This window comes from Pseudomonas yangonensis (assembly GCF_009932725.1).
GTDB classification, from domain to species: domain Bacteria; phylum Pseudomonadota; class Gammaproteobacteria; order Pseudomonadales; family Pseudomonadaceae; genus Aquipseudomonas; species Aquipseudomonas yangonensis.
The window spans coordinates 1-57671 of record NZ_BLJU01000016.1 but is presented as its reverse complement, the minus strand read 5'-3'; the positions used below and the strand labels follow the sequence as shown (position 1 = coordinate 57671).

43 protein-coding genes (1 of these 43 running past the window's edge) are annotated in these 57671 nt (G+C 62.5%); 18 read left to right on the top strand and 25 right to left on the bottom strand.

Annotation, left to right across the window (positions count from 1 at the left end; translation table 11 throughout):
• Together msbA and GYB81_RS16940 are read right to left on the bottom strand one after the other, a co-directional pair.
• On the bottom strand, positions 1-1071 hold the 5' portion of the coding sequence (msbA, locus tag GYB81_RS16945) for a lipid A export permease/ATP-binding protein MsbA (RefSeq protein WP_161864668.1). Its footprint begins 744 nt before the window's first position; 1071 of the gene's 1815 nt are visible here — the first part of the coding sequence; it begins with the start codon at positions 1069-1071; its stop codon lies beyond the left edge, outside the window.
• A gap of 98 nt (positions 1072-1169) precedes the next feature.
• Positions 1170-1844: a lipopolysaccharide kinase InaA family protein gene (locus GYB81_RS16940; protein WP_161897898.1), complete on the bottom strand. Its 675-nt coding sequence runs from the start codon at positions 1842-1844 to the stop codon at positions 1170-1172.
• 125 nt (positions 1845-1969) lie between these two features.
• Here GYB81_RS16940 and GYB81_RS16935 point away from each other — a divergent pair, with 125 nt between their 5' ends.
• Positions 1970-3211 (top strand): hypothetical protein, encoded by a 1242-nt coding sequence (locus GYB81_RS16935; protein WP_161864666.1) that lies wholly within the window; start codon positions 1970-1972, stop codon positions 3209-3211.
• On the opposite strand, the gene GYB81_RS16930 is transcribed toward GYB81_RS16935, so the two are convergent.
• The 16 genes from GYB81_RS16930 to glnE all read right to left on the bottom strand — a co-directional run bounded on the left by GYB81_RS16930 (position 3192) and on the right by glnE (position 22324).
• Entirely contained in the window at positions 3192-4004 is an 813-nt protein-coding gene (locus tag GYB81_RS16930; RefSeq protein WP_233787604.1) for a glycosyltransferase, read from the bottom strand. The two genes, GYB81_RS16935 and GYB81_RS16930, sit on opposite strands and share 20 nt — an antisense overlap.
• A 73-nt stretch (positions 4005-4077) precedes the next feature.
• The gene (locus GYB81_RS16925; protein WP_161864664.1) at positions 4078-4869 is read right to left on the bottom strand and encodes a glycosyltransferase family 2 protein; all 792 of its coding nucleotides are present in this window, start codon (positions 4867-4869) and stop codon (positions 4078-4080) included.
• A gap of 31 nt (positions 4870-4900) precedes the next feature.
• Positions 4901-5974 carry a CgeB family protein gene (locus GYB81_RS16920; protein ID WP_212629068.1) on the bottom strand — a complete coding sequence of 358 codons (1074 nt, stop codon included), beginning with the start codon at positions 5972-5974 and terminating at the stop codon, positions 4901-4903.
• A gap of 106 nt (positions 5975-6080) precedes the next feature.
• The gene (locus GYB81_RS16915) at positions 6081-6995 is read right to left on the bottom strand and encodes a glycosyltransferase family 2 protein (RefSeq protein ID WP_349292056.1); all 915 of its coding nucleotides are present in this window, start codon (positions 6993-6995) and stop codon (positions 6081-6083) included.
• Positions 6992-8128, bottom strand: a complete 1137-nt coding sequence (locus GYB81_RS16910; RefSeq protein WP_161864663.1) for a glycosyltransferase — start codon at positions 8126-8128, stop codon at positions 6992-6994. Before GYB81_RS16910 ends, GYB81_RS16915 begins: the two co-directional genes overlap by 4 nt.
• A 222-nt stretch (positions 8129-8350) precedes the next feature.
• Complete coding sequence (locus GYB81_RS16905) at positions 8351-9433, bottom strand: polysaccharide pyruvyl transferase family protein (RefSeq protein ID WP_161864662.1); 1083 nt, start codon at positions 9431-9433, stop codon at positions 8351-8353.
• Between the two features lie 2 nt (positions 9434-9435).
• On the bottom strand, positions 9436-11211 hold the full coding sequence (locus GYB81_RS16900) for a carbamoyltransferase family protein (RefSeq protein WP_161864661.1): 1776 nt from the start codon (positions 11209-11211) through the stop codon (positions 9436-9438).
• A gap of 77 nt (positions 11212-11288) precedes the next feature.
• Complete coding sequence (locus GYB81_RS16895; RefSeq protein ID WP_161864660.1) at positions 11289-12719, bottom strand: lipopolysaccharide kinase InaA family protein; 1431 nt, start codon at positions 12717-12719, stop codon at positions 11289-11291.
• Positions 12716-13465, bottom strand: a complete 750-nt coding sequence (locus tag GYB81_RS16890) for a lipopolysaccharide kinase InaA family protein (RefSeq protein ID WP_161897897.1) — start codon at positions 13463-13465, stop codon at positions 12716-12718. Before GYB81_RS16890 ends, GYB81_RS16895 begins: the two co-directional genes overlap by 4 nt.
• Complete coding sequence (locus tag GYB81_RS16885; protein WP_161864658.1) at positions 13462-14199, bottom strand: lipopolysaccharide kinase InaA family protein; 738 nt, start codon at positions 14197-14199, stop codon at positions 13462-13464. The genes GYB81_RS16890 and GYB81_RS16885 overlap by 4 nt, the downstream gene beginning before the upstream one ends.
• A complete protein-coding gene (rfaP, locus tag GYB81_RS16880) occupies positions 14196-15023 on the bottom strand; it encodes a lipopolysaccharide core heptose(I) kinase RfaP (RefSeq protein ID WP_161864657.1) in 828 nt (275 codons plus the stop codon). The genes GYB81_RS16885 and rfaP overlap by 4 nt, the downstream gene beginning before the upstream one ends.
• A gap of 130 nt (positions 15024-15153) precedes the next feature.
• Positions 15154-16275, bottom strand: a complete 1122-nt coding sequence (locus tag GYB81_RS16875) for a glycosyltransferase family 4 protein (protein ID WP_161864656.1) — start codon at positions 16273-16275, stop codon at positions 15154-15156.
• 9 nt (positions 16276-16284) lie between these two features.
• Positions 16285-17289, bottom strand: a complete 1005-nt coding sequence (gene rfaC / locus GYB81_RS16870) for a lipopolysaccharide heptosyltransferase RfaC (protein ID WP_161864655.1) — start codon at positions 17287-17289, stop codon at positions 16285-16287.
• Position 17290: 1 nt separating this feature from the next.
• Positions 17291-18334, bottom strand: a complete 1044-nt coding sequence (waaF, locus tag GYB81_RS16865; RefSeq protein WP_024306702.1) for a lipopolysaccharide heptosyltransferase II — start codon at positions 18332-18334, stop codon at positions 17291-17293.
• Between the two features lie 60 nt (positions 18335-18394).
• On the bottom strand, positions 18395-19318 hold the full coding sequence (locus tag GYB81_RS16860) for a branched-chain amino acid transaminase (RefSeq protein ID WP_041976492.1): 924 nt from the start codon (positions 19316-19318) through the stop codon (positions 18395-18397).
• A gap of 63 nt (positions 19319-19381) precedes the next feature.
• A complete protein-coding gene (gene glnE / locus GYB81_RS16855) occupies positions 19382-22324 on the bottom strand; it encodes a bifunctional [glutamate--ammonia ligase]-adenylyl-L-tyrosine phosphorylase/[glutamate--ammonia-ligase] adenylyltransferase (protein ID WP_161897896.1) in 2943 nt (980 codons plus the stop codon).
• Between the two features lie 271 nt (positions 22325-22595).
• Between glnE and aceE the strand changes: the two genes are divergently transcribed.
• The 3 genes from aceE (at position 22596) to GYB81_RS16840 (ending at position 27832) form a co-directional block, all read left to right on the top strand.
• On the top strand, positions 22596-25241 hold the full coding sequence (aceE, locus tag GYB81_RS16850) for a pyruvate dehydrogenase (acetyl-transferring), homodimeric type (protein WP_161864652.1): 2646 nt from the start codon (positions 22596-22598) through the stop codon (positions 25239-25241).
• An 11-nt stretch (positions 25242-25252) separates the two neighbouring features.
• A complete protein-coding gene (gene aceF, locus GYB81_RS16845; protein ID WP_161864651.1) occupies positions 25253-27232 on the top strand; it encodes a dihydrolipoyllysine-residue acetyltransferase in 1980 nt (659 codons plus the stop codon).
• A 159-nt stretch (positions 27233-27391) separates the two neighbouring features.
• Positions 27392-27832 (top strand): CopD family copper resistance protein, encoded by a 441-nt coding sequence (locus tag GYB81_RS16840; RefSeq protein WP_161864650.1) that lies wholly within the window; start codon positions 27392-27394, stop codon positions 27830-27832.
• Between the two features lie 15 nt (positions 27833-27847).
• On the opposite strand, the gene GYB81_RS16835 is transcribed toward GYB81_RS16840, so the two are convergent.
• Complete coding sequence (locus GYB81_RS16835) at positions 27848-28354, bottom strand: hypothetical protein (protein ID WP_161864649.1); 507 nt, start codon at positions 28352-28354, stop codon at positions 27848-27850.
• A 164-nt stretch (positions 28355-28518) separates the two neighbouring features.
• Between GYB81_RS16835 and GYB81_RS16830 the strand changes: the two genes are divergently transcribed.
• The 4 genes from GYB81_RS16830 (at position 28519) to GYB81_RS16815 (ending at position 33473) form a co-directional block, all read left to right on the top strand.
• Positions 28519-31224 carry a putative bifunctional diguanylate cyclase/phosphodiesterase gene (locus tag GYB81_RS16830; protein ID WP_161864648.1) on the top strand — a complete coding sequence of 902 codons (2706 nt, stop codon included), beginning with the start codon at positions 28519-28521 and terminating at the stop codon, positions 31222-31224.
• 51 nt (positions 31225-31275) lie between these two features.
• Entirely contained in the window at positions 31276-31929 is a 654-nt protein-coding gene (gene msrA / locus GYB81_RS16825; protein ID WP_161864647.1) for a peptide-methionine (S)-S-oxide reductase MsrA, read from the top strand.
• A 16-nt stretch (positions 31930-31945) separates the two neighbouring features.
• Positions 31946-32143: a putative motility protein gene (locus tag GYB81_RS16820; protein WP_161864646.1), complete on the top strand. Its 198-nt coding sequence runs from the start codon at positions 31946-31948 to the stop codon at positions 32141-32143.
• Between the two features lie 76 nt (positions 32144-32219).
• Complete coding sequence (locus tag GYB81_RS16815; protein WP_161864645.1) at positions 32220-33473, top strand: HD-GYP domain-containing protein; 1254 nt, start codon at positions 32220-32222, stop codon at positions 33471-33473.
• Between the two features lie 106 nt (positions 33474-33579).
• Here GYB81_RS16815 and GYB81_RS16810 read toward each other — a convergent pair whose 3' ends face one another.
• Complete coding sequence (locus GYB81_RS16810) at positions 33580-34434, bottom strand: 23S rRNA (adenine(2030)-N(6))-methyltransferase RlmJ (protein WP_161864644.1); 855 nt, start codon at positions 34432-34434, stop codon at positions 33580-33582.
• Between the two features lie 116 nt (positions 34435-34550).
• On the opposite strand from GYB81_RS16810, the gene GYB81_RS16805 reads away from it, so the two are divergent.
• From GYB81_RS16805 to GYB81_RS16765, 9 genes are all read left to right on the top strand, one after another.
• A complete protein-coding gene (locus GYB81_RS16805; RefSeq protein ID WP_161864643.1) occupies positions 34551-35603 on the top strand; it encodes an NAD(P)H-dependent flavin oxidoreductase in 1053 nt (350 codons plus the stop codon).
• A gap of 119 nt (positions 35604-35722) precedes the next feature.
• Complete coding sequence (locus tag GYB81_RS16800) at positions 35723-37528, top strand: acyl-CoA dehydrogenase (RefSeq protein WP_161864642.1); 1806 nt, start codon at positions 35723-35725, stop codon at positions 37526-37528.
• 160 nt (positions 37529-37688) lie between these two features.
• Entirely contained in the window at positions 37689-39434 is a 1746-nt protein-coding gene (locus GYB81_RS16795) for a potassium/proton antiporter (protein ID WP_218573845.1), read from the top strand.
• 125 nt (positions 39435-39559) lie between these two features.
• Positions 39560-42910, top strand: a complete 3351-nt coding sequence (gene mscK, locus GYB81_RS16790) for a mechanosensitive channel MscK (protein ID WP_161864640.1) — start codon at positions 39560-39562, stop codon at positions 42908-42910.
• A gap of 18 nt (positions 42911-42928) precedes the next feature.
• Positions 42929-44392, top strand: coding sequence for a protein adenylyltransferase SelO (gene selO / locus GYB81_RS16785; RefSeq protein WP_161864639.1), 1464 nt, complete (start codon positions 42929-42931; stop codon positions 44390-44392).
• A 240-nt stretch (positions 44393-44632) separates the two neighbouring features.
• Positions 44633-46423, top strand: coding sequence for an SLC13 family permease (locus GYB81_RS16780; protein ID WP_161897895.1), 1791 nt, complete (start codon positions 44633-44635; stop codon positions 46421-46423).
• A gap of 59 nt (positions 46424-46482) precedes the next feature.
• Positions 46483-46917, top strand: a complete 435-nt coding sequence (trxC, locus tag GYB81_RS16775) for a thioredoxin TrxC (RefSeq protein ID WP_161864637.1) — start codon at positions 46483-46485, stop codon at positions 46915-46917.
• Positions 46918-47081: 164 nt separating this feature from the next.
• The gene (locus GYB81_RS16770) at positions 47082-47525 is read left to right on the top strand and encodes a PaaI family thioesterase (protein WP_161864636.1); all 444 of its coding nucleotides are present in this window, start codon (positions 47082-47084) and stop codon (positions 47523-47525) included.
• A 123-nt stretch (positions 47526-47648) separates the two neighbouring features.
• Positions 47649-48446 (top strand): universal stress protein, encoded by a 798-nt coding sequence (locus tag GYB81_RS16765; RefSeq protein WP_161864635.1) that lies wholly within the window; start codon positions 47649-47651, stop codon positions 48444-48446.
• Between the two features lie 46 nt (positions 48447-48492).
• Here GYB81_RS16765 and GYB81_RS16760 read toward each other — a convergent pair whose 3' ends face one another.
• Positions 48493-49263 carry a ParA family protein gene (locus tag GYB81_RS16760; RefSeq protein ID WP_161864634.1) on the bottom strand — a complete coding sequence of 257 codons (771 nt, stop codon included), beginning with the start codon at positions 49261-49263 and terminating at the stop codon, positions 48493-48495.
• 166 nt (positions 49264-49429) lie between these two features.
• Here GYB81_RS16760 and GYB81_RS16755 point away from each other — a divergent pair, with 166 nt between their 5' ends.
• Positions 49430-49861, top strand: coding sequence for a hypothetical protein (locus GYB81_RS16755; RefSeq protein ID WP_161864633.1), 432 nt, complete (start codon positions 49430-49432; stop codon positions 49859-49861).
• Positions 49862-49895: 34 nt separating this feature from the next.
• Here the strand turns inward: GYB81_RS16755 and hemE are convergent, their stop codons facing one another.
• The 4 genes from hemE to GYB81_RS16735 all read right to left on the bottom strand — a co-directional run.
• Entirely contained in the window at positions 49896-50963 is a 1068-nt protein-coding gene (gene hemE / locus GYB81_RS16750; protein WP_161864632.1) for a uroporphyrinogen decarboxylase, read from the bottom strand.
• Between the two features lie 119 nt (positions 50964-51082).
• Positions 51083-52501, bottom strand: coding sequence for an FAD-dependent oxidoreductase (locus GYB81_RS16745; protein WP_017678548.1), 1419 nt, complete (start codon positions 52499-52501; stop codon positions 51083-51085).
• Positions 52502-52535: 34 nt separating this feature from the next.
• Positions 52536-56984 (bottom strand): glutamate synthase large subunit, encoded by a 4449-nt coding sequence (gene gltB / locus GYB81_RS16740; protein ID WP_161864631.1) that lies wholly within the window; start codon positions 56982-56984, stop codon positions 52536-52538.
• A gap of 238 nt (positions 56985-57222) precedes the next feature.
• On the bottom strand, positions 57223-57671 hold a 449-nt coding region (locus tag GYB81_RS16735), incomplete at its 5' end, for an SPOR domain-containing protein (RefSeq protein ID WP_178106599.1).

Genomic DNA, 57671 nt, shown 5'->3' with positions numbered 1-57671 from the left:
TTTGACTTCGAGAGCTCCGCTGACCCGTTCTTTCTCGACTGTACCCCGATCCGGTTCGGGCGCCTCGTCCAATTGCTCAAAGATACTTTCGGCGCCGGCAAGCCCTTTCTGAATGGTCGAGCTGACTTCCGAGAGCTGGCGAATCGGCTTGGGCAGAAGTCCCGCAGCAGTAATGTAGGCAACCAGATCACCCACACTGGCATCGCCGCGCAGGAACAGCACCAGGAACATCAGAAATGCCATGGCGGCGTAGTTCACCAGTTGCAGGCTAGGCGTGTAGATCGCACTGGTACGCGTCATACGCAGTTGCTTGCGCGTACTGTCCTCGCTCGCATCATAAAAGCGCTCACGTTCGTAGCGCTCGCCACCGAAACTGCGCACCACACGGTAATTCTGGATGGTTTCGGAGGAGACATGGGTCAACTCGCCCATCGCGCTCTGGATCTTGCGGCTCTGGCTGCGGAATTTCTTGCTCGCACTCTTAACCATCAGTGCAATGAGTGGCAGGATCGCCACCATCACCATGGTCAGCTTCCAGTTCATCCACAGCAGGTAGCCGAACAGGAAAACCACTGTCAGGCCTTCGCGCACCATGACCTTCAGGGCGTCCGTCGCCGCGCCGGTAACTGAACCGACGTTGTAAGTGATGCGCGAAATCAGGTAGCCGGTGGAGTGATTGTCAAAGTAACGGTTGGGCAGCGTCAGCAGGTTGTTGAACAGCGCGATGCGCAGATCCTGCACCAAGCCCAGCGACACCCGGGCAAGGTAATAACCACCGAGAAAGGAGCCGATACCCTGCCAGAATGTGATCAGCAACAATGCCAGCGGCACACCATAGAGCAATTGCATACTGCCGAGCAGCGGCAGCTCGACCATGCCGGCCTCGGGGCTGGCGAGCCCGTCGACGAAGTACTTGAGTAGCCCGGCGAGCATCGGCTGAGTCGAGGCAAAGATGATGTAACCGATCATGCTGACGCCGAACATCACCCAGTAGCGCCTCATGTAGCTCAACAGCCGCATGTACAACTTGAAGCTGGAGATCGGGGAGGCTTTGGTGCTTGAATCAGGCATGAGATGCTGGCTCTGGGGTGAAGCCGGCGATTGTACCACCAGGGAACACGCAACCAAATGCGCCTGAAAGCCGGTGTATTGCGACCGGCTCCCTGCGCTCAGAGCAAGCCTTGCAACTCTTGGGGTGGCCGCCAGCGCGTAGGCTTGCGAACCACACTTACCCCTTGTAGCTCAGCCAATACCGCCTGCGCATCGAATACCGGCGAATCGGTCGCTGAGCAATAGCTTGCGGCAAGCGTTTCGAGCATCTCGTCACTCAACCCCAGGTCACGCAGGCGCAACATGATTTTCTTGAAGTCATCCACGGCAGCTTCCTGACTGAAACCAGCCGCACGCTCGAAATCCAGCAGATAAGCCTGATCGGCCACAAGAAAGTTGTAAGGATTACAGTCGCCGTGGACGACCCCATGACCGTGCAGTTGGCCGAGCAAGCTCAGCGCCTGCTGAGCGCCTCGCTGCAACGCCTCCCCCGCCAGAGTGGCCAGCGGCACCCCCGGCAGGAAACGGGTGAACAGCAGGCTTTCGTGGAAACCCGGGTGACGCGACTCTGTGTACAGCAAAGGCTCAGGCGCCGCGAAACCGAGCGATCTCAGCTTGGCGAGCACCATCGCCTCGGTTCTCAGCGGAGAGTGATAGGGGCGGCGTAGAATCCGCTTCCACCAAGGTTTCATGGATCGCCTATAGCGCTTGACGAACAAGGACTCATTTCCCAGGCCAATCCTGGCGACCGCCCGTCCAGGTGCGAAATCGACCAGATCGACGAGAGGTGCCATTAGCCTCTTGATCTGTTTGCGCCCCATATGCTCATTTTGGAAGACTAGGGTTTTTCCCACCTCAAGCCTCCAAGTGAGTATCAGGTGCTTGCGGTGCGGCCTGCCGCTGCCCGATGGACCCATTCATGTATAGCCTCTACGCCCAAACGAAAGAAAAGCTCAGGTTCGCCACCTATCGGGGCTACAACCTCTGCAACCCTACGGCAGCAGTGCTGGCGCACTTGCTGTTTGACAAGCGCTCACCCCGCAAAAAGATCCGTAGCGCGATCAAGCTGATACGCCTGACCCCGCGCTACAGCCAACATGAGCAGTTAAAAGGTGACGCGTACATCTGGCATTGTGATCGCGACGACCAGACCAAACTCGCCCTGAGCATCGGCAAACGACTCAGCGAACAGCGCCGCCGGACCATCAGCTACATGCCCGCCATCAAGGAAGACAGCGTCAAGGCACTGGACTGGCGCGCCATGTACGCAGCCTGGAGGATAACACGGCGCTGTTCCCTGCCTCTGCGGCTGAGGCTCTATGTATTCAGCGCACTGTGCCACACCATCAAGCACTTCAGAGCCATCGACAGACTGCAGATTACCCAGCAGCTAACTTCACTGGTCAGCTACAACAGCGCCAATATTCCCGAATGTTTTCTGGTTGCCGCCTGCCGGCAAAAGGGCCTGCCGACCTACTCGCTGCAACACGGCCTGTATCATCGTTACCGTGGCGAGCAGCCAATCGACATCATCAACTACGAAAACGTCACTGCCGGCACCTTGCTGGTATGGAGCGAGTTCAGTCGCGCCGAGATTGTAGCGTTTCACCGCGATATCGGTCGCATGCCCGACTATCATATTCAGGTCGCAGGCTATATCGCACCGCCGGAGTCTCACCGCACTCCCCTTCCATCGGCACAGAGAGGAAAGCACATTCTCTGCGTGCTACCGGGCAAGCGTTATGTAGCTGACAGCATCGAATTGCTTGAGCTGTTGATGAAGCTGGCCTCTCGGTGTCGACTGACGGTGCGCCTGCATCCATTACTCGCTGATGACGCTGCATTGATGGCTGCCCTTCCATCGAACGCCTCCCTTGATGACAGCCCGACCCTAGCGCAAGCGCTGGCTAAAGAGCGCTACGACCTGGCCATCGGCTTCAACACCACGAGCCTGTTCGAAGCGATGCTGTTCGACGTGCCTTGCGCGCTGTATCGAGCGAACAGCCTGAACTTGATAGCCGACGGCGTGCCCGTTTTTTCAAATGCCGAGGAACTGGCGCAGCTCGCCGACGCCCCTATCGACACGCGCCAGCTTGCCGACTACCTGCTGGGCGCATCCTTCTTTCGCTACGCCGACATCATCAACGCAGCAGAAACCTGAGGGCCACGCGCCACTGGGCGGGGTAACGCAGTATCGCCACAGCCTGGAGCCAGCGAATGCGCAAAGGCAGTGGCAGATGCGCTCTTCTCAGTAGACGCAGCCAATAGCGCACCGCCATTTCCTCCTTACGGCGTGTCCGGGCTGCAGTGGCAGGCGTGGAGCAAGAGAACGGCAGCGACACCGGTGCCGAGCCGGCATAGGCGAGCGCCTGCCTGGCCCAGTCCTCCCGAAAGCTGCCCATTGAGAAGTGCAGAAGCTCAATGTCGAAAACCACGGCAACCTTGCGCTTCTGAGCGACACGCAAGCTGAAGTCGACATCATAAAAATGAAAGCCCGTCAGCCGCTCATCGAAGCGCGTTTCAGCCCATACCGAACGGCGCACAAACAGCCAGACGCCATCCAGCGCAACAACAGGCACGCATGGGCTCGTGCCGCTGTCGCCGGGCCTGGCGAAAGCAGCATCGCTGCACTCTCTTGTCGTCCCGTGCCAAACATTGATGCACAGATCGTCCTCCTCACCGCTGTGCCAGCCAGACGGCGTAGCCGCCTTGTAGCGACTTCCCGCCAAACCGATAAGGGCAAGCTCTGCATCGCCTGAGAAATGAGCGAGCGCACGCGCCCCCCAATTCGGGCTCAGGAACTCGACATCCTCATGCACGAAACACACGAACGGGTGGCTCGCCCTGGACGCGCCCTCGTTGTAAACCGCGCAGATACCTCGTCCCTCGATGCTGTTGTCTATGGCAATCAGCTCGTGTTCGACTCCGATCGTGGCCTCGATATTGCGAGCCACTGCCTGCAACCGTGCGGGTTGAGCGCTGCAGATCACAACGGAAATCACGCGACACGTCCCGAAAAGCCACTGTTCATTTAACTTTCTTTAGTCCCAGATAATAGAGCGGAAACTTGAGGTACAGCTTGAGCTTCTTGCGCAACAGGTAGCCTCGACTGCGGCCGAGCCACTTTTCCTCGAAGACGTACTTGGCTCGCTTGGTCATCAACCACTGGCGAGCGGAAGTATGAGTGCTCAGGGTGCGGCTATCGAGATGATCGACCACCGAAGAGGTGACCAGCACATGCCGCAATCCGTTTGCCTGTAGCGTCAAGGCATAGTCGTTGTCGGCGTACCAAAAGAAAAACCGCTCATCCAGAGCGCCGATAACATCCAGAATCGAGCGACGAAATACCAGGCACCACCCGGAAATTTCCCGCAGCACGCCGTAACCCGGATAGACGCCGCTGTCCAGAGGAAAACCCTTGGCTGGATGATGCAGCGAACAAGCCGGGCTGGCACTGCTGACACTCGGGTCCTGTTCGAACACGCTGAGCAGCTCAGAAGCCCAGCCAGCATGGAAAGACAGATCGTTGTTGCAAATGGCCACGAAAGGCGCCTGCCCTTCGCGAATGCCGATGTTCATATAGGCATGGTAATTGAACGCGCCCTTGGGATAGAGCGTTTCCACTCCCGGCTGCGTATAGACAGGCGCTTGTGCATTCGACTCGAGCACCCAGATACGGAAGCGAATCTGCTCAGGATCTTCGGAGGCGACCAGAGAGTCCAGGCAATGCTCGGTAACCTGGCGCAGGGCGTCATCCCTGGCAAAGCTGAGTATCACCACATCAAACCACACGGGCGACGATGAGGAAAAATCGTTCATGCGATATCTCAAAACGTAAGAATCACCGCCATCAGGAGCAGGCCAGAATGCGCGCCACACGATGCGCCCAGGTGTGCTCCGCAAGGAAGCGCTCCCGTCCCTTACGAGCGATACGCTCACGCTCTTCAGGGTTGGCCAGATAATGACGCACCTTGTTTCTCAGTTCGGTTCCTGAGCGAAAGACCTCGATTTCCTCGCCTGGCGCGAACAGCTCAGCGATTTCCTCACAGTAATCGGTCAACAGGAAACAGCCTGCCGATAGCGCTTCGAAAATCCTTAGATTGACGCCTGTTTCGGCGCCATAAAAATCCGAGCGGGTGATGTTGAGCAGGACACGGGAGCTCTGCAGCAACCGCTGCAACTCCTCGCCCCATACCGTTCTGTCGTCAACGCGCTGCTGCAGGCCCGAAGACATCAGGGCCCGGTTACGACGCCAGCGATTACCGCGCACAGAGACGTGCTCACGGATATTTTCCAGTAGGAACACCCTGCGCAGATCGGCGCTGCCGACGAACAGCACATCATGCTCCGGCTGAACCTGCTGTTGCGGCAGGACCACGGCACCGAATGGCAAGTGCAGAGCCTCCAGCCCCAAGGTTTCCCGAAAGAAACGTGTCGTGACCGCAGAGAAGGAGAACAGCTGGTCGTAACGTGGCAGCTCCTGCCCGATGAAGTAGAGAAATTCCCGACGCTTGGAATACAGGTTGCAGCTATCGGTATCGTAGAGCATGAAGCGTGCACCGGCGCCACGCACCATACTCGCCACCTGATCAACATCGTAGTGCTTGTACAGGAAGCCGATCACCAAAACATGTGTCGGCTCCTCCTCCTCCAGCAGCTTGCGCAGCGGTTGCAGCGACAACCGCGGCAAATGGGTGAAGCCGTCGCGCTCACGGACTTTGTTTCTCGCCTTGTACAGCGCCGAGGCCACGCCATACCAGCGACGTGGCTTCTGCTGCAACGCATCCCAATGGACCGCTGACACGCCAGCAGCGAGAAAGGCATCGTACAATTCGCGCCCTAGCGGCACACCACTTATGCCATCCAGAATCAAATACTTGCGTTTGCCAACAGGCGTCATGTCGCTATCGAGCATTTGCTCCATCAGTCATCCCTAGGCTCCGAGTACTGCTTTGCAACACCAGGCCGGTAGCTCGAATTAATAATCGCTTGATTGCCAGGAGCCCGCGCTGCCGCACACTGCGGGCAGCTCAGCACGCTTGCCTGGCTCGCGGTTTGAACAAAAGGTGTCGAAAGCGCTTGAACAGCTGGCGATCCCATTGTCGCAGGGGAATCTGCGCAAAAAGGCTCCATGCGAACCGCTTGTCCTGCGTGACAGCAGGGCCAAGTATCTTGGTTAGCAGCCGCGCCTTTCCAGACTCGTAAGCCGGATGGTCGCGAAAAAGATCTAATAACTGCATCCCGTAACGATACTCGGCAAGATAGTTACGCGACAAACCTCCGTCGTGCTTGCGATAAAGGGTCACGGGGTCGGGTATGACATCGATACGGTAACCGGCACGGGCGATTTTCAGCGTCATCTGAAAGTCCTGTACACGCAATGAAGGGTCATACATGCCGGCCGCAAGCATGGCATCGCGCCGATACATCACCAGATTCCCTCCTACCACCAAGGCCTGAGCAAGCGCCTGGGCGAAGTCATAGCTGCGAATCTCACGGGCCTTGTTTTTTTTCGGCAGTACCGCGCCATGCTGATCGATACGCAGCGCCCGCCCGCCAAGGCATCCGACTTCCGGGTGCATCATCAGGTAATGGGCCTGCAACGCGATGCGGCCGGGCACCATGACATCATCCGCATCGAACGTGGCCACGAATTCGCCATGCGCCAGTTCCAGCCCTTTGTTCAGCGCTGCGCTAACCCCTTGGTTAGGCTGGCGGATGAACTCCACATGGCGCACGACCGGATAACTGCGCCAGTCGCGCAGCGCATCCTCGATACAGCGCGCGCTGTCATCGGTCGAGCCATCATCAATCACGATCAGCTCGATGGACGGGTAGTCCTGCTCAAGAATGCTGCGCAGTGCATCACCCACATATGACGCATAGTTGTAGCAAGGCACAATAACGCTGACCAAAGGCGCACTGATGCGCTCACTCGCACTCACAGGCGAAATGCCGGCCAGCGAGACAGCGTATCGAAGAACCGCGGAGCGACCGCGGAGTCGACGAAGCGGCTTTCCAGCCGGCCGCGCATGTCTTCGCGAAGCCGCTCCAGCTCTGCCTGCTGAACAGATGCGACGTTTCGCAGACTGGCAGACAGGGCATGCCAATCACCGAAGGTAAATAGCTCCCCGCTCTCGCCAACCACCTCACGCCCGCCACCACAATCGCTGCAGACCACGGGCAAACCAGCCGCCATGGCCTCGAGCAACACCATACCGAATGGCTCGTGGTCAGAGCTGAGGGCGAACATGTCAAAAGCACGGAAGTAGCGCCGGGCCTGCGGCACCTGCCCGAGGAAGCGAACCTGCGCGGTGATACCCAACTCGGCTACCAAGGCCTTGAGCTTCGCCTCAAGCCGCCCCTCTCCCGCTATGACCAGCAGGCTGTTGTCCGGTAAGGTAGGAAGTGCGTCGGCAAAGGCGCGGATAAGCGTTTCCTGATCCTTGTCGGGATGCAACCGTCCAACGTTACCGACCACCCAAGCCTGACTCGGCAAGCCAAGTGCCTGGCGAGCGGCCGTACGTGACAGCTGCTCGGACTGTACGGCTTGCAGATCAATCCGGTTGTACAGCGTCTGAATGCGCTGCTGCGGCCACCCCGGCAAGCAAGCGCGTAAATCATCACGGACGGCGTCGGATACCCCTAACAGATAGAGCCGCTTGCGAAACAGGTTGGCAAACAGCTGCCGCGACTTGCGCCGGTAATCACCAAACGCGTGATGAATGCCGATCACCGGCAGTCTCGTACCCAGCATTGCTACATAGGCTGGCTTGGAGCGGTGGGCAATGCAGAGGGCGAAGTTACGTTGCGACGCGATGCGACGAATCGCCTGTATCGCGCCGAGCTTCAGACCCCTCAACTGCTTACTGCTGTACTCGAGAAAGACCACCTCATCAGAGGCAGATCCCGTCGCCACCTCTGGGTCGTACTTGCCGCTCAGATACACGGTCATGACCTTGTAAGGCGTGTCGGCAAAAAGCACGGCATATTGTCGGGCACAATCGAGGAATGGCCCATCGTAGCCATGGCAGATCTGCAAGACCCATGCCTGGCTCTTATTTTTATTGGTCTTCATTGATCCCAACTCTGTTCACGCCGACAATTCAAATGCGAGGACGCACTTAGGAAAGTCGCGACGACTACCGCTGGAAAAGCGCCTTATCGCTGTAATCCAGGCGATTGAAAGCCTCGACTCGATTAGTCGGAGGTAAACATCTTCAGGTTGGTTCAGTCTTTTAGATGAGCGGTAGCGAAGAAACCTTGACTGATGAGTCATCCTCATCAACATGCATGATCATCACATGCAGAGGGTCTCTCGGCGACGTCTGGCTAGCGCCGCCATAGTTGCAAACATTTCCTGCGCTTGAATGCGCGCGTCTTGCAGAAAATGCTCGACGTCCCCTAGCTCCTTCTCAGTGAAAGCGATGGTACGAGCATCGACCACGGCATCTTCGTAGGACGAGCGGAGACGACCACTTAATCCGACTTGCGCCAGCAGCGCTTCGATCTTGTGGGTGTTGGACGGGATTGCGTAGAACGGAGTGCCGGTGACCAGACACAGGGTGACAAGGTGAAAACGGCCCGTGATTACACCTTCTGAGCGCAGCAGCAGCTTCAGGAAGCGCGCGGGAGAAAGCACGGCGTAACGCCAGCGCAACTTGTCGATCCGCGAATTTGGCAAATCGGCGGGGTAATGGTGAAGGTAACTGGCAACAATACGGCGGTAGGCTTTGAACCGCTTGCGCAAGTTCTTGCGCAGGTACATATCGAAGCCTTTACCCAGCTGTAGCGGAGCGACCGTTCGAATGCTGACATAACGCAGCTGGGGATTGGCACAGCTGATGCGCCAGGCTTCACGCAAGCGCTCCGTGATAACGCTTCCATTGATCACCAGGCCACGGCGAGCAGGTGCACCGGCCTTGCATTCATAGGAGAGGGTCAGGTCTGGAACCACCTCGGCCGACACGCCAATCTCGTTCAGCGCAGCCTGACTCAGAACATCACGAACGAAAATGCGGGTAAAACAAGAGGCATCAGCGTTGAGCTTAACGTTGTTCTGCCAAACCGAATTGATCAGAAAACAGGGGACGCCGTGTTCCTGGCAATACCGCGCCAGCGCACCATAACGCAGAGCCAGCGGCGCATCATCGTGCATGGTGCCCTCGCCGTTGACCAAGCAGATATCCGCAGCACGGATGTCGTCTTGTAGCTGCTCGTCAGTCTGCCAGTCATGGTGCATCGGGCAGGCGCGCAGAATCTCCATGCCAGCCTGCTCAGCCAGCATGTAGACCTGCTGCATCACCAAATGGCAGCCGTGGTGCCCCTCCGAAGAGGTATCGTTGAACAGCAGCGCTTTCAGCCTCGCCTGGCTGTCAGCCAACGCTATTGCTCCACACCGCTGTTTGCAGCGATAGCCGAAACAGCAGCATCTTCCTTGACCACCAGAATGTCTTCCATGATCAGGTACTGCAGATCCGAGCCGTAGAACATGTTCAGCGCGTCGGTGGGTGAACAGATCATTGGTTCGCCACGGCGATTCAACGAGGTATTCAGGGACACGCCATTGCCAGTGAGTTTTTCCAACTCCAGCATCAGGTCATACCAGCGCGGATTGTATTCGCGCTTGAGCACTTGGGCGCGGGAAGTACCGTCTTCGTGAACGACTTCGCTGACGCGCTCCTTCCACTCGTCGTTGACTTCGAAGGTGAATGTCATGAAAGGGCTCGGATGGTCGACCTTGAGCATCTGCGGCGCCACGGTGTCGAGCATCGACGGGCAGAAGGGCCTCCAGCGCTCGCGAAACTTGATTTGCTCGTTGATACGGTCGGCCACACCAGGAATGCTCGGGCAACCGATGATCGAACGACCGCCCAGGGCGCGCGGGCCAAACTCCATACGTCCCTGGAACCAGGCCACTGGGTTGCCGTCTACCATGATCCTGGCGATGCGTTGCGGCATGTCATCGATCTTCTGCCACTTCGGCGCGTTCGGATGGCGGGCGCAGGCGGCAATGACGTCCTCATTGGAGTAAGCCGGGCCGAGGTAGACGTGTTCCATCTTTTCCACCGGCACGCCACGTTTGTGAGACACGTATGCAGCGGCGCCGACCGAGGTACCGGCGTCTCCGGAAGCCGGTTGCACGAACAGCTCCTTGACCTCCGGACGGGCAATGATCTTCTGATTGAGCTTGACGTTCAGCGCACAGCCGCCGGCGAAGGCGATCTTGCCGGTTTCGCGAATGATGTCGCCCAGATAGTAATCCATCATCTCCAGCGCCAGCTTCTCGAACAACGCCTGCATGCTGGCAGCGTAATGGATGTACGGATCGTCGGCGATGTCGCCTTCACGCTTGGGGCCAAGCCACTCGATTAGCTTGGGAGAGAAGTAATAGCCCTTGCCGTTTTCCTTGTAGCGACGGAAACCAATGACGTTGGCGTAGTCAGTGTTGATGATCAGTTCGCCGTTCTCGAACTTGGCCAGACGCGAGAAATCGTACTTGGCGGCGTCACCATAAGGCGCCATGCCCATGACCTTGAATTCACCGTCGAGCATCTCGAAGCCCAGGTACTCGGTGATCGCACCATACAGGCCACCGAGCGAGTCCGGGTCGTAGAACTCCTTGATCTTGTGAATCTTGCCGTTCTCGCCGTAGCCGAAGAAGGTAGTGGCGTACTCGCCCTTGCCGTCGATACCGAGGATCGCGGTCTTTTCCTGGAAGCCCGAGCAGTGGTAGGCGCTCGAGGCGTGGGCCAGGTGGTGCTCGACCGGCTCGATCTTGATTTTCTTGGCGTCGAAACCCAGTTGCTCCAGGCACCAGACGATCTTCTTGCGATAACGCTTGTAGCGGCGATTGCCCATGAGGATGGCGTCGAGGGCACGATCCGGTGCGTACCAGTAACGCTTGGCGTAGTGCCAGCGCGCCTTGCCGAACAGACTGATGGGCGCGAAGGGAATTGCCACTACATCGACATCCGACGGCTTGATACCGGCCTGCTCCAGGCAGAACTTGGCCGACTCGTAGGGCATCCGATTCTTCGCGTGCTTGTCTCGCACGAAACGCTCTTCTTCAGCCGCTGCAATCAACTTCCCGTCGATGTACAACGCAGCGGAAGGGTCATGACTAAGGGCGCCGGACAGGCCAAGAATCGTCAATGCCACGGATAAAGCCTCTTAACGCGGCTGCCTGACTCGACAACCGATACTGTTTGATTTCGATGAGCCTTCGCGTGAAAGGCTCAGGTGATAGTAGGCAAACGCCGGTCCAGCTCACGGTACAGGGCGCTGTCCGCCGGCCAGTTGCGCAGCAGCCGCGCCCGATCACGCGCATAGGCCGCCTTGAAGCTGCTGGCTTGGCCATGGTACTGCATGGCATCAAGATCGATCAGCGCCCAGCGGCCGTCTTGCCAAAGGATATTGTTGCCCTTGCAGTCGCCATGACTGATGCGCTCACGCAAAAGGGCTGCGAACAGAGCCTCCAGCGCCAGCAGGTCCGCCTCAGGAGGCAGTTCGTCTGCTCCGCAGGGGGCGAAACGAGCAATTATATCCATACCGGGCGTATGTTCGGTAATCAGATAAGCCTGGCGGCGTAGCCAAAACGTGCGCCGTTCCAGCACGGCCAGAGGCTTGGGCGTCGCGATGCCGAGAAAATCCAGACGATTGCCTTCGCACCAGCTGTGCCAGGCACGGCTTGGACGCCAGAAGCGCCGCAACCAATGCCCGAAGCCTTTGATGTTGTAGCGCTTGATGACCAGATGCCGACCGCCCTGCCGGATACGCGCCACCGTGGAAGAACCGCCCAGCTTGAGCGGTTCACCGGTAGCAATCGCAGCATCGGGGTCGGCCAGGACAGGCGCCAGCGCCGCGTCCTCGTCACGCCTCACTACCTGCAGGCGCGACGGCCCGCGCCAGACGCGGAAGGCCGTGCACTCGCGGCGAATCTTGGCCATGAACGAATGCATGCGCAGTCCTCGCGCCTTGGCCACCGCCCTGAGCAACGCCTCCAACGGCAGCGCATGCTCGCCATTTGCCAGCAGATAATGCACCAGAAGTTCTTCGATGAAGTGATCGATAGCACGGGGAAACAGCGCGAAGAATAACCCTAGGTTCTCCAGCACCCGATCACGGGAAAGCGGCCGTCCGGGCGTCTCGGAACGTATGCCACCACCATCGATCAGGTATAGGCGGCCCTCATGGCGTAGCAGGTTGTCCAGGTGCAGGTCTTCCTGCCAAAGCCCGCGACGATGTAGTTGGCCGATGACACCAAGAGCCTCGCCAAGTACCTGCTGCTGCGCATCGCTCAACCAGGCCCCGTCGACGACCCTCTGCCATTCATCCGCCAGGCTGCTGGCGACATCCAGAAACTCGAACAGCAGCCAGCCACCCTCGCCAGCAACAACGCCATGATCGAGCAGCAACGGCGTGCATAACCCCTGCTCAGCCAGCAAATGCGCGCCCTGCAACTCCCGCTCGAAATGCCGTTCAGCCTTGCTGCCAACCAGTATCTTGGCGAGCACACTGCGCCCTTGCCACTGTGCACGGCCCACGTAGCGCTGCCCGGGCAACACGCGCAGCAGACTGCACAGCTCGAGCGCGGTACCGCTTGGCAGGTCGATCAGCAAAGGCAGTGCGGGACTTCGTCCCGCCTCGTTCAGGAGGGCCAGCTTCATGGGCGTTGAGCCTTGTCTTTCAAGCGCGCCGTGAGACGCTGCAACCAGTGATCCACGTCCTTTCCACTGCCCAGATAGGCCGTCAGGAAGCCTACGTGGTCCGCCTCATTCCAGGAATTGGTGCGACGCAGCAGCGGCTCTAGATCCTTGACCCTGTCTCGCTCGCCAAGAACCAGCGGCCGGGTCTCCTCCAGATCGATCAGTTGAGCCGCGAAGCCGTCTTCCCGCGACTGCAGAAAGATGTGCTTGGGATAGAAACAGCCATGCAGCTGCCCCTTTTCGTGTACTCGCCGGGCCAGGGCGCCGCAGGCGCTGACGATCGCTTGCCGCTGCTCGTCCGCGAGCTGACGCCAACCTGGCAGCCAGCTGTCGAGATCCTGCCAGCCCTCCAATGCATGGGTCAGCAGCACAGCCCTGCGCTCGCCAGCGATATGCCGCTCGGCATAAAACGCGGCGCTCATGGCTGGAATACCCAACCGCTGGTAACGGCGAATGTTACGAAACTCTCGCGCCAGCGTTGGCTCGCCCAGTGGTCGCGCCAAGCTTCGCGTCAGATAATTGCTCTGGCGCTTGAGGTAGTAAACCCGGCCGTCCAGATCGAGCCGATAAACACTGCTCCAGCCGCCCCGCGGCGCCTTGTTGGGCTCATCGACCGCATGCAGTTCCAGCGACCAGAGCGCCTCGAAACTGGCCAGGCCATGACGTTCGAGCAGCGCCTGATCATCGGCGCCGATAAAGTCCTTCATTCCCTTCCCTCGAAATACCGCACGATCTGGCTGATACGTTGTTTGTCGCTGTCATTGAGGCGATCACGACCTCGATATTGCAGGTAGAAGCGCAGACGCTGAGTGCGGGACAGGTGATATTTGGCCACCTTGTCGAGGCAGGCAAGGTCCTTGACGATGCGGCGGCGCAAAAACGGCCCCCACCAAAACGCCCCAGTCGGGCAGTCGATGAAATACAGGCGCCGATGCTCGTCGATCAGCAAGTTGCGCCATTTCAGGTCGTTATGGGCGAAATGATGATCATGCAGGATGCGCGTGGAGCGAGCCAGCTGACAGCTGACATCTTCAACCCAGGCCCGATCACGCAACCGCGCATCTTTCTTGGAAGCGAGCCGCCACATGTCGGTCGTGCCGACCAGTTCCTGAGTAATCAGCGCGCCACGATGAAAAGCCGTACCCTTGCGTTCCAGGCCATAAGCGGCAATGGGCGCAGTGGGAATACCCCAGGCGGCGAAGTGCTTGAGGTTCTGCCATTCGGCTTTGACCCTTGGTCGGCCAAGGAAGCGTCTAATCCCCTTGCCGGCACCATGATAGCGCTTGACGTAATAGCGCAACCCACCGAACTCGACGCGGATGACGTCCGATAGCGGGTCGTGGGTGATGGCCTCGCCTTGCAACGCGAAAACCGCATCCAGCGAAGCGAACGCCCTGGCCGCCTCGGGCGTGGTCAAGGCGGTGACACGCCACTGACTCATGCGGCGCCCTCCTTTTCGTACTTGCGCACATATCGCGAACGCAGCCGGTCGGCCTTGCGCTGCAACCAGCGCAACAACGCGGCCTCGTCCTGCAGTATCTGGCGCAACGGGCGCTTGTCGATAGTGCAGAAATATGTCTTGAGAAAACGCAGCAAATCACGCTGGGTCAAACCGATACCCAACGCCGAGAAATACAACCCGGCCAGGTCCTTGTTGCGCCAACGTTGCGGCACCGAATCACGCACTTGAGCCCGATGCAGATCGATCACCGACAGTCGGAAATCATCGGCGTTGAAGGGCTTGTCGGTGTGCAACAGAAAATGACAGATGTAACAGTCCCGGTGGTTAACACCGGCAGCATGCATGCGTCCGGTCATCTGCGCGACGCGCCGGATAAGTGCCCATTTCAATACGGGTGCCGGCGGCTGATCGTGCCAGTTCAGCGTCAGCTGCTCCAGATCGACAGTAGGCGCCAGCTCTTCGGTAATGATGAAGGAATGCTGCTGTGCCGGATTGCTGCCACGCTCGCCGTAGGCGACTGCAGTCATGGTCGACACGCCGGCGTCGTTCAGACGCTGGATGGCCTTCCATTCCTGGCCGGCGCCCAGCACCGGCAGGCGGGCTGTAACGAGATTCTTGAGAATTTCTCCCCAGCCAATCCCGCGATGAATCTTGACGAAGTAGCCTTTGCCGTCCACCTCGGTACGCAGCGTTCGGCGCGCCTCGAGCTCACGGTAGACCTGCCCCTGCAGGCTCTCGACTTCTTCAAAGGCATCCTTGCCGGCCCATAAGGACTTGAATGGTTCAGCAAGAATCAACTGCATAAGCCTCCTTGTGGGAGCTGCGCCCTCGGGGTGGATAAGGCGGACGAAGCAAATCGGTCGCAACGACCAAAATCGCCCCATAGCGAGGAGAGCGCGCCCGATTGGTCGATACCTCCAGCCGCCGGCATGCTCACGGATGCGCCGCCAGAATCACATCGGCAGCCTTCTTCGGCATCGAATACAGGTCGGCGCTGTCGGCGTAGGCCAGGCCGTTGCGCCCCCAGAATGCACGGCGCTCGGGATCGGCGAGCATATCGGCCAGGGTGCGGTTGAGCTGCTCCTGCTCGAACGGGCTGGGCAAAACGCGCCCGCAGTCGGCATCGGCGATGTAGTGGGCGTAGCCGCAGACATCGGTGACTAGTACCGGCAGGCCGGACACCAGCGCTTCCAGCAGCACCGTGCCGGTATTCTCGTTGTAGGCCGGATGGATCAGCAGATCGGCGCCGAGCAGAAAGCGCGGAATGTCGCTGCGCCCCTTAAGGATTTGCACCTGATCGGACAGCCCCAACGCCTTGACCTGCAGCAGGAAGGGTTTGGGATCGTCCTGGCCGATGGCGATCAGCCGAGTACGCTTGCGCAATTCACGCGGCAAGGACGCCAATGCCTTGAGGCTGCGATCCAGGCCCTTGGTCTTGAAGCCGGAACCGATCTGCACCAGCAGCAGGTCCTCGTCGCTCAGCTTGAATTCACGACGGAACTCGGCGCGAATCTCGGCCGCATTGGCCGGCGCGCGGCGGTCCTGAGCGATGCCCGGCGGGAGCAGGTGGAAACGCTGCAGCGGCGTCTTGTAGTGTTTGATGAACAGCGGCTGCTGCACCTCGGAGATCATCAGGATCTCGGTCTTCGATTCGGGCGCGAACACCGCGCGCTCGTAGTCGGCGAAGTGCTTGTAGCGGCCCCAGCGGCGATAGATCGGGTTGCGCAGGGTCTGCGCCTTGTCCTCGAAACAGCCGTCGGCGGCGTAGTACACGTCAAGGCCCGGCATCTTGTTGAAGCCGATCACCCGGTCGACCGGATCGCGTTTCAGGTCAGCTTGCAGCCAAGCCGTGAATTTCTCGTTGCGACGATGGTTGAACAGCGCCCGTACTGGCGCCACGCGCACGTCGAAGCCGCCGGGATTTTCCCCTTCCCAGATCGGCGTGTAGACGCGAATGGCATGACCGCGCGCCTGGCATTCCAGGGCGATACGCATGAAATCGCGCTGCAGCCCGCCGAACGGGAAGTACTTGTAGAGAACGAAGGCCAGTTGCATAGCCGCTCCTTAAAGGGTGCCGGGAGGCGCCAGCAGCAGCGCCTCCAGTTCCAGGCCGACACGTTCGGCGCCGAGGCCATCGAAGCAGGGCTTGTCACGGTCACCGCTGCCGGCGCCCGGGCCGCTGGCACACAGGTGAATCTGGCTACGACCGTAGGCGCCCACCTTGCCGGGCAGGGTCGGGCCGTAGAGGGAAATGTTCGGTACATCCAGCGCCGCGGCCAAGTGGCCGAGCCCGGTGTCGACCGAGACGCAGGCGCTGGCGCCGGCGATCACCTTGGCTACGCCGGCCAGGTTCAGCTTCGGCAGCACCGCGGCGTGCGTCAGGCCGGCAGCGATGCGCTCGGCACGCGCCTTCTCCTGCTCGTTGCCCCAGGGCAGGCGTACGGCCCAGCCCAGTTCGTCCATACGCTCGGCCAGCGCACGCCAGTCGGCTTCCGGCCAGTGCTTGCTGGCCCAGGTGGTGCCATGCAGGAACACCAGGTAAGGCTGCGCGGTAGCGTCCATCATCGCCGCACGGTTAAGGCCGTAGTCACCGCTACCGGACGGCAGCGAATAACCCAGAGCTTTGGCGAACAACTGGCGCACGCGCTCCAGCGCGTGCTGATCCTTGGCCACCGCATAGCGGCGATCATAGAAGCGACTGGCCAGTGGCTCACGCGCCGAATCACGATCCAGACCGGCCACCGGCGCCGACACGTAACGCGTCAGCCAGGCGCTCTTGAGCAGGCCCTGGGCGTCGATAACCAGGTCGTAGCGGGTTTCGCGCAGACGCTGCTTGAAACGCACCCATTCGCCACTGCGCCAGGTGCGCAGCGGGTGCTTGCGCCAGCGGCGGATGGCCACCGGAATCACCTGGGACACCGCCGGATGCCAGGCGGGAATCTCGGCGAAACCTTCTTCCACCACCCAGTCGAAACGGATGCCGGGAATGGCGCGGGCTGCGTCGGTCAATGCCGGCAGGGTATGCACCACGTCACCAAGCGACGAGGTCTTGATGATCAGCACCCGCAAATCAGTCACCCTCGACCAGGGTCAGAGGCTCACCGACCAGTCGATCCAGCGCCTCGATCACCGGCCTTGGCTTGAGCTCGCGCAGGCAGTTGTAGTGACCGAAGCGGCAGGTGCGCTCGAAGCAGGGGCTGCACTCCAGACCCAGGCGAACGATCTCGACCTGATCGGCCAACGGCGGGGTGAAACCCGGCGAAGTGGAGCCATAAACTGCTACCAGCGGACGATTTAGTGCCGCCGCCACGTGCATCAGCCCCGAGTCATTGGACACCACGGCAGTGGCCGCCGACATCAGGTCGATGGCCTCGGCCAGACTGGTCTGCCCGGACAGGTTGCTGACCTCCTCGCGCAGGCCCGGAATCAGGCGCAAGCGGATGTCCTCACCACCGGCATGGTCGTTCTTCGAGCCGAACAACCAGACCTGCCAGCCCTCACGGATCTTCACTTCGGCGACCTTGGCGTAGTGCTCGGCAGGCCAGCGCTTGGCCTCGCCGAACTCGGCGCCGGGGCATAGCGCCAGCACCGGACGGTCCAGCTGCAGGCCAAATTTGCTCAGAGCGGCGTCACGGCTCGATTCATCGATCTGCAAACGCGGCTGCGGATAGGGCTGCGGCAACAGAGCACCGGGCTCATAGGCCAGCGCCATGAAACGCTCGATCATCAGCGGGTAGCGTTCTTTGTCCAGCGTGCGGATATCGTTGAGCAGGCCATAGCGCATCTCGCCCTTCCAGCCGGTGCGCTTGGGAATGCCGGCAAACCAGGGCACCAGGGCGGATTTGAGCGAATTGGGCAGCAGGATGGCCTGATCGTACTGACCGGCCAGCGACTTGCCGATGCGCCGGCGCGTGGCCAGATCGAGGACGCCATGGCCGAGCGGCAGGCTGAGCGCGGCGCGCACTTCGGGCATGCGCTCGAGGATCGGCCGGCTCCAGTCCGGCGCCAGTACGTCGATCTCGCACGCAGGGTGGCGCTGCTTCAGGCACTGGAACAGCGTCTGCGCCATCACCATGTCGCCTACCCAGCTTGGCCCAACGATAAGTATCTTCATAGTCTTTCCAGAAACGACCGGGGAGGCTTTCGCCTCCCCGTCGAGCCTTCGAGCAAGCGCTTATTTAACCAGCGTACGCCATTCGGCGTGGCCGCTGGTCTTGCCGGTGACCAGATCGAAGTAGGCCTTCTGCAGCTTCTCGGTCACCGGGCCACGGCGGCCAGCGCCGATCTTGCGGCCATCGACTTCGCGGATCGGCGTGACTTCAGCGGCGGTGCCGGTGAAGAAGGCCTCGTCGGCGATATACACCTCGTCACGGGTGATGCGCTTCTCGACCACCTTGATGCCGTGCTCTGCGGCCAGGGTCAGGATGGTGCTACGGGTGATGCCGTTGAGGCAGGAGGTCACTTCCGGGGTGTACACCACACCGTCCTTGACCAGGAAGATGTTCTCGCCCGAACCCTCGGCCACATAGCCTTCCGGGTCCAGCAGCATGGCCTCGTCGGCGCCACCGGAGATGGCTTCCTGCAGCGCCAGCATCGAGTTGATGTAGTTGCCGTTGGCCTTGGCGCGAGTCATGGAGATGTTGACATGGTGGCGGGTGTAGGAGCTGGTGCGCACCTTGATACCGGCTTCCAGCGCCTCTTCGCCCATGTAGGCGCCCCAGTGCCAGGCGGCAACGATTACGTGCACCTTCAGACCCGCGGCGCGCAGCCCCATGCCTTCGCTGCCGAAGAACACCATCGGACGCAGGTAGGCGCTTTCCAGGCCGTTCTCGCGCACAGCAGCGCGCTGGGCTTCGTTGATCTCTTCCTTGGAGAAAGGAATCTGCATGTTGAAGATGTGCGCGGAGTCGAACAGGCGATCGGTGTGCGCCTGCAGGCGGAAGATCGCGGTGCCGTCCGGAGTGTTGTAGGCACGCACACCTTCGAACACGCCCATGCCGTAGTGCAGGGTGTGGGTCAGCACATGGGTGTTGGCTTCGCGCCACGGCACCAGTTTGCCGTCGTACCAGATCACGCCATCACGGTCGGACATCGACATCTTGCCTGCTCCTCAAATTCGCTTCACGGTTCGAACAATTCGGTGGGGCCGCAGCCCCGTCATTCAACTCAGCCCCAGCTCACGCCACAAGCGCATCACGGCACGACGCTCGTCCTGAAACTGATCACCCGGCACCACGCCAGGCTGCTTCTGCAGCGCCTGGCGATGAGCGGCCGAGCGGTAATTCTTGTAGACCTCACGCAGCAAAGCGGCATCCTCGGCGCCCATCAGACCGACCCGCTCCAGACCTTCCAGAATGCGGATGTTATCGGTGAACTCGAGTAGCTGCGGGTGTTGCCACGACCAGGCCAGAGCCGCGTATTGCACCATAAATTCGATATCGACGATACCACCGGCGTCCTGCTTCAGATCGAAGGAGGACGTGGCCTCGAAGGCGTTCGGCGCCGTTCCGGCCGCGGTATTTTTGTTGCCAAGGTTGTCGCGCATCTTCGCCCGCATCTCGCTGACCTCGACGCGCAGCGCCTCGATATCGCGCTGGCGCCCCAGCACCTCGGCGCGCACCCGGGCGAATTCGCCAGCCAGCCGCGAACAGCCCACCAGCACCCGCGCACGCACCAGCGCCTGATGTTCCCAGGTCCAGGCCTCGTTTTCCTGATAGCGCTGGAAGGCGCCCAATGAACTGACCAGAAGCCCGGCTGCGCCCGAAGGTCGCAGGCGCATATCCACTTCATACAATGCGCCAGAGGTGGTCTGGGTGGTCAGCAGGTGAATGATACGCTGACCCAGACGAGTGAAGAACTGCGCGCCGTCGATGGGTTTGGCGCCATCGGTCTCGGCCTGCGGATCGCCGTCATGAATGAACACCAGATCCAGATCCGAGCCGTGGCCGAATTCCAGGCCGCCGACCTTGCCGTAACCGACGATGATGAAATCCGGGTCGCACGGCGTGCCATCGACACGCTGCGGGCGGCCATGGCGCTGCACCGTGTGCTGCCAGGCCAGCGCCAGGACCTGATCGAGAATCGCCTCGGCCAGCCAGGTCAGGTAGTCCGACACCTTCATCAAGGGCAGCGTGCCGGCAATCTCCGAGGCGGCCACACGCAGACTGTGGGCCAGCTTGAAATGACGCAGCGCCTCCATCTGCTGCTCCAGATCCTCCTCGGGAATGCGGATCAGCCGCTCGCGCAGCTCGGCTGCCAATTCCGGCGCCAGCGGCGGCGAGTAAAGGCGCCCCTCATTGAGCAACTCATCGAGCAACAGCGGGTAGCGGGCGATCTGCTCGGCGATCCAGGGGCTGGCTGCGCAGAGTGTGATCAGTCGCTCCAGCGCCCCCGGGTTTTCGCTCAAAAGAACCAGGTAGGCCGAACGTCGCGCGACCTTTTCCACCAGCGGCAGCACCCGCTCGAGCACCAGATCCGGTGTCTCGTGCTCTACCGTCTGCGCCAGCAGACGCGGAATGAAGGCGTCCAGTCGCTCACGCCCCAGGCGCTGCATGGCGCGCACTTGCGGCCCATTGCGCAAATCGGCGAGGCGCCGACTGGCCGTCACGGCCTCGGCAAAACCGGCCTCCTGCAGCTGCTGCTCGGCCGCCTCGTCATCCAGCGCGCCCTGCCACAAAGGCAGCCATTCGGCGCCGACTATGGCCTCGCCTGCCTGTGTTTCATCCTCATCGGGGTCGGCAATTACCTGCTGAAAATGCCATTCGATGCGGCCACGCCAATGCATCAGGCGCTCGTGAAAGCTTGCCCAGTCGGCAAAGCCCATGATCGCTGCCACGCGCGCCTGATCCTGCGCATCGGCCGGCAACATCTGCGTCTGCCGGTCACCGATGCCCTGCAGCGCATGCTCGGCATAGCGCAGAAACTCGTAACCCTCCTTCATCTCGGCGACCACGGCCGGCGGCAGATAGCCCTGCCCCTCCAGGGTCGCCAGCACCTTGAGCAGCGGCCGCTGCTGCAGGCTGAGGTCGCGCCCACCGTGGATAAGCTGAAAGGCCTGGGCGATGAACTCGATCTCGCGGATGCCGCCGGCACCGAGCTTGATGTTCTCGCTCATGCCCTTGCGCCGCACTTCCTGCTGAATCAGCAGCTTCATCGCGCGCAGCGCTTCGATAGCGGAGAAGTCCAGATAGCGGCGATAGACGAAGGGCCGCAGCATCTCCAGCAGCTCGGCACCCGCCTTCTGATCACCTCCCACCACGCGCGCCTTGATCATCGCGTAGCGTTCCCAGTCGCGCCCCTGGTCCTGGTAATACTGCTCCAGCGCATTGAAGCTGAACACCAGCGCACCGCTGGAGCCATAGGGGCGCAGACGCATGTCGGTGCGGAAGACGAAACCGTCGACGGTGATCGCATCCAGCGCCTTGATCAGCTTCTGCCCAAGGCGGATGAAGAACTCCTGGTTGTCCAGCGGACGCTTGACCCCCTCGGTCTCGCCGCCCTCGGGATAGCCGAAGATCAGGTCGATATCCGAAGACAGATTGAGCTCATGCGCGCCGAGCTTGCCCATGCCGAGAATGACCATATGCTGCGGCTGGCCAGTGCGGCGCCCGACCGGCGTACCGAACTGCGTACAGTGGCGCGGGTACAACCAGTGATAGGCCAGATCGATGCAGGCGTCAGCCAGATCCGAAAGGTCGCGACAGGTCTCGGCCAGCGCCGCCTGGCGGCTGAAGTCGCGCCAGATGATGCGCAACTGCTGCCGGTTGCGGAAACGCCGCAGACAACGACCCAGCGCCTCTTCGTCGGCACACTCGGCCAACTGCGCCTCCAACTGCTGACGCAGTTCGCCTGGCGCCAGGCTGCGCTCCAGCTCACCTGATTCGGCCAGCGCGACGAACATCTGCGGATCACGCCGGGCCTGCTCGGCTACGAAGTCGCTCAGGGCCGACACCTGTCGCCAGGTCGTGAGCCGCGCCTGCGGCCAGACGGCAACGCTTTCGGCCAGGCCTTCATGCTCGACCAGCACTGCTTGTAGTGATTGTTCGGCTCGCTCGGCGAGTGAGATCAGGGAGGGTGGCAAATCGACCAGCAACGGCAGGCTCATGGTCTATCCTTTTCGCGGACTGCCGGACGCACCGTGCAGGCACCCGGAACCCCGCTGGCTCAAGGCACACGCGGCCGGCGGCGCCGCGGATTGTAGTTTTACTACGAAAGAATTGTATCCAGAGGGCTGAATCCGGCGTCGAAATGTAGTAAAACTACATGCAGCCGGCCCTACCCCCGGTAAATCCAAGAATTTCAACTCGCCCGCTCAAAAAGCCGGCGAGACCCAACTGGCCTCCGATTCTGGAAGCCTTTCCGCCCTGGAGCAAGCCATGCAAGACCTCGATCCGATCGAAACCCAGGAATGGCTGGACGCCCTTGAATCCGTCCTCGACCGTGAGGGTGAAGACCGAGCCCATTACCTGATGACCCGTCTGGGCGAGCTGGCCACCCGTAGCGGTGCGCAACTGCCCTACGCCATCACCACGCCGTACCGCAACACCATCCCGGTAACCCACGAAGCGCGCATGCCCGGCGACCTGTTCATGGAACGCCGCATCCGCTCGCTGGTGCGCTGGAACGCGCTGGCCATGGTGATGCGCACCAACCTGGACGACCCGGATCTGGGCGGCCACATCTCCAGCTTCGCCTCCTCCGCGACGCTGTATGACATCGGCTTCAACTACTTCTTCCAGGCCCCGACCGAAGAACATGGCGGCGACCTGGTGTTCTATCAGGGCCATGCGAGCCCTGGCGTCTACGCCCGCGCCTTCATGGAAGGCCGCATCAGCGAAGACCAGATGAAGAACTTCCGCCGCGAAGTTGACGGCAAGGGTCTGTCGTCCTACCCGCACCCCTGGCTGATGCCGGACTTCTGGCAGTTCCCCACCGTATCCATGGGCCTCGGCCCGATCCAGGCCATCTACCAGGCCCGTTTCATGAAGTACCTGGAAGCGCGCGGCTTCATCCCGGCCGGCAAGCAGAAGGTCTGGTGCTTCATGGGCGACGGCGAGTGCGACGAGCCGGAATCCCTCGGCGCCATCTCCCTGGCCGGCCGCGAGAAGCTGGACAACCTGATCTTCGTCATCAACTGCAACCTGCAGCGCCTCGACGGCCCGGTACGCGGCAACGGCAAGATCATCCAGGAACTCGAAGGCGTGTTCCGCGGTGCCCAGTGGAACGTCAACAAGGTGGTCTGGGGTCGCTTCTGGGATCCGCTGTTCGCCAAGGACAAGGACGGCGCCCTGCAGCGTCGCATGGACGAAGTGGTCGACGGTGAATACCAGAACTACAAGGCCAAAGACGGCGCCTACGTGCGCGAAAACTTCTTCAACAGCCCGGAACTCAAGGAGATGGTCAAGGACCTCTCCGACGACGAGATCTGGAAGCTCAACCGTGGCGGCCACGACCCGTACAAGGTCTACGCGGCCTACCACCAGGCCGTGAACCACAGCGGCCAGCCGACCGTGATCCTGGCCAAGACCATCAAGGGCTACGGTACCGGCGCCGGTGAAGCGAAGAACACCGCGCACAACACCAAGAAGGTCGACGTCGACAGCCTGCGTCAGTTCCGCGACCGCTTCGACATTCCGGTCAAGGACGAGGACCTGGAAAACCTGCCGTTCGTGCGCCCGGAGCCGGGCAGCCCCGAGTACAAGTACCTGCACGAGCGCCGCAACGCGCTGGGCGGCTTCGTCCCGCAGCGTCGGCAGAAGAGCTTCAGCATCCCCACCCCACCGCTGGATACCCTCAAGGCCATCCTCGACGGCTCGGGCGACCGCGAAATCTCCACCACCATGGCCTTCGTGCGTATCCTCGCGCAGCTGGTCAAGGACAAGGAACTCGGCCAGCGTATCGTCCCGATCATCCCGGACGAAGCCCGTACCTTCGGTATGGAAGGCATGTTCCGTCAGCTCGGCATCTACTCCTCGGTCGGCCAGCTGTACGAGCCGGTCGATAAAGACCAGGTGATGTTCTACAAAGAGGACAAGAAAGGTCAGATCCTCGAGGAAGGCATCAACGAAGCCGGCGCCATGAGCTCCTTCATCGCCGCGGGTACTTCGTACTCCTGCCACAACCAGCCGATGCTGCCGTTCTACATCTTCTACTCGATGTTCGGCTTCCAGCGCATCGGCGACCTGGCCTGGGCCGCTGGCGACAGCCGCACCCGTGGCTTCCTGGTAGGCGGTACCGCCGGCCGTACCACCCTCAACGGTGAAGGCCTGCAGCACGAAGACGGCCACAGCCACATGCTGGCAGCGACCATCCCCAACTGCCGCACCTACGACCCGACCTATGGCTACGAGCTCGCCGTGATCATCCGCGAAGGCATTCGCCAGATGGCCGAAGAGCAGCAGGACATCTTCTACTACATCACCGTGATGAACGAGTCGTACCAGCAGCCGGCCATGCCGGAAGGCGTGGAAGACGGCATCATCAAGGGCATGTACCTGCTCGAGGAAGACAAGAAGGAAGCCGCGCACCACGTGCAGCTGCTGGGTTCCGGCACCATCCTGCGCGAAGTTCGCGAAGCGGCGAAGATCCTGCGCGACGACTACAACATCGCTGCCGATGTCTGGAGCGTCACCAGCTTCAACGAACTGCGTCGCGACGGCCTGGCCGTGGAGCGCCGCAACCGCCTGCACCCGGGCCAGAAGCCGCAGCAGACCTACGTCGAGCAGTGCCTGGGCGGTCGCAAGGGCCCGGTCATCGCTTCCACCGACTACATGAAGCTGTTCGCCGAACAGGTTCGTCAGTGGGTACCGAGCAAGGAATACAAGGTGCTGGGCACCGACGGCTTCGGCCGCAGCGACAGCCGCAAGCAGCTGCGTCACTTCTTCGAAGTGGATCGCAACTGGGTCGTGCTGGCCGCGCTGGAAGCCCTGGTAGACCGTGGCGAGATCGAAGCCAAGGTGCTGGCTGATGCCATCACCAAGTTCGGCATCGACGCCGACAAAGCCAACCCCCTGGACTGCTAAGGAGCGTAGCGATGAGTGAGTTGATTCGCGTACCCGACCTCGGCGGTGAAGGCGAGGTCATTGAACTGCTGGTCAAGGTCGGCGACCGCATCGAGGCCGACCAGAGCGTACTGACCCTGGAGTCCGACAAGGCCTCCATGGAAGTACCCTCGCCCAAGGCCGGCGTGGTCAAGGAACTGAAGGTCAAGATCGGCGACCGCCTTAAGGAAGGCGACGAGCTGCTGGTGCTGGAAGTCGAAGGTGCCGCTGAAGCGGCGCCCGCACCAAAAGCCGAGGCTGCGCCTGCCGAAGCCCCTAAAGCGGCCGCTCCGGCAGCCGCGCCCGCCGCCGCAGCGAGCGGCAGCAGCGTGCAGGACGTGCACGTGCCGGACATCGGCTCCAGCGCCAAGGGCAAGGTCATCGAGATCATGGTCAAGGTCGGCGACCGCATCGAAGCCGACCAGAGCCTGCTGACCCTGGAATCCGACAAGGCCTCCATGGAAATCCCCGCGCCGGCTGCCGGCGTGGTGGAAGAAGTGCTGGTCAAGCTGGATGACGAAATCGGCACCGGCGACCTGATCCTCAAGCTGAAAGTCGAAGGTGCCGCGCCGGCAGCCCCTGCGCAGGCTCCGGCTGCCGCACCTGCACAAGCTGCCGCACCCGCCGCAGCCCCTGCACCGGCCGCCGCAGCGAGCGGCAGCAGCGTGCAGGACGTGCACGTGCCGGACATCGGCTCCAGTGCCAAGGGCAAGGTCATCGAGATCATGGTCAAGGCCGGCGACAGCATCGAAGCCGACCAGAGCCTGCTGACCCTGGAATCCGACAAGGCCTCCATGGAAATCCCCTCGCCGGCTGCCGGCGTGGTGGAAGAAGTGCTGGTCAAACTGGATGACGAAATCGGTACCGGCGACCTGATCCTCAAGCTCAAGGTAGCCGGCGCAGCGCCTGCTGCTGCTCCGGTAGCGGCCAGCCAGGAAGTGCACCGCGTACCGGAAGGTGCAGCGCCGGAAGTGGCCGCCGAAGTGCGCGCCATAGCCTCGCTGTCGGCTGCCGCCGCCGAAGTGGCCAACGCGCCCAAGCGCGATGGCGCCAAGGTGCATGCCGGCCCGGCCGTGCGCCAGCTGGCCCGTGACTTCGGCGTGGAGCTGGCGGATATCGCCGGCACTGGCCCGAAAGGCCGCATCCTCAAGGAAGACGTGCAGGCTTACGTCAAGGCGATGATGCAAAAGGCCAAGGCCGCACCGCAGGCGACTGCTGCAGCCGCTACCGGCGGCGCCGGCATTCCGCCGATCCCGGCCGTGGACTTCAGCAAGTTCGGTGAAATCGAAGAAGTGGCGATGACCCGCCTGATGCAGGTCGGCGCCGCCAACCTGCACCGCAGCTGGCTCAACGTACCGCACGTGACCCAGTTCGACTCGGCCGACATCACCGACCTGGAAGCCTTCCGCGTCGCGCAGAAGGCCGTGGCGGAAAAGGCCGGCGTCAAGCTGACCGTGCTGCCGCTGCTGCTCAAGGCCTGTGCCCACCTGCTCAAGGAGCTGCCGGACTTCAACAGTTCGCTGGCCCCGAGCGGCAAGGCGATCATCCGCAAGAAGTACGTGCACATCGGCTTTGCCGTCGATACGCCGGACGGCCTGCTGGTGCCGGTAATCAAGAACGTCGATCAGAAGAGCCTGCTGCAACTGGCGGGCGAAGCGGCCGAGCTGGCCGACAAGGCGCGCAAGAAGAAGCTCTCGGCTGATGACATGCAGGGCGCCTGCTTCACCATCTCCAGCCTCGGCCACATTGGCGGTACCGGCTTCACGCCGATCGTCAACGCGCCGGAAGTGGCGATCCTCGGTGTGAGCAAGGCCACCATGCAGCCGGTGTGGGACGGCAAGGCCTTCCAGCCCAAGCTGATGCTGCCGCTGTCGCTGTCCTACGATCACCGCGTGATCAATGGCGCAGCCGCTGCCCGCTTCACTCAGCGCCTGTCGCAGCTGTTGGCGGACATTCGCACCATCCTGCTGTAAATCCTTTCGAGCACGCCACGCTCGCATCCTCAACCCCGCCCAATCTGGGTGGGGTTTTTTTTCGCCCCGACCAAGCCACGGCTGACTTGATCCCGGTCATGGCATTTACCGCTGCAGCCGCCATGATCGAGTCATCGATATCGATCCGGCGCATTCCCCATGCTCTATCTGTTTCTGAAGTTCGCCCACCTGGCTGCCGCCACCTTCTTCATCGGCGGCGTATTCTTCGAAGTGATGATCCTCAGCCGCGCCACACGGGCGCTTCCGGACGAGGCCAAGGCGGGCTTCTCGCGCGCACTTGGACAGCGGGCGCGGCAGGTCATGCATTGGGTGGTACTGGTGCTCTACGGTGCCGGCCTGGGCCTGGCCTGGCACTATCGCGCGGCGCTGCATGCACCCTTGGCCAGCAGCTTCGGCATCCTGCTCAGCCTGAAGATAACCCTGGCCTTGAGCATCCTCGGGCATTTTTTGCTGGTGGTTTTTTTGATGCGCAGCGGCCGTATGACACCAACATACTCGCGACGCATTCACCTGAGCGTATTGCTGCAGATGCTGACGATCCTGTTCCTGGCCAAGGCCATGTTCCTGCTGCCGCAGTGATGACGGCAGGCAAGGTCAGCCCTTTTGCACGTTGCGAATCAGAAAGCTCAACGCCCTGGCCAGTTCAGCCGCGCCCTGGTGGTCACGCACGATACTCAGCAACTCGCTGCCATCGACCGGATTGAGCAGCACGCAGCGGATACCGCCGGTCGGACATTCGTAGCGGATGAACGGATCGATGCCGAACACCGGAACACGCTGATTGCGCACGGAGATGGCGGTGCCCTGCGTGCCGCGACTCTCCTCACGCAGGATCAGTTCGCCGGTATCGTTGACAGCGAAGCGGTACAGCAGGTCCTGCCGCTGCGCCTGGCCAACCTGGTAGGCGGCCCGCAGGGCGTAGGTTTCGAGCAGGGCGTTGTTGTGTGTCAGCAGCGCCTGGCGTTCGTTGTCCGTCAGATAGAGGCGTTTGAGTTGGTTCAGAAAAGCTGCCTGTTCAGCGCCCTGCAGTGCGCCCTCGTCATCGGCCCCGGCCAGCATGGGCACACCAGCGGAAAGCGCTGTTCCCAACAGCATGGCCATCAGTTTCCTTGTCAGTCTTGCTTGCATGATGCACCCTTGCCGAACGCTATAGTGAAGTAGGCCTGAGCCCTAGCCTCCGTCCGCGCCGCTGTGCCTTGGCAGCAGCGGCTCTGTGCAGAGAACGGAAGCCTCGCCTGGTCAGCATACTGGAAGCCCAACGCCCAATGAAAAGCCATCCCGATGCCGGCACCCGTCCGGCAGCCGAGGTTGTGACGCAGTTGCCAGTGCCCTCGCGGCTCGGCATGTTGCGTTTCGAGCGCTTGAACGAGCCAAGCTGGGCGCTGCTATTTCTCGATCCGGCCTGTGAGCGCAAACTCGGCATCAGTGCCGCCGATCTTTGCGCACTGGTGGATGCGCCCTACGCCAGCCTGATGGAGCCGGAAGCGCGCTATCGGCTGCACGACGCCATTCAGCAGCAGCTGGTCCAGGGCGCGCATTATCTGGTGCGCTATACCCTGCACACGCCGCAAGGGGCGCTGAACCTGCTGGAGATCGGCGAACCCTTCAAACAGCGCAATCGCCACCTGTTACGTGGCTATCTGCTGATCGCCAATGACAGCTTCGATGCCTTTCCCCCGGGCGGGCTGGAACTGCACACGCAGAATCAGCACCTGCGTAACTCGCTGCAACAGTACCAGCGCACCCAGGACAATCACCTGCAACACCTGGCCCGCTCGCATACCCAACAGCAGTTGATCGTGCGCCTGGCGCGCCAACGCTATGGCTCCAGCGATCCGCAGCAGGAGGCGGCCGAACTCATCACGCAGGCGGCCTGCGAGGTGTATGGTGTAGCCCGTGCAGGAATCTGGCGCCTGGGCAACCAGAGCCTCGACTCCGTGTCGCTGTACCGCCGCGATCTGGACCGCCACGAGCAGTTACCCTCGATCGATGCGCTCAACTTTCCGCACTACCTCGAAGCCCTGCACAGCGGCCGTGCGATTGACGCTCACGACGCGCAACACGATCTGCGCACCCGCGAGCTGGCTCCCGGCTACCTGGAGCCGCTGGGCATCACCTCGATGCTCGACGCCAGCATTCGTATCGAAGGCGAAGTGGTGGGCATTCTCTGCCTTGAACACATCGGCCCCAAGCGTATCTGGCAGGCCGACGAGATCGCCTTCGCCGGTGAGCTGGCCGATCAGTTCGCTCAGGTGCTGATCAACCAGGAGAAGCGCTCGGTTACCCATGCGCTGTACCTGTTCCAGCGCGCCGTCGAGCAGAGCGCCAGCGCCTTCCTGCTGGTCGACCGCGACGGCCGGGTGGAGTACGTCAACCCCAGCTTCACCGCCATCACCCTGTACAGCAGCGACGAGGTCTGTGGCCACCGTCTGTCGGAACTGCCGGCCCTGGCCAACCTCAGCGATCTGCTGTTCGATACCGACTCGAGCCTGGCCGAGCACAGCAGCTGGCAGGGCGAGTTTCGCAGCCGCCGCAAGAACCAGGAGCCCTACTGGGGCCATCTGTCGATCTCCAAGGTGTACGGCGACGATGGTGAGCTGACCCACTACATCGGCATCTACGAAGACATCACCGAGGCCAAGCTGGCGCAGCAACGCATCGAGCGCCTGGCCTATACCGACAATCTGACCAACCTGGGTAACCGCCCTTCCTTCATCCGCAGCCTGGAAGAGCGTTTTGCGCGCAATACCCAGAAATCGCTGGGGCTGCTGCTGGTGGACATCGACAACTTCAAGCGCATCAACGACAGTCTTGGCCACCAGACCGGTGACAAGCTGCTCTCGGCGCTGGCCCGGCGCTTGCGCAACAGCCTCGGCGCCAAGGGCACACTGGCGCGCTTCGCCAGTAACGAATTCGCCATCCTGCTCGATGGCTGCGATCAGGACAGCGGCCTGCGCGTCGCCCATCAGGTGCTGCAGACCCTGGACAAACCGCTGTTCGTCGACAACCAGCTGATCAGCATCACCGGCTCGGTGGGCCTGGCCGTCGCCCCGGAACACGGCGACGACCCGCAGACCCTGATGAAGCACGCCGGCCTCGCCCTGCACAAGGCCAAGGCCAACGGCAAGCATCAGGTGCAACTGTTCACCGAAGCGCTCAACGCCGAAGCCAACTACAAGCTGTTCGTCGAGAACAACCTGCGCCGCGCCCTGACCCAGAACGAGCTGGAAGTCTTCTATCAGCCCAAGCTGTGCCTAAAGAGCGGTCAACTGCTGGGCATGGAAGCCCTGCTGCGCTGGCAGCATCCGGAGAAGGGCATGATCCGCCCTGACCAGTTCATCGGCGTGGCCGAGGAAACCGGTCTGATCATCCCCATTGGCAAGTGGGTGGTTCGCCAGGCCTGCCGCATGATCAAGCAGATCGCCGCCATCGGCCTGGGTGAGCTGCAGGTGGCGATCAACCTGTCGCCCAAGCAGTTCTCCGACCCGGACCTGGTCGGCTCCATCGCCGCCATCCTGCACGAAGAGCAGCTCGACCCGCGCCTGCTGGAGCTGGAGCTGACCGAGAGCCTGCTGCTGGAGGCCACCGACGATACACGCCACCAGCTCGGCCGTCTCAAGAGCCTGGGCCTGACCCTGGCCATGGACGACTTCGGCACCGGTTATTCCTCGCTCAGCTACCTGAAGAAATTCCCCATCGACGTGATCAAGATCGATCGCAGCTTCATCAAGGACATCCCGGACAACCAGGACGATATGGAGATCACCTCAGCGGTGATTGCCATGGCGCACAACCTCAAGCTCAAGGTGGTCGCCGAAGGCATCGAAACCGGCGCACAACTCGCCTTCCTGCGTCGCCAGCGCTGCGACGTCGGCCAGGGCTACCTGTTCGACAAACCGATTTCCGGCCGCGAGCTGATCGACAGCCTGCGCCGCTATCCCTGCAGGCCCCAGGCCGACCAGCGGACGTAATACGCGGCACCGCGCATAGTCCAACCCCCAATGACTTTTCAGGAGACCGCCATGGTTCTGCGCTCCCAGATTCTCGTCAACAAAAACGCCCTCCCGACTGCCGAGCAGGCTCTGCCCGGTCGTGCCGAGCCGCTGCCGGTGGCCGACACCCATTATGTCAACGGCAACCCGATAAAACCGCCCTTCCCCGCTGGCCTGCAGCAGGCGGTGTTCGGCCTGGGCTGCTTCTGGGGTGCCGAGCGGCGCTTCTGGCAGCAGCCGGGCGTGTTCAGCACGGCGGTCGGCTACGCCGGCGGCTTTACCCCCAACCCCACCTACGAGGAGGTCTGCTCCGGCCTGACCGGGCATACCGAGGTGGTGCTGGTGCTGTTCGATCCCAAGCAGACCAGCTTCGAGGCGTTGCTCAAAGTATTCTGGGAGGCACACAACCCGACTCAGGGCATGCGTCAGGGCAATGACCAGGGCACCCAGTACCGCTCGGCGATCTACTGCCAGGACGAGGCTCAACTGAGCGCAGCCAAAGCCAGTCAGGCACGCTTCCAGGCCGAGCTGGACAAGGCCGGCCTGGGCAGCATCACCACCGAAATCCTCGAGGCGCCGACCTTTTACTATGCCGAGACCTATCACCAGCAATACCTGGCGAAGAACCCCAATGGCTATTGCGGCCTGGGCGGAACAGGCGTATGTCTACCCCCAGAGTCTTGAATAAGGGTTAAGGGTCGTGGAGCTGAGCAGCATTTCCAGCCAGGTATCGAGTCAGGCATCGGCGCAAATTTCCGCGCAGATGTCGCTTCTGCTGCTGCGCAAGACGCTGGATCTGCAGGCTGCCAATATCACCGGACTGGTGCAGGCCGCTGCGCCGGTCAGCGCCCCCAGCAATCCGCCTCACCTGGGCAACAGCATCGATGTGATGGCCTGAGCGGAAGAACTGCTGCCATCACGCACTCGGCCGGACTAGAATTCGGGGCAATCAGCCATCATTGGACGAGCCCGGCATGTCTGCCACTGCGCCCTACATCACGCCTGATCAGCTATGCGTCGGCCTCTACGTCCAACTCGACCTGAGCTGGTGGGAGCACGATTTCGCGTTCAGCAACTTCAAGATCAAGGATGAGGCGCAGATTCGCGCCCTGCGCGCCCTGAACCTCAAGCAGCTGCGTTATGACCCGGCGCGTAGCGATTGCCCGCCTCTGGAGCTCGCCGAAGACGCACCGGCGCCCGCCCCCATCGAACGGCCCGTCGATCCGCAAGCACAGGAACGTCAGGAACGCGCGCAGAAACTGCGCCAGCTGCGCAGCCGCCTGGCCGACGTGGACCGCCGCTTCCTCGAAGCCAGCCAGCGCATCAAGGTCCTCAACCAGACCCTGCGCAGCCGCCCGGAAGACGCGATGCGCCAGGCCGGCGCCATTGTCGGCGAGATGGTCGAGACGCTGCTCGGCGCCCCGGGTGTGGTGCTGCACAGCATTACCGGCAAGGCCGCCGAGGACAGCTACTTTCACGCACTCAACGTCACCGTGCTGTCCCTGCTGCTCGGGCGCCAGCTCGGGCTCGACAGTGAGGCCTGTCATAGCCTCGGCCTCGGCGCGCTGCTGCACGATATCGGCAAGCTGGAAGTGCCAAGCAAGGTGCTGCTCAAGCCCGAGCCCCTGACGCGCGCGGAGCAGCAGCTGCTGCAGATGCACACCGAGTTCGGCGTGCGCATGGGGCAGAAGCTGATGCTCGATGACGAGGTGCTGCGCATCATCCATGAGCACCACGAACACTGTGACGGCAGCGGCTACCCGCGTGGCCTGCGCGAAGCCGCTATCGGCCGCCTGAGCCGCCTGGTGGCAATCACCAACCACTTCGACGGCCTGTGCAACCCGCTCGACCCGCGCCAGGCGCTGAGCCCGCACGAGGCCCTGGCGCTGATGTTCAAGCAGCAGCGCGAGCACTTCGACGAAGTGGCATTGAAGGCCTTCATCCGCGTCATGGGCATCTACCCGCCGGGTAGCCTGGTGCAGCTGGAGGATGAGCGCTATGCGCTGGTGCTGGGTATGAATCCGAGCCAGGCACTCAAACCGACGCTGATTATCTTCGATGCCGAGATTGCCAAGGAGGAAGCCTTGATCCTCGATCTCGCCCAGGAGCCGAAGCTGGCCATCGCCCGCAGCCTGCGTCCTTCGCAGCTACCGCTGGAGGTGCTGGAATACCTCAGCCCGAGGCGCAACCTGAGCTATCACATCGAGCCCAACCAGAAACGCGGTTGAATAACGGGCAGTAGCCTGGATGCAATCCGGGGATCGGGGGCCACGGCTCCCGGATTGCATCCGGGCTACGCGCTGCAGGCAAGAGCAGTGTGCGGCTCGCTTGCAGCTATGGCTTGCCGCTTGCGGCTTCTTCTATGAGCCAATCCAAACGCCAGCCACCCTGGCTCTGCCCGAGCGCGTCGGCCAGCCAGGGCAGCAGTTGCTTGAGCTCGTCTTCCAGCCCCCAAGGTGGGTTGCTGATCACCAGACCGGAACCGCTCAGGCGCGTGGCGTCGTCCGGGGCATGCACATAAAGTTCGGCCCGCAGCAGCTTCGGTGCGGCACTTTTTTGCAGATCGCGGTAGAAGCGCGCCAGCTGGCGCTCGTCCTTGATCGGATACCAGATCGCCACGATGGCCTGACGCATGCGCCCATGTGCCTCATTCAGCGCTTCGACGCAGCGCTGCAGCTCGTCGGTCTTTTCGAAAGGCGGGTCGATCAGCAGCAGCACGCGCTTCTCGCGGGTCGGCATCAGCGCCCGCGGCACCAGCCAGCCCTCGCCCAGGTGCACGGCAACGCGACGGTCGCCGCGCATGTTGTCCTTGAGCAGGCGGCCGTCCTCGGGGTGTTTCTCGTTGAGCTGCAGACGATCCTGCTCACGGCTGAGCAGGCGCGCCAGCTCCGGCGAACCGGGGTAGTAACGCAGCTCGCCATCCGGGTTCATCGCCCGCACCACCTCCAGATAGGCTTCCACCGCATCCGGCAGCTGCGTGGCCTGCCACAGGCGGCCGATGCCTTCCAGGTACTCGCCGGTGCGGCTGGCCGCATCGCCCTGCAGATCGTAGAGGCCGAGGCCGGCGTGGCTGTCCAGATAGGCGAACGGCGCCTCTTTTTTCGACAGCAGGGCGAGCAGGCGGGTCAGTACCAGATGCTTGAGCACGTCGGCGTGATTGCCGGCATGGAAGGCGTGGCGGTAGTTCATGTGCGAGTCCTCGAATCAGGCGCGCAGTTTAACAGGCCGGCGCCTGGCATTGCGGCTTGCCCCTTCGCACCTTTACGGCCTAGGCTGCGCATCTCCCTGGATAGCGAGAACCCGCCATGTCTCTGCAAGAACTGCTCGGTAGCGAACTGCCCCTGATCCAGGCGCCGATGGCCGGCTCGCAGGATCACCGTCTGGCTGCTGCCGTATGCGAAGCTGGCGGCCTTGGCTCGATTCCCTGCGCCATGCTCACACCCGCAGCCCTGCGCCAGGCGCTGCAGGCGATGCGCGAGCTGACCGAACGCCCGTTCAACCTCAACTTCTTCAGCCACGTACCGCCGCAACCGGATGCAGAGCGCGAGGCAGGCTGGCGCGAAGCACTGGGGCCCTACTATGCCGAGCTGAGTGTGGACCCGGCGAGCATTGCCGGCGGGCCCGGGCGCCTGCCGTTCAACGACGAGGCCGCCGCACTGGTAGAAGAATTTCACCCGGCGGTGGTCAGCTTCCATTTCGGCCTGCCGCAGCCGGACCTGCTGGAGCGAGTCCGGCGCAGCGGCGCGAAGATTCTCTCCAGCGCCACCACGCTGGACGAGGCGCTCTGGCTGCAGGAACGCGGCGTCGACGCGGTGATCGCTCAGGGGCTGGAAGCCGGCGGCCATCGCGGACATTTTCTCGATCACGACCTGAGCCGCCAGCTCGGCACCTTCGCCCTGCTGCCGCAGCTGGTCGATGCACTGTCGGTGCCGGTGATCGCCGCTGGCGGCATCGGCGATGCCCGCGGGGTGGCCGCCGCCATGGCCCTCGGCGCTGCCGGGGTGCAGGTCGGCAGCGCCTACCTGCTGTGCCCCGAGGCCGCTACCGGCGCCATTCACCGCGCTGCCCTGCAGAGCCCGGCGGCACACCATACGGCGCTGACCAACTTGTTCAGCGGCCGCCCCGCGCGCGGCATCGTCAACCGTCTGATGCGTGAGCTGGGGCCGATCAGCGCGCATGCGCCAGAGTTCCCCCTGGCCACCGCGGCCATCGCGCCGCTGCGCGCGGCGGCCGAGGCCCAGGGCAGCGGTGACTTCTCGCCGCTGTGGGCCGGGCAGAACGTCGCCAGCTGCCGGCCAATGCCGGCGGCCGAGCTGACCCGCGGGCTGGGGCGGGGTTTCGAAGCACATCGCGGCTGAAGCCGCTCCTGCGGTCCAGGGCTGACAGGTGGTGTGGTGATTTATCACCATGACTGATGATGCTGGGCAGCCGGGCGACCGCCTGCCTAGACTCGGTCGATCATCTGGAGGCCCGTTCCATGTCCGAGACCCTGCTCAGCTCCCGCAACCTGGCGTTCGAACTCTATGAAGTACTCGACGCCGAAGCCCTGACCCAGCGCCCACGCTTCGCCGATCACAACCGCGAAACCTTCGACGCGGCGATCGGCACCGCACGCGGCATCGCCGAGGAACTGTTCGCCCCGCACAACCGCAAGAACGACGAAAACGAACCGCAGTACGTCGACGGCGGCGCGGTGCTGATTCCCGAGGTCGAGCCGGCGCTGCGCGCCTTCCACGAGGCGGGCTTCCTCAACGCCACCCGCGATTTCGAGCACGGCGGCATGCAGTTGCCCAACCTGCTGTCGCAGGCCTGCTTCGCCCATTTCCAGTCGGCCAATATCGCCACCAGCTCCTACTCGATGCTGACCATGGGCGTGGCCAATCTGATCGAGGCCTTCGGCAGCGAGGAGCAGAAGGCCCGCTACCTGCAGCCGATCATCGATGGCCGTTTCTTCGGCACCATGGCGCTGACCGAGCCGCATGCCGGCTCCTCGCTGTCGGACATCAGAACCCGCGCCGAGCCGCATGCCGACGGCAGCTACCGCATCAAGGGCAACAAGATCTTCATCTCCGGCGGCGACCAGCCGATTTCCGAGAACATCGTGCACATGGTCCTGGCCAAGCTGCCGGACGCACCGCCCGGGGTAAAGGGCATCAGCCTGTTCCTGGTGCCCAAGTTCCACGTCAATGAAGATGGCAGCCTGGGCGCACGCAACGACGTGACCCTGGCCGGCCTGTTTCACAAGATGGGCTGGCGCGGCACCACCTCCACGGCGCTGAATTTCGGCGACAACGGCGAGTGCGTCGGCTATCTGGTGGGCAAGCCGCACGCCGGTCTTTCCTACATGTTCCAGATGATGAACGAGGCGCGCATCGGCGTCGGCATGGGCGCGATCATGCTCGGCTATGCCGGCTATCTGTACTCGCTGGACTACGCGCGCAATCGCCCACAAGGGCGCCAGCCGGACGGCAAGGACCCGACCAGCCCGCAGATTTCCATCGTCGAGCACGCCGACGTGCGGCGCATGCTGCTGACGCAGAAGGCCTATGTCGAAGGCGCCTTCGACCTCGGCCTGTATGCTGCCCGGCTGTTCGACGACACCCAGACCCTGGAAACCGCCGAAGATCGCACCCGCGCGCTGGAGCTGCTCGACCTGCTCACGCCCATCGTCAAGTCCTGGCCCTCGGAGTTCTGCCTCAAGGCCAACGAGCTGGCCATCCAGATTCTCGGCGGCCACGGCTATACCCGCGAATACCCGGTGGAACAGTACTACCGCGACAACCGCCTCAACCCGATCCACGAGGGTACTCACGGCATCCAGTCGCTCGACCTGCTCGGGCGCAAGGTGTCGATGAACGGCGGCGCCGCGCTCAAGCAACTGCTCAAGCTGATCAACGACTGCTGCCAGCGCGCCAGCGAGTACGAATCGCTCACTGCCCTGCGTCAGCCGCTCGAACAATTGCTGGCGCGCCTGCAGGCGGTAACCCTGGCCCTGCTCGGCGACCTGATGAGCGGCAAGGTCAACCAGGGCCTGGCCAACTCGGCGCTGTACCTGAAAGTGTTCGGGCACACCGTGATCGGCTGGCGCTGGCTGGAACAGGCCATTCGCGCCGAGCAGGGCCTGGCCCGCACGGACAATGCCGAAGAACAGGCCTTCTACCGCGGCAAGCTGCAGGCCGCGCGTTACTTCCTGACCTGGGAAGTGCCGGGCTGCCACCACGACCTGGCCATCCTCGAAGCGCGCGACGATACCTGCCTGGGCATGCAGGACAGCTGGTTCTGACGTCGAGCCAAACGCCCCGGAGCAGCCCGACAGGGCATGCTTCGGGACGATTTAGAAAAATGTAATAACCTTTTTGACAGCGGTACGAAGGCTACGGTTAGAATCCCTGGCACGCGCCATGCATAGGCGCCCCACGTTTGTCAGCCAGGAGTACACGCAGTTGGATGCCAGCGCCATCAACAATCTGTTCTTGATCGGCGCCTTTCTGGTAGCGGCCAGCATTCTGGTCAGCGCGTTCGGCACGCGTTTCGGCATTCCCATCCTGGTGATCTTCCTTGCGGTCGGCATGCTGGCCGGTACCGACGGCCCCGGCGGTATCGTCTTCAACAACTATCCCCTGGCCTACCTGGTCGGCAACCTGGCGTTGGCGGTGATCCTGCTCGACGGTGGCATGCGCACACGGGTTTCCAGCTTCCGTGTGGCCCTGTGGCCATCCTTGTCATTGGCGACGGTCGGGGTGGTGATAACGGCGGGTTTGACCGGCCTTGCCGCTGCCTGGCTGTTCAACCTGACGCTGCTCGAGGGCTTGCTGATCGGCGCCATCGTCGGTTCCACCGATGCTGCGGCGGTATTCTCCCTGCTGGGCGGACGCGGCCTCAACGAGCGGGTCAGCTCCACGCTGGAAATCGAGTCCGGTAGCAACGACCCGATGGCGGTGTTCCTCACCGTGACCCTGATCGCCATGCTCGCCAGCGGTCAATCCGGCTTCAGCTGGGACCTGCCGATCCAGCTGGTGCAGCAGTTTGGCCTCGGCGCTCTGCTCGGCCTGGGGGGCGGCTGGCTGCTGCTGAAACTGATCAATCGCATGGAGCTGGCTACCGGTCTGTATCCGCTACTGGTGGTCAGCGGCGGCCTGATCATCTTCGCCATCACCACCGCCGTGGGCGGCAGCGGCATCCTCGCCATCTACCTGTGCGGCCTGCTGCTGGGTAACCGGCCGATCCGTTCGCGCCACGGCATTCTGCACATGCTCGACGGGCTCACCTGGCTGGCGCAGATCGGCATGTTCCTGGTTCTCGGTCTGCTGGTCACGCCGCACGAGCTGCTGCCCATCGCCCTGCCGGCGCTGGCCCTGGCGCTGTGGATGATTCTCTTCGCGCGGCCATTGTCGATCGCTCTTGGTCTGTTGCCGTTTCGTGCCTTCCACGACCGCGAGCGGATCTTCATCGCCTGGGTCGGTCTGCGTGGCGCGGTGCCGATCATTCTCGCGGTATTCCCGCTGATGGCCGGCCTGCCCAATGCGCAGCTGTTCTTCAACGTCGCCTTCTTCATCGTGATCATCTCCCTGCTGCTGCAGGGCACCAGCCTGCCGCTGGCGGCCAAGCTGATGCGCGTCACCGTACCGCCGGAGCCGGCACCCGTGTCACGCGCCGGCCTGGAGGTGCACCCGACCAGCCAGTGGGAGCTGTTCGTCTACCGCCTGGGCGCAGAAAAATGGTGCATTGGCGCCGCGCTACGCGAGCTGAACATGCCGGATGGCACCCGTATTGCCGCACTCTTCCGTGGCCGAGAACTGCTTCACCCTTCGGGCAGCACGCGCCTGCAAGCCGGTGACCTGCTCTGCGTGATCGGTCACGAACATGACCTGTCGGCACTCGGCAAGCTGTTCAGCCAGGCGCCCACCCGAGGTCAGGACCTGCGCTTCTTCGGTGATTTCGTGCTGGAAGGCGACGCCGAGCTGAGCGCCGTTGCTGCGCTCTACGGCCTGAAGCTCGACGAAACGGAAGGCAATCAACCGCTGGGCCGTTTCATCGCCCACGAAATCGGTGGCGAGCCGGTGGTCGGCGACCAGGTGGAGTGGCAGGGTCTGACCTGGACGGTCGCGGCCATGGAAGGGAACAAGGTGCGCAAAGTCGGCGTCAGATTCCCCGAGGGCACACGTCCGGGCCCAGGGCTGCACTTTTAGCAGACGAGCGAAACACCCCGCTGGGACTCTGCTAGCATCAGCATCGCGCGGGCCAACAGGCCCGCGCCTTCGTTGTATCGCGGGTAATGTCAATCGCAACCGTCCACTCAGTAGATCAATCGACCATGCATCTGTCGCGCCTTTCCCTAGCAGCCGCTCTGTTCGCCTTGTGTCTCGGCATCCCGCAGGTGTTCGCCCAGGAGCCACCGACCAGCGAAAGCGTGCAGCAGAGCCTGGACGGCCTGGCCGACCGCAAACTGCCGGAGGCCGAACAACTGGCGCTCAAGCAGACGCTCGAGCAGACCCTGCGCATGCTGCAGGACCGTCAGAACGCCGAGCAGCGCCTGAACGACCTACGCAAACAGCTCGACAGTGCCCCGCGCCTGATCAGCGAGGCCCAGCGCGAGCTGGACCGACTCAAATCCAGCCCCGAACCCCAGACGTCCACGCGCCATGCACGCACCCCGCTCGCCCAGCTCGAGCAGTTGCTCAACGAACGCTCCAGTCAGATCAGCGAATGGAACAAGGCGATCATCGAGGCCAACAGCCTGGTGATCACCGCACAGACCCGCCCGGAACGTGCCCAGGCAGAGATCAGCCAGAACCAGGCGCGCAGCCAACTGATCAACGACGCGCTCAAGAGCGGCCGTTTCGAGGGCAAGGCACTGACCCAGGAGCGCCGTAATCAGCTCAATGCGGAGCTGTCGCTACTCGCCGCGCAAACCCAGCTGCGCCGCCAGGAGTTGTCCGGCAACAGCCTGCTGCAGGACCTCGGCAGCGCTCAGCGCGCCCTGCTCGAAGAACGCATCAATCGCGCCGAGCAGGAGCGCCAGGCCCTGCAAGGCCTGATCAACGAACGACGCCGCGCCGAATCCGAGCAGACCGTCGCCGAGCAGTCACGCGAGGCCGAGCGCGCCAGCTCCGACCGTCTGCTGGCCAGGGAGAGCTCGCTCAACCTCAAGCTTTCCGACTATCTGCTGCGTGCCACGGAGCGCCTGAACGCCCTGACCGAGCAGAACCTGCAGACGCGCCAGCAACTGGATAACCTCAACCAGGCCAACCAGGCGCTGGACGAGCAGATCCGCGTGCTGCAGGGCAGCCTCCTGCTGTCGAGAATTCTCTACCAACAGAAGCAGGCGTTGCCCAAGCTGAAGCTCGATGACGGCTCGCTGGCCAATGAGATCGCCGACATTCGCCTCTATCAGTTCGAGCTGAACAAGCAGCGAGAAGAGATCAGTGATCCCGCCCGCTATGTGGAAAACCTGCTGAGCGGCCAACCCAGCGAGGAAGTCACCCCGGAACTGCGCAACGCGCTACGCGAGCAGCTCACCACCCGACGCGAACTGCACGACCGCCTGAACCGCTCGTTGAACGCACTGCTCAACGAGTCGATCACTCTCCAGCTCAACCAGAAGGAACTGGAAAGCACGGCCAGCAGCCTGCGCGCCACCATCGACGAGCAGATGTTCTGGATTCCCAGCAACAAGCCGCTGGATCTCGACTGGCTGAAGTCGGCGCCACGTCACTTCCAGCAGCAACTGGCCGACATGCCGTGGGGCATGGCCATCAGCGAACTGGGCGCGGGCCTGATCGAACGTCCGCTGGTATTCCTGCCGCTGATCCTGCTCTGCGCGCTGATCCTATGGCGCCGCCAGTACCTGTTCGACAAGCTCAGTGCACTGCATGGCGATATCGGCCATTACAAGCATGACAGCCAGCTGCACACGCCAATGGCACTGGGTCTCAACGTCATCCTGGCGTTGCCGGTCACGCTGTTCCTGGCGCTGTGCGGTTATGCCCTGCTGCACGACGCACGCGGACAGAACCTCTATCTGGGCGCTGCGCTCTACGAGATGGCGGAAGCCTGGCTGGTGTTCTACACCCTGCACCGCATTCTTTCGCCGGATGGCGTGGCCATCCTGCATTTTCACTGGCCGCCGGCCAACGTCACCTTCTTCCGCCAGCATTTGCGTCGCCTGGGGCTGGTGGTGATGGCCCTGGTGGCCGTGGTGAGCATCGCCGAGCACCAGCCGGCGAGCCTGGCAGGCGACGTGATCGGCATCGCCGTGGTGATTACCTGCTACGCCCTGATGGCCTGGCTGCTGTTCCACCTGCTGTTCAGCGCGCCATTGCGCGAGAACGCTTCGGGACTGCGCACCGCCCTCGGCGTGCTGTTCAACCTGCTGCCACTGGCGCTGATCGGCGCGGTCGCCTTCGGCTACTACTACACCGCGCTCAAGCTCACCGACCGACTGATCGATACCCTGTATCTGCTGATCATCCTGCTGATCGTCGAGGCCACTCTGGTGCGCGGCCTGAGCGTTGCGGCACGGCGCCTGGCCTACCAGCGCGCCCTGGCCAAACGCCAGGCACAGAGCAAGGAAAGCCTGGACGGCGAAGCACCGGTGGAAGAGCCGACCCTGGATATCGAGCAGGTCAACCAGCAGTCTCTGCGCCTGATCCGCCTGGCCCTGCTCGGCGGTTTCCTGGTCTGCCTGTACGCGGTCTGGGCCGATCTGATCGGCGTGTTCACCTACCTCGATACCATCAACCTCTACGAATACAGCAGTGGCACCGGGGACAACGCGGCCCTGGTCCCCATCAGCCTGATGGACGTGATCGGCGCGCTGATCATCGTCGCCATCACGGTGGCGCTGGCGCGCAACCTGCCGGGCCTGCTCGAAGTGCTGGTGCTGTCGCGCATGCGCCTGGCACAGGGCAGCGCCTACGCCACCACGACCCTGCTGTCCTATGCATTGGTCGCTATCGGCATCGTCAGCACGCTGTCCACCCTTGGCGTAAGCTGGGACAAATTGCAGTGGCTGGTGGCGGCGCTGTCGGTGGGCCTGGGTTTCGGCCTGCAGGAGATCTTCGCCAACTTCATTTCCGGCCTGATCATCCTGTTCGAGCGCCCGGTGCGCATCGGTGACGTGGTCACTATCGGCAATCTCTCCGGCACGGTGAGCAAGATCCGTATCCGCGCCACCACCATCACCGATTTCGATCACAAGGAAATCATCGTTCCGAACAAGACCTTCATCACCGGTCAGCTGATCAACTGGTCGCTGACCGACACGGTCACCCGCGTCACCCTCAAGGTGGGTGTCGGTTATGGTTCGGACCTGGACCTGGTGCGCAAGCTGCTGCTGCAGGCCGCACAGGAAAACCCGCGGGTGCTCAAGGAGCCGGCGCCGCTGGTGTATTTCCTCAACTTTGGCGAGAGCACCCTGGATCACGAACTGCGCATCCACGTGCGCGACCTCGGCGACCGCAACCCGGCGACCGACGAGATCAACCGTTTCATCGACCGTGAGTTCCCGAAAAACGGCATCAACATCGCCTTCCGCCAGGTCGAGGTGTACGTGAAAAATCTGGAGCATGGTGAAAAGAAACTCGACCAGAAAGACCTGGCGAAAATCGCAGCGGCAGGTGCCGCTGGCGTGCAAGGTACGCCACCGCCGCCCATCGCGCCCTGACCTGCAGAGGAGCCACAGGTGAAAAGCCTCGACCAGCTGACCTTCGACAACCGCTTCGCCCGCCTCGGCGACGCCTTCTCCACCGAGATTTTGCCTGAGCCCATCGAGCAGCCGCGTCTGGTGGTGGTCAGCGAGTCGGCCATGGCCCTGCTCGATCTGCAGCCAGCCGAAGCACAACGCAGCGAGTTCGCCGAGCTGTTCGCCGGACACAAGCTGTGGGAACAGGCAGAGCCGCGCGCGATGGTCTACTCCGGCCACCAGTTCGGTGGCTACACGCCGCGCCTGGGCGACGGTCGCGGCCTGCTCCTGGGCGAAGTGCTCAACGAGGCTGGCGAGCACTGGGACCTGCACCTCAAAGGCGCCGGCATGACGCCCTACTCGCGCATGGGCGATGGCCGTGCGGTGCTACGTAGTTCGATCCGCGAGTTCCTCGCCAGCGAACACCTGCATGCCCTCGGCATACCCAGTTCACGCGCACTGTGCGTCACCGGCTCCGACACCCCGGTTTGGCGCGAGAAGAAGGAAAGCGCGGCGATGGTGCTGCGCCTGGCGCAGAGCCACGTGCGCTTCGGCCACTTCGAATACTTCTACTACACCCGCCAGCACGAGCAGCTGAAAACCCTCGGCGAACACGTCATGGCCTGCCATTTCCCGGCCTGCCTGGAGCAGGACGAGCCCTGGCTGGCGCTGCTGCGCGAGGTGATCGAGCGCACCGCCGCGATGATCGCCTACTGGCAGGCCTACGGCTTCTGTCATGGGGTGATGAACACCGACAACATGTCGATCCTCGGTATCACCTTCGACTACGGTCCCTACGCCTTCCTCGACGACTTCGACGCCAATCACATCTGCAATCACTCCGACGACACTGGCCGCTACAGCTTCAGCAACCAGGTGCCCATCGCCCACTGGAACCTGGCCGCCCTGGCTCAGGCCATGACGCCATTCGCAGCCGTGGAGAAACTGCGCGAGGCGCTGGATCTGTTCCTGCCGCTGTACCAGGCGCACTACCTCGATCTGATGCGCAAACGCCTGGGCTTCACCACTGCCCAGGACGACGACGAAGCGCTGATCCAGCGCCTGCTGCAACTGATGCAGCAGGGCAAGGCTACCGACTACACGCTGTTCTTCCGCCACCTTGGCCAGCAGGCGCCTGCCGAAGCGCTGAAAGTCGTGCGTGACGACTTCGTGGATCTGGCCGGCTTCGATGCCTGGGGCCGGGACTATCTGGCGCGCTGCCAGTTGGAAGGCGGGGAACAAAATGAACGCCAGGCGCGCATGAACGCGGTCAACCCCAGGTACATCCTGCGCAACTACCTGGCGCAGCAGGCCATCGAAGCGGCCGAGTCCGGTGACTATGGCCCGGTGCGCGAACTGCACGCGGTATTGTCCCGCCCATTCGATGAGCAGCCGGGCAAGGAGCGCTACGCCGAGCGCCCACCGGAGTGGGGCAAGCATCTGGAGATCAGTTGTTCGTCCTGAGGTGCTGCTCGGTGGCACTACTTATCTGTTAAACCGAAAAGGCATATCAATCTACCCAAACATTCTTAGACTATCTAAGAGAACCCCTCTATCTTGGCGCCCAGCCAGGCCGCCCAGTGCGCGCCCGATACCTCACACGAGATTCGACGCAAAAGAACCTGCCTGCCGCCCCGCCAGCTGAGAGCTACTGCCCAACAGTCAGGCGTCTTGCGGGTCAGAGGCCGGTTTTTAAGGATTTTCATGTTCTGGGATTCCCTGCCCCTCTTTTTCGTCGGCGCCCTGCTGATCTGGGTGCTCTATGCCTTCGTCCGCGAGAAATGGAGCCCGGATATCGTCGCGGCCATCGCCGTGGCGGCCCTGCTGGTCAGCCAGTTACTGACGCCGGGCGAAGTGCTCAGCGTGCTGTCGAACTCGGCGCCTGTGACCATCGCCTGCATGTTCGTGCTCTCTGCGGCGCTGGAACGCACCGGCTGTATCGACGCCCTCGGCAACTGGCTGGGCGATCTGGTCGGCACCAGCCCGATCCGCGTCCCTACCGGCCTTACCGTCACCGCGCTGGTGGTGTCCGCCTGCCTGAACAATACCCCCGTCGTCGCCATCCTCACCCCGGTGGCCATCGCCCTGGCGCGCCGTGCCGGCACCCTGCCGTCCAAACTGCTCATTCCGCTGTCCTATGCCACCATTCTCGGCGGCACCCTGACCATGATCGGCACCTCGACCAACATTCTGGTCGATGGCGTGGCACGCAAGGCCGGCATGACACCCTTTGGCATCTTCGAGATCACCGGCGTCGGCCTGGTCATGGCTGCCTTCGGTATGCTCTATCTGCTGACCATCGGCCGTCACCTGCTGCCCGAACGCGAGACTCTGTCACGCCAACTGCGTCCGGACCTGTCGCGTACCTTCATGACCGAACTGCTGGTGCCGCACGACTCGCCGATGATCGGCAAGACCCTGCACGAGGCCAACCTCAACGGGGGTAGCGGCCTGCAGGTGCTCAAGCTGTTCCGTGACGAGCAGGAACTGACCGAACCCGGCGCCGACACCCTGCTGGCCAGCGGCGACCGTCTGGTGCTGCACGGCCAGGTCAAGGACGTGGTGGAACTGCGCGAAAGCGGCCATCTGAGCTTCAACCGTGGCGACGCCTTCGAAACCATCAGCAGCCATGACGTGATCCTCGCCGAGGCCATCGTCGGACGTAACTCGCGCTACAGCCACCGCCCCATGCGCGACCTCGACCTTACCGCGCGCTACGGCATCGCCGTGCTCGCCGTGCACCGCCAGGACGAGAACGTGCAAGGCAACCTCGACGAGTTCGAGCTGCAGTTCGGTGACGTGATGCTGGTCGAAGGTACACCGGCGCAAATCAAGCGTTTCGCCGACAACGGCGAGCTGATCAGCCTAAACGCTGTGCAGGAGCGCGCCTTCCGCCGCGACAAGGCGCCGATCGCCATCAGCGCCACGCTGGCGGTGATGCTGCTGGCGGCTTTCGGCGTAATGCCAATCGAAGGCCTGGCGATCATCGGCGCGGTGACGGTGCTGGCGACCCGCTGCCTGGACGTGGAAGACGCCTACAAGGCGGTGGACTGGAAGATCCTCAGCCTGATCTTCGGCATGCTGGCCATCAGCATCGCCATGGACAAGGTCGGCCTGGTCAAACTGCTGGTGGAGAACGTCATGGGCTGGCTGCCCTGGGCCGGGCCGCTGCTGATGCTGAGCTTCATCTACCTGTTCACCTCGATCCTCACCGAGATGCTGTCGAACAACGCAGTGGCGGTGCTGGTGACGCCTATCGCCATCGGTATGGCTCAGCATCTGGGCGTCGATCCGCGCGCCTTCGTGGTCGCGGTGATGTTCGCTGCCAGCGCCAGCTTTGCCACCCCCATCGGCTACCAGACCAACACCTTCGTCTATAACGCCGGTGGCTATCGCTTCACCGACTTCATGAAGGTCGGCATTCCGCTGAACCTGCTGCTGTGGGGCGTGGCAACGCTGGTCATTCCCTGGTTCTTCCCGCTGACGCCAGTCTGACTTGATATACCGGGGTGGCGACTCCATCTGGAGCTTATGACCCACGGAGTTTCGCCACCATGCCCGATTCGCTGCTGATTCCCTGCCCGCACTGCAACGGGCTCAACCGCATTCCTGCCGAGCGCCTGCGCGATGCTCCACGCTGCGGTCGCTGCAAGGCCGAGGTGCTGCCTGCCGCCCCCATCACCCTCACGCAAGGCAACTTCGCCAGCCAGCTCAAGGGCGATCTGCCGCTGCTGGTGGACGTCTGGGCCAGCTGGTGTGGTCCTTGCCAGGCCTTCGCACCGACCTTCCAGCAGGCCGCCGCACAGCTGCAAGGCCGCTGCCGCCTGGGTAAGCTGGACAGCGAAGGCAACCCAAACCTGGCCGGGCAACTAGGCATTCGCTCCATCCCCAGCCTGATCCTGTTCAAGGGCGGCGTCGAAGTGGCGCGCCAGAGCGGCGCCATGCCACTGCCGCAACTTCAGGCCTGGCTGCGCCAGCAGGGTATCTAGCGCGCAGTAGCCCGGACGCAACCCGGGGATGGCCGACATGCAATTTCCCGGATTGCATCCGGGCTACGCCTGAGCGCTTCGGTCAGTTACCACGGGCGCTGCGGTCAATTGCAGCGCACGGAGCAAGCCTTAGTCTGGCGGGACGCCGCACAAGGAGCTACGTCATGCCGCTGCCCACGGAAATTGCCCGCCAACTTACCGAAGAACAGATCGCCTTCGTCAAACGCAGCGGCCTCAAGGCCGAGGTGCTGGAGCCCGGTTTCGTACGCCTGCGCATGCCCCTGCAAGGCAACCAGAACCATATCGGCAGCATGTATGCAGGCGCGCTCTTCACCCTCGCGGAAATTCCGGGCGGCGCGCTGTTTCTGACCAGCTTCGACGCCTGTCGCTTCTACCCCGTCATCAAGGAAATGAACTTGCGCTTTCGTCGTCCGGCCATGGGCGACATCCTGGTGGAGGCGCGCCTGTCGGCAGAGCAGATCGCTCAGCTCGAAGAGCAGGCGAGCCGAGAGGGCAAGGCCGACTATCTGCTGGAGTTGCAACTGACCGACGGCAACGGCGAAGTGGTCGCGGAAAGTCGCGGCCTTTACCAATTGCGTTTACGCTGAACGGCGTCGCTAGCGGATTCGCAATCAGTAACAGTCCCCGACCTTGCCACAGGTCAAAAGAGCGGCTATCTGAACAGGCACAATAAAATTGCCGACGGGCATCGGCAGGAGAGAGCCGCCACCATGTTCAATCACATCCTCATCGCTCATGACCTGCGCGACACCGCCGACATGGCGCTATGCCGCGCCACTCAACTGGCCCAGCAGCACAACGCCCGCCTGACCATCCTGCATGTTCTGGATCCGAGCCAGAGCAGCGACCAACACGAAAAGGCGCGCCAGGCGCTGGATCGCAGCCTGACCCAATACGCGCCGCCCGGCACCGAACTACGCATGCTCAGCGGCAAGCCTTCGGAGGTGGTACTGCAACAGGTGCAGGACAGTGGCTGCGACCTGCTGGTGGTCGGTGGGCATCAGAAACGCCACGACTTCTTTTCCGGCACCAGCCTCGACCGCATCGCCCGTCGCTGCACCGTGCCACTGCTGCTGGTGGCGCGTAACGACTTCCAGCCTTACAAGCGCGCGCTGGCTGCAATCGACTTTTCCCTGTGTGCCTGCAGCGCCCTGGGGCAGGCCTATCTCCTGCTGCCAGAAGATGCCGAGCTTCATGCCTTGCACGTGTTCGAACCGGACAAGGGCACACCGCAGCAGGTGGAACAACAGCTGCAGACCCAGCAAGGCCTGATCGACCAGTTATTGCATGACGAGGCGCAAAAGCTTCCGGCTGGCGGCCCCAGGCTGAGCCATGAAGTAATGCAGGGCGGCATCCTGCGCAGCCTGCAAGAGCAGATCAAGACGCGCCGTGGCGAACTGCTGGTGTTGGGCAGCCATGGCCGCAGCGCGTTCTCTCAGGCGCTGCTGGGCAGTCTCGCGCAGCATTTCCTGCACAAGGCGCCCTGCGACGTGTTCGTGGTGCGCTAGAAGCAGCGGTTTACGAAAAAGGCGCCTCCAGGCGCCTTCTTCATTCTCAGCTGGCGTTGAGCAGATCGTGCAGTTCGACAAACTGCTGCGTCAGCTTGTGTCGCGTATCCAGATAGATCAACGGTGTGCAGACCTGGTGCGACTCACGCATCTTCACCGAACTCATCAGGTTTACAGGCAACACCGGCAGCCCCTCGGCGATCAGCTCATCCAGCAGCTGCTGTGGCAACGCCGCTCGCGGCTGGAACTGATTGACCACGATGCCCTCCACCTCCAGCGCGTCGTTGTGATCGTCCTTGAGCTCTTCGATCTCGGCCAACAGCCCGTATAGCGCATTGCGCGAAAAGCTGTCGCAGTCGAAGGGAATCAGCACACGGTCCGCCGCGATCAACGCGGATACCGTATAGAAATTCAGTGCTGGCGGTGTATCCAGGTAGATGTGGTCGTAATCCTCGGCCAGCTCGTCGAGCAATTTCCGCAGTTTGTTGATCTTGTGCTTCTGCTCAAGCTTGGGTTGCAGCTCGGCCAGCTCGGCCGTTGCGGTGACCACATGCAGATTGTCGAAGGGCGTCTCATAGATATCAACCTTGCCTTTTTTGGAAAACGGCCCGGACGAGAGCGTCTGCTTGAAGAAGTCGGCGATGCCCATCGGGATTTCCTCACCGGTCAGCCCCGTGAGGTAATGGGTCGAGTTGGCCTGAGCGTCGAGGTCGATCAACAGCGTGCGATAACCCTGCGCCGCACTCACCGCCGCGAGATTGCAGGCGATACTGGACTTGCCTACGCCGCCCTTCTGGTTGAACACCACACGTCGCATCGCACACCTCCCTGAGCTGAATGACCTCGGATTCTATGCAAAGGCTGTGACAAGCGCGAGGCGTCGAAAGAACCCCGCAAATGATCGCCAAAAGCCACCACCCGTGATAGCTTGCGCCCGCGCTATAAAGCGCATCAGGAAAGCACTTATAAATCAAGGATATGCAATGCCATACCTGCGCACACTTTTGATTGGCGGTCTTCTGGTCATTACCACTGGCTGCGCCAACGGACTCAATTCCGTACAGAAAGCTGAACTAGACTCCTACGAAGCCCGTGGCCTGGCCGTTCAGGAAAAGAGCCCTGGCACCGGAGCCGCGCTGGGGCTGCTCCCTGGCGGCGGTTCGTTCTACGGACGCGAATACGGATACGGCGTGGTCAACCTGCTGTTCTGGCCGCTATCCATCCTCTGGGATCCCATCAGCGGCTACGACGCATCACGCGCAATCAACTACAACGTCACCAAGGCCCATGTCGCCAAGTTGCACGAGCGGGACCTGCAAGAGCTGGATGATCAACTAGGCAGTGGCCAGCTTGATCTCGCCCAATACACCCTGGAAAAGCGCAAGGTCGATACCAAGTATCGAGCAGGCTTCTGATAAAAAGCCCGGCATTGCCGGGCTTTTTGTCGTGTCACTGGTGATACGGCAGCGACAACTCGTGCACAGCCTCGAAGAAAGCGCCAGCGTGAGCCGGGTCGACCTCCGGGGTGATGCCATGGCCGAGGTTGAACACATGGCCGCTGCCGGCGCCGTAGGCCGCCAGGATACGCGCCACTTCGGCGCGGATCGCTTCCGGCTTGGCGTAGAGCACTGCCGGGTCCATGTTGCCCTGCAGGGCGACCTTGGCACCGACTCGGGCACGGGCGCTGCCGATGTCGCAGGTCCAGTCCAGCCCCAGCGCCTCGGCGCCACTATCGGCCATGGACTCCAGCCACAGGCCACCGCCCTTGGTGAACAGGATCACCGGCACGCGGCGCCCGTCGTGCTCGCGGATCAGGCCGTCGACGATTTTCTTCATGTAAGCCAGGGAGAACTCCTGATAGGCCGCCGCCGACAGCGCGCCGCCCCAGGAATCGAAGATCTGCACAGCCTGTGCCCCGGCCAGGATCTGCCCGTTGAGATACGCCGTGACCGACTGCGCCAGCTTGTCGAGCAGTGCATGCAGGGCCTGTGGCTTGTCGTAGAGCATGGCCTTGGTCTTGCGGAAATCCTTCGACGAGCCGCCTTCGACCATGTACGTGGCCAGCGTCCAGGGGCTGCCGGAGAAACCAATCAGCGGCACACGACCGTTCAGCTCGCGGCGAATGGTGCGCACGGCATCCATCACGTAGCCCAGATCCTTCTCGGCATCCGTCACCGGCAACGCCTCGATGTCGGCCAGGCTACTGACCACCTTCTTGAAACGCGGGCCTTCGCCGGTCTCGAAGTACAGGCCCTGGCCCATCGCATCAGGGATGGTGAGGATGTCGGAGAACAGAATCGCCGCATCCAGCTGCGGGTAACGATCCAACGGCTGGATGGTGACTTCGCAAGCCAACTCCGGATTCTTCATCAGGCTCACGAAGTCGCCGGCCTTGGCCCGGGTCGCGCGGTACTCCGGCAGATAGCGACCGGCCTGGCGCATCATCCAGATCGGCGTGACATCCACGGGTTGCTTGAGCAGGGCACGAAGGAAACGGTCGTTCTTCAGGGCGGTCATGGCGGCATCCGGCGAAAAAAGTGCGGGCATTTTCGCAGACCCCAAAACAAAAGGCACGGCGGGTGCCGTGCCTTTTGTCCATCGCGACGATTTGTCTCGCCTTTACTTGCCCTGCGTCATCAGACGCCGAGATAGTCGAGGATGCCTTCGGCGGCGTTGCGGCCTTCGAAGATCGCCGTCACCACCAGGTCGGAACCACGCACCATGTCGCCACCGGCGAAGATCTTCGGGTTGCTGGTCTGGTGCTTGAACTGCGACTGCTCGGGCGCCACGACGCGGCCCTGGCTGTCGGTCTGGATCTCGAACTGCTCGAACCAGGGCGCCGGGCTCGGGCGGAAGCCAAAGGCGATCAGCACGGCTTCGGCCGGGATGATCTCCTCGGAGCCCGGGATCGGCTCGGGGCTGCGACGGCCACGGGCATCGGGCTCGCCAAGACGGGTCTCGACCACCTTGATGCCTTCCACCTTGTCTTCGCCGACGATGGCGATGGGCTGGCGGTTGAAGAGGAACTTCACGCCCTCTTCCTTGGCGTTCTTCACTTCCTTGCGCGAGCCGGGCATGTTCTCTTCGTCACGGCGGTAGGCGCAGGTCACGGCCTTGGCGCCCTGACGGATCGAGGTGCGGTTGCAGTCCATCGCCGTGTCGCCACCACCCAGTACCACGACGCGCTTGCCCTTCATGTCGATGAAGTCTTCCGGCGACTTCTCGAAACCCAGGTTGCGGTTGACGTTGGCGATGAGGAAGTCCAGCGCGTCGTAGACGCCCGGCAGGTCCTCGCCCGGGAAGCCGCCCTTCATGTAGGTGTAGGTACCCATGCCCATGAATACGGCATCGTACTCATCCAGCAATTGCTGCATGGTCACGTCCTTGCCGATCTCGGTGTTCAGGCGGAACTCGATGCCCATGCCAGTGAAGACTTCACGGCGGCGGCTGAGCACGGTCTTTTCCAGCTTGAACTCGGGAATGCCGAAGGTCAGCAGGCCGCCGATTTCCGGGTTCTTGTCGAACACCACCGGGGTCACGCCGTTGCGCACCAGCACGTCGGCGCAGCCCAAGCCCGCCGGGCCGGCACCGATCACCGCGACACGCTTGCCGGTCGGCTTGACCTTGGACATGTCCGGACGCCAGCCCATGGCGAAGGCGGTGTCGGTGATGTACTTCTCCACCGAACCGATGGTCACCGCGCCGAAGCCGTCATTGAGGGTGCAGGCACCCTCGCAGAGGCGATCCTGCGGGCACACGCGGCCGCAAACTTCCGGCAGGGTATTGGTCTGGTGCGAGAGTTCGGCGGCGGCCAGGATGTTGCCTTCCGACACCAGCTTGAGCCAGTTCGGAATGAAGTTGTGCACCGGGCACTTCCACTCGCAATACGGGTTGCCGCAGCCCAGGCAGCGATGTGCCTGGTCAGCGGCCTGCGCCGGCTTGAAGTTGTCGTAGATCTCGACGAATTCCTTCTTGCGCTGACGCAGCAGTTTCTTCTTCGGGTCTTTGCGCCCGACTTCGATGAACTGGAAGTCGTTATTCAGACGTTCAGTCATTGCATTACCTCATCAAACCACTTCAGGCGCATTCTTATTGCGGGTTGGCACGGGTGCTGGACAACAGCGACTTCAGGCTCGCCGCTTTCGGTTTCACCAGCCAGAACTTGCGCAGGTAATCGTCCAGGTTCTCCAGCAGGTTCTGACCCCACTCGCTGCCGGTCTCTTCGACGTACTCGGCCAGTACGCTTTCCAGGTGGCTGCGGTAGGCCTCCATCGCTTCGTTGTTGATGCGCTGGATTTCCACCAGTTCGTGGTTGACGCGGTCGTAGAAGCCGTTGTCCATATCGAGCACATAGGCGAAGCCGCCGGTCATGCCCGAGCCGAAGTTGTAGCCGGTCTTGCCCAGTACACAGACGAAACCGCCGGTCATGTACTCGCAGCAGTGGTCGCCCGTGCCTTCCACCACGGCGTGGGCGCCAGAGTTGCGCACGGCGAAACGCTCACCCGCGGTACCGGTGGCGAACAGCTTGCCGCCGGTGGCGCCGTACAGGCAGGTGTTGCCGATGATGGCGCTGTCCTCGGTGGCGAACGGGCTGCCGGCAGGCGGGGTGATGACGATCTTGCCGCCGGTCATGCCCTTGCCCACGTAGTCGTTGGCATCACCTTCCAGGCGCAGGTTCAGACCACCGGCGTTCCATACGCCGAAGCTCTGACCGGCAGTGCCCTTGAAGCGGAAGGTGATTGGCGCATCAACCATGCCCTGATTGCCATGCACGCGGGCGATCTCGCCGGAAATGCGCGCGCCGATGGAGCGGTCGCAGTTGCCGATGTTCAGCTCGTACTCACCACCGGTCTTGCCGGCGATGGCGTCCTTGGCCATGTCCACCATCTTCTCGGCCAGCAGGCCTTCGTCGAACGGCGGGTTCTTCGGCACCTGGCAGAATTGCGGCTTGTCGGCCGGGATGTGCGCGCTGGCCAGCAGTGGCGACAGATCCAGATTGCCCTGCTTGGCAGTTTCGCCCGGCAGCACTTCGAGCAGATCGGTGCGGCCGATCAGCTCTTCCAGGCTACGCACGCCCAGCTTGGCCAGCCACTCGCGGGTTTCCTCGGCGACGTAGGTGAAGAAGTTCATCACCATCTCGACCGTGCCGATGAAGTGATCCTTGCGCAGCTTGTCGTTCTGCGTGGCCACGCCGGTAGCGCAGTTGTTCAGGTGGCAGATGCGCAGGTACTTGCAGCCCAGAGCCACCATCGGCGCGGTACCGAAGCCGAAGCTCTCGGCGCCGAGGATGGCCGCCTTGATCACATCCAGGCCGGTCTTCAGACCACCGTCGGTCTGTACCCGCACCTTGCCGCGCAGGTCGTTGCCGCGCAGGGTCTGGTGGGTTTCGGCCAGGCCCAGCTCCCAGGGCGCACCGGCATAGCGGATGGAGGTCAGCGGTGATGCACCGGTGCCGCCGTCGTAGCCGGAAATGGTGATCAGGTCGGCATAGGCCTTGGCCACACCGGCAGCGATGGTGCCGACACCGGCTTCCGCCACCAGCTTGACCGATACCAGCGCCTTCGGGTTGACCTGCTTGAGGTCATAGATCAGCTGCGCCAGGTCTTCGATCGAATAGATGTCGTGGTGCGGCGGCGGCGAGATCAGGGTCACGCCCGGCACTGCGTAGCGCAGCTTGGCGATCAGGCCGTTGACCTTGCCACCCGGCAGCTGGCCGCCCTCACCGGGCTTGGCGCCCTGGGCGACCTTGATCTGCAGCACTTCGGCGTTGACCAGGTACTCCGGGGTCACACCAAAGCGGCCAGTGGCCACCTGCTTGATCTTCGAGCTCTTCACAGTGCCGTAGCGCGCCGGGTCTTCGCCGCCCTCACCGGAGTTGGAGCGACCACCCAGACGGTTCATCGCCTCGGCCAGTGCCTCGTGCGCCTCCGGCGACAGCGCGCCGAGGGAGATGCCGGCGGCATCGAAGCGCTTGAAGATCGACTGCAGCGGCTCGACTTCGTCCAGGGAAATCGGCGTGGTGGATTCCTTGACCTTGAGCAGGTCGCGGATCATCGACACCGGACGGGTGTCGACCAGCGTCGAGTATTCCTTGTACTTCTCGTAGTTGCCCTGCTGCACGGCCTCCTGCAGCGTGCGCACCACGTCCGGGTTGTAGGCGTGGTATTCACCGCCGTAGACGAACTTGAGCAGACCGCCCTGCTGGATCGGCTTGCGATTGTTCCAGGCCTCGAAGGACAGCAGCTTCTGCTCGCTTTCGATATCGACGAAACGTGCGCCCTGGATGCGACTGGCCACGCCACGGAAGCACAACTCGGTGACTTCGTCGGCCAGGCCGACGGCTTCGAACAGTTGCGCACCGCGGTAGGACGCGACCGTGGAGATACCCATCTTCGACAGGATCTTCAGCAGACCCTTGGAGATGCCCTTGCGGTAGTACTTGAACACTTCGTACAGGTCGCCCAGCACTTCGCCGGTGCGGATCAGATCGCCCAGCACTTCGTAGGCCAGGAACGGGTACACCGCCGAGGCGCCGAAGCCCAGCAGCACGGCATAGTGGTGCGGGTCACGCGCGGTGGCGGTTTCCACCAGGATGTTGCAGTCGCAGCGCAGACCTTTCTCGGTCAGGCGGTGATGCACGGCGCCGGTGACCAGCGCGGCATGCGCCGGCAGCTTGCCCGGGGCGATGTGGCGGTCTGTCAGCACCAGCAGCACCTTGCCGGCACGCACGGCTTCCTCTGCCTGGTCGGCCATGTTGCGCACGGCCGCTTCCAGACCCAGCGACTCGTCGTAGTTCATGTCGATGACATGACGGTCGAAGCCCGGACGATCCAGGTTCATCAGTGCGCGCCACTTGGCCGGCGAGATCACCGGGCTGCTGAGGATCACGCGGGTGGCGTGCTCAGGCGACTCGCTGAAGATGTTGCGCTCGGCGCCCAGGCAGATTTCCAGGGACATGACGATCGCTTCACGCAGCGGGTCGATCGGCGGGTTGGTGACCTGCGCGAACTGCTGGCGGAAGTAGTCGTAGGGCGAACGCACACGCTGGCTGAGCACCGCCATCGGCGTGTCGTCGCCCATGGAGCCGACCGCTTCCTGGCCCTGCTCACCGAGCGGACGCAGGACCTGATCGCGCTCCTCGAAGGTGACCTGGAACATCTTCATGTACTGCTTGAGCTGGTCCGGGTCGTAGAAGGCCGAACCGTGGTCGCGGTCTTCCAGCGTCGCCTTGATGCGCTGAGCATGCTTGCGCAGCCACAGTTTGTAGGGATGGCGCGATTTCAGGCGGCTGTCGATGGACTCGGTATCCAGCACCTGGCCGGTCTCGGTGTCGACGGCGAGGATCTGCCCCGGGCCGACACGGCCCTTGGCGATGACGTCCTCGGGCTGGTAGTCCCACACGCCGATTTCCGAGGCCAGGGTGATGTAGCCATTCTTCGTGGTGACCCAGCGCGCCGGGCGCAGGCCGTTACGGTCGAGCAGGCACACGGCGTGACGACCATCGGTCAGCACCACGCCGGCCGGACCATCCCAGGGCTCCATGTGCATGGAGTTGTATTCGTAGAACGCACGCAGATCGGCGTCCATGGTCTCGACGTTTTGCCAGGCCGGCGGAATGATCATGCGCAGGCCGCGGAACAGGTCGATGCCGCCGGTGACCATCAGCTCGAGCATGTTGTCCATGCTCGAGGAGTCGGAACCGACGCGGTTGACCAGCGGGCCCAGCTCATCGAGATCGGGGATCAGCTCGTTGGCGAACTTGGTGCGACGGGCCTGCGCCCAGTTGCGGTTGCCGGTGATGGTGTTGATCTCGCCGTTGTGCGCGAGGAAGCGGAAGGGCTGCGCCAGCGGCCACTTCGGCAGGGTGTTGGTGGAGAAGCGCTGGTGGAAGACCGCGATGGCGGTCTGCAGGCGCTCGTCACCCAGATCCGGGTAGAACTGCTGCAGGTCCGCCGGCATCATCAGGCCTTTGTAGATGATGGTCTTGTGCGAGAAGCTGCAGATGTAATGATCGCTGTCGTCGGCATTGGCTACCGACGAACGACGACGGGCGCTGAACAGCTTGATGGCGAATTCCTGGTCGGAAAGGCCATCACCACCGATGAACACCTGCTCGATCTGCGGCAGGCGCTCCAGCGCCAGCTGGCCGAGCACGCTGGTATCGATCGGCACCTTGCGCCAGCCCACCAGTTGCAGGCCGGCCGCCAGGATTTCGCGGTTCATGTTCTCGCGCGCGGCTTCGGCCTTGGCCGAATCCTGATTGAAGAACACCATGCCCACGGCATATTGCCCAGGCAGTTCGACGCCGAATTGCTCCTGGGCGATGGCGCGCAGGAATTGATCGGGCTTCTGGATCAGCAGGCCGCAGCCATCACCGGTCTTGCCGTCGGCGTTGATACCGCCGCGGTGGGTCATGCAGGTGAGGGCCTCAATAGCGGTCTTGAGCAGGTGATGGCTAACCTCACCTTGCATGTGGGCGATCAAGCCGAAGCCGCAGTTATCCTTGAACTCATCAGGACGGTACAAACCTGCTTTCATAGGGGAAACTCTCACCAGGCTGCCTAGACCTCAGGCAAATTACTTTCTAATTCAATTACTTAAACCCGAATAGCAGGCACGGGCGTGCTTTGCATGGGCAAAAGGGAGGTCATTGTACATATCCACCCATGGCGTCACAAATGTTCGTGACGAAGAGGTGAAAATTTATGTCGCAAAACCGAAGGATAAGACCGCAAGGTCGTGCTAACGACCAGGCGGTCATCTTGGGACAGAGCGCTTAGCGGCTCATTTCCTGCTGAATGCTACCCAGCGTACGGGGCCAGGGCTTACCGGCCTGCAACTTGGCAGGAAGAGTCTTCACAGCCGCCTGCGCGGCGTCACGACTGGAGAAGCTACCATAGGTCAGCACGTACAGCGGCTGGCCCTGATGGATTTTCTTGAAGTAGCGATACTCGCTGCCGCCCTCACGCACCAGCGCCTGGATGTTGGCCTCTGAACGAGACCCAACCACCTGCAGGGCATATCGTGACGCCGGCTGCTGCGCATACCAGCTACCTGAGGCCGCAGCCGGCGCCGCTGTCGGAGCTGGCGCGGGCTTGGGCGTAGGCACCGAGGCAGGAGCTGCGGGCTTCGGCGCCGCCGGCTCAGGCTGCTTTGCAGGTGCAGGTGCAGGTGCAGGTGCAGGTGCAGGTGCAGGTGCAGCAGCGATTGGAGCCGATGGCAGCG

Bases quoted from the DNA above. Each gene is read 5' to 3' on its own strand.
- GYB81_RS16940 (WP_161897898.1), bottom strand. From the start codon at position 1,844: ATGGCACCTCTCGTCGATCTGGTCGATTTCGCACCTGGACGGGCGGTC.
- GYB81_RS16935 (WP_161864666.1), top strand. From the start codon at position 1,970: ATGTATAGCCTCTACGCCCAAACGAAAGAAAAGCTCAGGTTCGCCACC.
- GYB81_RS16925 (WP_161864664.1), bottom strand. From the start codon at position 4,869: ATGAACGATTTTTCCTCATCGTCGCCCGTGTGGTTTGATGTGGTGATA.
- GYB81_RS16920 (WP_212629068.1), bottom strand. From the start codon at position 5,974: ATGGAGCAAATGCTCGATAGCGACATGACGCCTGTTGGCAAACGCAAG.
- GYB81_RS16910 (WP_161864663.1), bottom strand. From the start codon at position 8,128: ATGAAGACCAATAAAAATAAGAGCCAGGCATGGGTCTTGCAGATCTGC.
- GYB81_RS16895 (WP_161864660.1), bottom strand. From the start codon at position 12,719: ATGAAGCTGGCCCTCCTGAACGAGGCGGGACGAAGTCCCGCACTGCCT.
- GYB81_RS16890 (WP_161897897.1), bottom strand. From the start codon at position 13,465: ATGAAGGACTTTATCGGCGCCGATGATCAGGCGCTGCTCGAACGTCAT.
- GYB81_RS16885 (WP_161864658.1), bottom strand. From the start codon at position 14,199: ATGAGTCAGTGGCGTGTCACCGCCTTGACCACGCCCGAGGCGGCCAGG.
- rfaP (WP_161864657.1), bottom strand. From the start codon at position 15,023: ATGCAGTTGATTCTTGCTGAACCATTCAAGTCCTTATGGGCCGGCAAG.
- GYB81_RS16875 (WP_161864656.1), bottom strand. From the start codon at position 16,275: ATGCAACTGGCCTTCGTTCTCTACAAGTACTTCCCGTTCGGCGGGCTG.
- waaF (WP_024306702.1), bottom strand. From the start codon at position 18,334: ATGAAGATACTTATCGTTGGGCCAAGCTGGGTAGGCGACATGGTGATG.
- GYB81_RS16860 (WP_041976492.1), bottom strand. From the start codon at position 19,318: ATGTCGATGTCCGACCGTGATGGCGTGATCTGGTACGACGGCAAACTG.
- glnE (WP_161897896.1), bottom strand. From the start codon at position 22,324: ATGAGCCTGCCGTTGCTGGTCGATTTGCCACCCTCCCTGATCTCACTC.
- aceE (WP_161864652.1), top strand. From the start codon at position 22,596: ATGCAAGACCTCGATCCGATCGAAACCCAGGAATGGCTGGACGCCCTT.
- aceF (WP_161864651.1), top strand. From the start codon at position 25,253: ATGAGTGAGTTGATTCGCGTACCCGACCTCGGCGGTGAAGGCGAGGTC.
- GYB81_RS16840 (WP_161864650.1), top strand. From the start codon at position 27,392: ATGCTCTATCTGTTTCTGAAGTTCGCCCACCTGGCTGCCGCCACCTTC.
- GYB81_RS16835 (WP_161864649.1), bottom strand. From the start codon at position 28,354: ATGGCCATGCTGTTGGGAACAGCGCTTTCCGCTGGTGTGCCCATGCTG.
- GYB81_RS16830 (WP_161864648.1), top strand. From the start codon at position 28,519: ATGAAAAGCCATCCCGATGCCGGCACCCGTCCGGCAGCCGAGGTTGTG.
- msrA (WP_161864647.1), top strand. From the start codon at position 31,276: ATGGTTCTGCGCTCCCAGATTCTCGTCAACAAAAACGCCCTCCCGACT.
- GYB81_RS16815 (WP_161864645.1), top strand. From the start codon at position 32,220: ATGTCTGCCACTGCGCCCTACATCACGCCTGATCAGCTATGCGTCGGC.
- GYB81_RS16810 (WP_161864644.1), bottom strand. From the start codon at position 34,434: ATGAACTACCGCCACGCCTTCCATGCCGGCAATCACGCCGACGTGCTC.
- GYB81_RS16805 (WP_161864643.1), top strand. From the start codon at position 34,551: ATGTCTCTGCAAGAACTGCTCGGTAGCGAACTGCCCCTGATCCAGGCG.
- GYB81_RS16800 (WP_161864642.1), top strand. From the start codon at position 35,723: ATGTCCGAGACCCTGCTCAGCTCCCGCAACCTGGCGTTCGAACTCTAT.
- mscK (WP_161864640.1), top strand. From the start codon at position 39,560: ATGCATCTGTCGCGCCTTTCCCTAGCAGCCGCTCTGTTCGCCTTGTGT.
- GYB81_RS16780 (WP_161897895.1), top strand. From the start codon at position 44,633: ATGTTCTGGGATTCCCTGCCCCTCTTTTTCGTCGGCGCCCTGCTGATC.
- trxC (WP_161864637.1), top strand. From the start codon at position 46,483: ATGCCCGATTCGCTGCTGATTCCCTGCCCGCACTGCAACGGGCTCAAC.
- GYB81_RS16770 (WP_161864636.1), top strand. From the start codon at position 47,082: ATGCCGCTGCCCACGGAAATTGCCCGCCAACTTACCGAAGAACAGATC.
- GYB81_RS16765 (WP_161864635.1), top strand. From the start codon at position 47,649: ATGTTCAATCACATCCTCATCGCTCATGACCTGCGCGACACCGCCGAC.
- GYB81_RS16760 (WP_161864634.1), bottom strand. From the start codon at position 49,263: ATGCGACGTGTGGTGTTCAACCAGAAGGGCGGCGTAGGCAAGTCCAGT.
- GYB81_RS16755 (WP_161864633.1), top strand. From the start codon at position 49,430: ATGCCATACCTGCGCACACTTTTGATTGGCGGTCTTCTGGTCATTACC.
- hemE (WP_161864632.1), bottom strand. From the start codon at position 50,963: ATGACCGCCCTGAAGAACGACCGTTTCCTTCGTGCCCTGCTCAAGCAA.
- GYB81_RS16745 (WP_017678548.1), bottom strand. From the start codon at position 52,501: ATGACTGAACGTCTGAATAACGACTTCCAGTTCATCGAAGTCGGGCGC.
- gltB (WP_161864631.1), bottom strand. From the start codon at position 56,984: ATGAAAGCAGGTTTGTACCGTCCTGATGAGTTCAAGGATAACTGCGGC.